Origin of the sequence: Streptomyces pinistramenti, from assembly GCF_020564935.1 — a bacterium.
Taxonomy (GTDB): Bacteria; Actinomycetota; Actinomycetes; order Streptomycetales; family Streptomycetaceae; genus Streptomyces; species Streptomyces pinistramenti.
The window spans coordinates 57672-114603 of sequence record NZ_JAJCXB010000019.1; the positions used below are offsets into that span (position 1 = coordinate 57672).

Here is a 56932-nt window from a genome sequence, read left to right on the forward strand (position 1 = left end):
GACATCGAGGGTGCGCTTTGCCCCCTTGATCAGAGCCAGCAGATGGCTTTGCGAGTCGGTGGGCGACCAGACCAGGTCGGTGCCGTCGGACGGAGTGACGGAGGTCTTTGCATAGTCGGCGTTGAAGACCTTCTCGATCGCCGCGACATCAGCCTTGCCGGAGTCGAAGACCCCGTAGTCACGCGAGGTCGCGTAGTACTTCGTGTCGAAGTTGCCGGTGCTGATGTACGACCTGACTCCGTCGACGGTGATCGTCTTCTGATGGGTGTAGACGTACGCCGATGACGAGTACGTCACCCCGGCACCGGCCGCGGACAGCGCCTTGTAGGCGGCGCCGTCGATGGACGCGTGCTGCGAGTCGAAGACCACGCGGACCTTCACGCCTGCCTTCTGCTTCTTCACCAAGTCGTTGACGAGGGTGGTGTCGCGCAGCTCGTAGATCGTCACGTCGACCGACTTTTTCGCCGAGTTGACGAAGTCGTAGATGGGGCCCTCCTTCTGGTCCGGCAGGGTCACCAGAGAGAAGGTGCTTGCGGCGTGGACGGAGGTGGGCACAAGGGCACCTGCCGCGGCCAAGGAACCTGCGGCCAGGACGGATACGAGACGACTGATGGGGCTCACTGGGGCTCTCCTGACGTAGTCGAGGAAGCACACAACGCGCGTAGCGCATCCCAGTAAGACACTTCCTCCAGCCTCACTGAAGCCCTATTGAGTGAAGAGAAGGGCAGCGTTGCGTAAAGCGCCACCGCCTTCGATGACCAATCAATTGCCGTAAAAATAAAGGTCGTTGAACTATTATCATATCGGCGATAACACTTGACCCCGAGACTCATACCCACGGCCACTTCGCGGTCGATCCACGATCGTGTGCTGACGCCGAGGAGGCGAGAGCCAGGATCGATCGATAGGCCCTCCCGGTGCAAGTCCGTGCAAGTGCCAAGCTGCTGCGCAGAGATCGTCGGATTCGAACGAGGAGGACGCGTGGCCCTGCGGATGCGACGAAGCCAGGGGCTCCTGTCTGGTCCAGGGGATGCAAGGGGATTGTCCTATGCAACCGAATCTTGATCGCTGCCATCGGCGCCCTTCCGCTGAGCTGCTCGGCCAGTCCGACGATGATGCCCTCGGGGCCGCCGACGTAGCAGAGCCGATAGCTGTCCTCATACTGCGTCAGCTCGCCGACGAGTTCCGCACCGTGGGTGCGCAGGCGGGCAACGACGTCCTCTGGCTTTATCGAGCAGTAGTGGCTCTGGTTCACTTCGTGTGGTTGCGTACGCAGCGTGACTATTGATCTTTGCGTGATGGTGGTTGAGTTCGCCTGAAAATCGCCGGGCCGGGTGGTGGCGTGGTCGACAGTCCTTCGGCGTGAACGATGTGCTGCCGCAGCTGGATGAGCTGCTGTTCTCCTCGGTCGAGGGCGTGTTGGTGGAGTCGGTGGAGGTGACCGGCGCGGTCGTCCGGTCGGGGCACGTACGACCGCGGGACGGGCGGTCTGTCCGGTGTGCGGATCCTGGTCGGGCGAATACATGGCTCCTACCTGCGGCTTCCTCACGATCTTCCGACAGCGGGCAAGCTGGTCGTGATGTCGCTGTGAGTGAGGCGGTTCGTCTGCGCGGAGGGTTCATGCCCGCGCAGGACCTCCGCTGAGCAAGTCCCGGGGCTCACACGCCGGTTCGGGCGACGGACCGAACGGTTGCGGTCGACCCTGGTGTCGGTCGGCCTGGCACTGGCAGGCCGGGCAGGGCCCTCATGACGGATGCCTTCAAGATTCCGGTCAGCAGGAACACCCTGCTGAGGCTCATCGCCTCGCTTCCGGGCCCCGTCATCACCACACCCCGCGTGGTCGGCGTGCACGAATACGCCCAGCGCAAGGGGCACAATTACGGAACCGTGCTCGTCGACGTCGAAACCCGGCGTCCGATCGATCTCCTCCCCGACCGGGAGGCGGACACCCTCGCGGCCTGGCTCGCCGAACGGCCCGGCATCGAGATCGTCTGCCGTGACCGGGCCCCCTTTCTTCGCCGAAGGCGCCACCCGCGGCACCCCGCAGGCCATCCAGATCCCCGACCGGTGGCATCTCTGGCACAACCTGGGAGAAGCCGCCGAGAAGTGCGTCCACCGGCATCGCGGCTGCCTGCGGCCCCCGCCACCACCACCGAAGGACCCCAAGAGGAGACGGAGCCGGCCGCGTTGTCGCCCTGGCCGACACGGCACCGGTTCGCCGAACGGACCCGGGCCAAGCACGCCACCATCCACGCTCTCCTCACCGCCGGCCACAGCAAGCCGTCCGTTGCCCGGCAGCTCAGCATGACCCTCAGCACCATCCTGCGGTTCTCCCGCGCCACGACCCCGGAGGAGATGTTCACCGGCCAGTGGCAGAGCCGTGCGACCAGGCTCGACGACTACAAGCCCTACCTCGATCAGCGCTGGCAGGAAGGCTGCACCAACGCCTGGAAACTGTGGGAGGAGATCAAGGAACAGAGCTGTCCACGCGGAACGGCAGCGTCCGTGACCACGTCAGCAGGAATCTTCACGGCAAGCCCCAACCGGCCGGCCCCCAGCCGCCATCGGCCCGAGCCGTCACCCGCTGGATCCTCACTCACCCCGACGCACTACCCGAAGGCGACCAGCTCCATCTCAAGGCCGCCTTGACCAACTGCCCTGAACCGACCGTACTCGCCGACCACGTACGCTCCTTCGCCCATACGGTCACCCACCTGCAAGGCGACCAACTCCCCGCGTGGATCGAAGCGGCCAGCGCCACCACCGAACCACCCAGCCTCCGCCACTTCGCCCAGCACCTCCTCCACGACCTCGACGCCGTCACAGCCGGCCCTGGAACCCCGGCGTACTGGAGGGCCATGTCACAGGATCAAGATGCTCAAGCGCCAGATATTCGGCCGCGCAGAATTCGAACTTCTCCGCAAACGCGTCCTACTAGCGTGACCGAACGTCACCGCACCACACGAAGTGGACCAGAGCCGCAGTAGTGACGTCACTTGTCGATGGGTTTGGTAGGCGCCCAAAACCACGGTCGGCTGATGTTGATGAGTTTGGGAGGCATGGCGGCTCTTGCCAGGGCAGCATCGGGATGCTCTTGGTGAAAGGTGCTGGTCATGCCGCAGATGTCGAAGGTCGAGCTGTACGCGGCGATCCGGCGTGACCATCGCGGCGGCATGTCGATGCGGGAGCTTGAGCGCAAGCACGGCGTGACGTGGCGGACGGTGCGGAAGGCGTTGGATTCGTCCTGGCCGGAGCCTCGTAAGAAGCTGCCTCCCCGAGCCACGACGCTGGACCCGTACAAGGCGGTGATCGACGAGATCCTGCGGGCGGATCTGGACGCGCCGCGCAAGCAGCGGCACACGGTCACGCGGATCTTCCACCGGCTGGTCGAGGAGCACGGGGCGGACGTCTCCTACGGCGTCGTGCGCTACTACGTCGCTGGCCGGAGGCCCGAGATCCTGGTCGAATCCGGCAAGGCACCGCTGGAGGCATTCGTCCCGCAGACCCACCTGCCCGGCCACGAGGCGGAGGTCGACATCGACGCGGCGACCATCCACACACTCGCCAGCTGTGAATGGATCAAGAAGAGCCAGCCGCTCTGCCTGATCGGCGACTCCTGCACCGGCAAGTCCCACATGCTCATCGCCCTGGGCACCGAGGCGGCCATAAAGGGCTACCGAGTCCGCTACACGCTCGCCACGAAGCTGGTGAACGAGCTGGTCGAGGCCGCCGACGAGAAGCAGCTCAACAAGACCATCGCCCTCTACGGCCGCGTCGATCTTTTGTGCATCGACGAGTTGGGCTACATGGAACTGGACCGCCGCGGCACTGAACTCCTCTTCCAGGTCCTGACCGAGCGCGAGGAGAAGAACAGCGTCGCCATCGCCTCCAATGAGTCCTTCGGGGGCTGGACCAAGACCTTCACCGATCCCCGCCTCTGCGCGGCCATCGTCGACCGCCTCACCTTCAACGACACCATTATCGAGACCGGCACCGACTCCTACCGCCTCGCCAGCACCCGAGCCCGAGCCCGAGCCGAGGATCCTGCAAAGGCCGGCTGACCGCAGCCTACGTTCCTCGATGGCCAGCCGTCCTGGCGGACGCCTGGCCATCCCGCGTTTGCGGTGTCCTTGGAAGATGTCTCAATCGAGCACGGCGGCGACGGCCTCGATCTCGACGAGTTGGTCCTTGTAACCGAGCACGGTGACGCCCATCAACGTGCTGGGGACGTCATGGTCAGCGAACGAGTCCCGGACAACCTGCCAGGCGGCCACCAGGTCCTCCCGCCGGGCCGATGCGACGAGAACCCGTGTGCTAATGACGTCCTGGAGTGACGCGCCTGAGGCAGTAAGAGCGGCCTGCATGTTCTCAATGGCTTTCGCCGCTTGGCCCGCGTAGTCCCCGATCGCTGCTGTGGAGCCGTCATCGTTCAGCGGACACGCCCCTGCAAGGAAGATCAAGCGTGACCCGGCGGGCGCCGTGGCCGCGTAGGCGTACTCGGCGACGTCGGACAGGGCGGTGGAGCGGATCAAAGTGATGGCACGAGCCACGGTCGTGGGGTCCTTTCCCCTCGGGGGTTCAGCGCGGACATCCTGCCAACGGCCAGTTGGCTTCTGCCTTCCCTTTTCTCGCCGCCCCGCGAGAACGCCGTCACTTCTGCTCGATATTCACGAACCGCATGATCACCAACTGACTCCGGAACCAGTCGACAAACGCTGTTCCTAGACATCAACGAAGCCAGCGTCCTCGATGTCGTCGACGGCGAACATGACGCGACGAATGCCCAGCGTGTTCACCGGCGCGTCCTTCGGCTCGGCGCTGATCGCCTTCGGCGTATGGAACATCGCCAGCGCGATTCGGCCGTGACCGTCCGGGGTCCGCAACATGGCTGGCCGCGACAGGTTCGACCAGGAGGAGGGGCTTGTGGCAGCTCATGAGCCCCTCAGGGGCTGGTGGATGTAGGTGGTCAACACCTGGACGGTCGGGTGCTGCCACAGGAGGTTGGCGGGCGGGCCGATGCCGGTCCCGTGCCGCAGGATGCCGCGGATCTGCATCGCCATCACCGAGTCGCTGCCCATCTCCACGAGTGGGCAGCGGGCGTCGATGCCGATGGCGGGCAGTTGTATCCAGTCGGGAGGGACATCCTGCTGTGGGCTGTCAGCGCCGGCGCCCGCGGGGCCTACTTCGCTGAACACGGACAGGCGGGGTGCGCCGGCGGGCATCGGGAGAATGGGCAGGATGGCGAGGTAGGGGCTTACGGTGCGGGCGGCGAGGTCCCATGCCCGAAGCGACTGTGTGGTGCTGAGGCCGTCGGCGGAGGCTGCGGTGGCCCGCCGCAAGCTGGGGCGCTTCCCGTCGGCGGAGGTGGTGACCTCCGTGTTCGAGGACTGGCCGCTCCGGACGAACCGTTCGACGTGGTGCTGGCAGCCACGGCGTTCCATTGGACCGATCCGGAGGTCCGGGTCGGGAAGGCAGTTGACGCGCTGCACGTCGGCGGCGTCCTGGCCACGATCGCCACCGAGCATGGCCGGCGGCAGCGAGGCGTTCTTCGCCGAAGTGCAGGAATGCTATGAGCGGTTCGATCCGTCGACGCCGCCGGGGCTGCGCCTGCAGGCCGCCGCCGATGTCGTCCCGGACTGTGCGGAGGTGGAGCGCTCGGGCCGATTCGGGCGGGTGGTCTACCGCCGCTACGAACGGGACCTGGTGTACTCGACCGCGCAGTATCTGGACGTGCTGGGCACCTATTCCGGTCACCGGGCGCTCGCACCGACGGCACGAGCGGGCCTTTTCGACTGCATCGAGCGGCTGGCCGAGAACCGTCACGGCGGCTGGGTCATGCAAGCGCTGTCTCAACGAACTGCGGATCGCCCACCGAACCGTTTGGTCTCCACATCCTCCCCGTGCGCGCCGTCGGCTCCCTTCCGCGGCATGGGTGCCCCAGTCTCCGGTGTCTACCGGAATCCGATCCCCGCGATTCCGGGGGTCGTCTCATCCCCACTCAGGCGCGCCGTTCCGTGGCGTGGAGGTGCTCGGCGAGTAGGCGAGCCGTGCGCTCCGGAGTGCGGGCCTGTGCGGCGCGCTTCAGGGGTGCCTTCGCTTGGCCGGCTGTGCGGTTGGTGAAGTTGTGAGGGCCGCAGGGGCGCATCCTGGATCTCATGTGTGCGAACGCCCCGGTGTCCTTGCCTCTTCCGGGCCGAGAGAGATCTGCGTGGCCCGTCGGCGTTCACCGGGCTACATTGGGGCGTTCTGTCCTCTGGGGGGGCGTGCTGCCGCAGATCGAGCTGTCATCCGGAACGATCGACTATCAGGACACCGGCGGCGACGGGCCGGTGCTGGTGTTCGCTCATGGCATGCCCATGAACGAGACGCAGTGGCGGAAAGTGGTGCCACTGCTGAACGGGTATCGCTGCATCCTGCCCACGCTGCCTCTCGGCGGGCATCGCCGGCCGATGGCCCCGGACGCGGACCTGTCCCAGCGTGGTGTCGCGCTGCTGCTGGGCGAGTTCATCGAACGGCTTGCCGTTGACGACGTGACCCTCGTCCTCAACGACTGGGGCGGTGGCCAGTTCCTGGTGTCGGAAGGAAAGGCCCAGCGGATCGCGCGCCTGGTACTGGTGGCCTGCGAGGCGTTCGACAACTTCCCCCCCCGGGCCCCGCCAAAGCGGCGGCCGCGGTGTGCCGGGTTCCCGGTGGCGTCTGGCTCCTGACGCGGCTCATGCGTATCCCCTCGTTCCGGAACAACCGCAACGGGTACGGCGGGATGAGCCTGCGAGGGATCCCGGACGAGATCATGGACGACTGGTTCGGCCCCGCAACCCGGAGCAGGGCCATCCGCAGGGACTTCGCGAAGTTCGCCGCCTCGGCGCCCAAGCGCGACACCTTGCCGGCCTGGAGCGAGCGGCTGCGTGACTTCGACCGCCCGGTACTGGTCGTCTGGGCGACGGAGGACAGACTGATGCCGCGTGAGCACGGCCACCGCCTGGCCGAGCTGTACCCGCAGGGCCGGCTGATCGAGATCGCCCACTCGTCCACCCTCGTCCCCGAGGACCAGCCCGAGCGACTTGCCGAAGTGCTCACCGACTTCCTGTACCGGACCGGCGCAGCGCCGGCCCGGGACACCGACTGAGCCGAGAGCGGGCGCCTGCCCCGGCAGCGTGAGCCGTGCCGCCTCGCCCGGTTCGTACCGTAAGCGGCATCACTGAATCTCCGCCGCATGGACGGGGACGGTCGGCTCCGGGGCCGGATTCCTGTCGGGTATCACCGCCACCATGAAGGCAGCTCCAGACAGGTGCGTCGCTGCGTCGGGAAACTCAGCCCATGCGGCTGGTGCCGGGGCGGCCGGTGTTTGCGGGACGGCCCCTACTCGTCCAAGGCTGGGGACTCGTCCGGCCTCGATGTCCCGGAGCATCAGCTGTGTGAGCTGGTCCCGCAGCGCCCCGGTGCTGTCCTTGTGTCCTTCAGCCGACGGTGCCCAGGAGGTCAATGGTGGCGACGTGGTCCCGTGACCGCCGTGGTCGGCGGAGGGTCGGGCGGATGGCCCTGGTCCGCGGCGGCGTGCTCGTCAAGGCGGCGGGCCAGGGCGCGTACGTGAGTGCGCAGTTCTGTGGGGTGTTCAATGACGAACGGGCGGTCCAGGGCGGCCAGTACGGGGGGAATCCAGTCCAGCCGCTCGGCTCGGATCCGGACGTGGGTCCATCCGGTGTGTTCGTCGGCTGTCGCCGGGCCGGTTGAGGCGTCGGAGCGGGGCTCGTCGGTATGAGTCCGGTGGGTGTCGTCGAGGGCGGTCGTGGTCGCGATTGTGGACAAAGTGGCGATTTCGGCTGGGAGATGGCGGCGGATGTGCTGGATGCTGCCGCGTATGCGGAGCGAGACATCGTGGGTCCAGGGCGTCTGCGCGAGGCTGTCCAGCACGGTGGCCGCCGGATCGAATGATTCCGGGACGACGAACGAGCCGGACTGCACGGTCATGGCGGCGATCCGGTCCAGCCGAAAGGTGCGTATCTCCCCGTCGTCACCGGCGGTCGGGTCTGCGGCGGTGAGGTACCAGCGTCCGGAATGCGCCACGAGTCCGTAGGGCAAGACGGTGCGGTCGCTGCTGCGGCCCTTGCGGTCGGTGTAGGTGACCGCTACCGGACGCCGATGAAGTGCTGCCTCGGCAAGTCCGAGCAGCACGCCCGTTTCCGGGGCCGCGGCAAGGCGGGGCCGCGCGGTGAAATCGGCCGTATCCAGCAGCGCCTCCAACCGTCGGCCCAGAGGCTTGGGCAGCACTCGCCGCAGTTTCGCCGCGGCGCTCTCGCTCGCCGCGGCGGACGTGGTGACCAGTCCGGCCCGCTGCGCGGCCAGGAGGCCGAGCACGACGGCCAGGGCCTCTTCGTCGGTGAGCATCAGCGGGGGCATCCGGTAGCCAGGGGCGAGCCGGTAACCGCCGTAGCGGCCACGCACCGAGTCGACGGGCACGCCGAGATCCAGCAGGTGCCCGGCATAGCGACGGACGGTGCGTTCGTCGACTCCGAGGCGGGCGGCCAGGTCGGGGACGGTGCGGATGCCGCCCCCTTGAAGGATCTCCAGGAGAGCGAGCACCCGAGTGGTCGATGTGGTCACCCGGCAAGTTTGCCGCATATAGCGGGCGGATTCTGCCCGGTATTGGTCTTAGCGTTCGGGGCGTTCCTTCATCCGGCATCACCCTTGGCAGGAAGCCCCCATGAACTTCGTTTCGACCCGCATGATCACCCGTGACGTCACTCGCCTCGTCGAGTTCTACGAGCAGGTCACCGCCGTTCCGGCGAGGTGGTCGACCCCTGAATTCGCCGAACTCGTGACGGCGTCGTGCACGCTGGCACTCGCGAGCGACCGCACCGTGGCGCTGTTCGGCGGCGACTCCGCCCAGCCGGCCGCCAACCGCTCGGTGATCATTGAATTCCGCGTCGCCGACGTCGATGCGGAATATCAGCGTCTGACGTCCCTCGGCTGCGAGTTCGTCCAGAAGCCGACGACGATGCCGTGGGGCAACCGCTCCCTCCTCTTCCGGGATCCCGACGGGAACCTGATCAACTTCTTCACTCCCGTCACCCCCGAGGCCGTGGAGAGGCAAGATCGCTGACGAGTTCGTGCGTGGCTGGGACGGGACGCGGCGGCACTCCGGCTCTCGGACGCCCTTCCAGTGTGCTGGTGTTGGCCATGACCGGCACGGTGTTCGCCGCTCCGCGGCACGGGGCTGCGCCACGGTGCGACGGGGCCGCGGAGTTCGGAAGAGTTTCCGGCCGAGGTCACGCGCAAGAGCCTCAAGCGCCGTGTCCACCGCTCCGTCCGGGCCCCGCACGCACCCGGGCCCGGCGCACCCACCGTCGCGTCCCTGGCAGACCAGATCCTGCTGCACCAGACGGCCGCCCTGGGCGCCAACGAACTGGAGGCCCTGCTGGCCGAGTTGCCCGAAAACCCCATCCTCCGGTGCTGGACTGCCTGTCCGTACACGAGTCGGTCGATGACCGCGCGGAGGTCGCCGCGCGCCCGATCGCCGTGGCGCACCGGCAGTTCCGCATGGGCGGCATGACCGAGGTGCCCGAGCTCCACCTGCTCTCGCGCAAGGACTCCTCCACGAGGGACGCGGCCGCCGCCCTCGACTGACGGATCGACGCCGCGGCGCGGGCCCACCTCACCGACGTCCTGCACAGGCTCCGCTACGCGTGGACGCCCGATGCGGAACTGCCCGCTCGCACAGGCAGGTTGGTGTTCCGACCCGAACCGGACGACGAGGTCTTCCTCGGTGCCCTCCGGGAGATCGCCGTCGGGACGCTCGACACCACGACCCGGCGTATGGTCGCCCGGCGCAGCGTGGAAGCGGCGGCGCGGGCCGACCTGGAGGGCTACCGGGCCATGCCCGGCGACCGTGCCTGGTGGCGGCTCGCCTACACCCCCGACGGAGCGCTCGCGCCGGTCGGCCGGCCGGAGGCGGGCACGCCGGCCGGCCGTATGCGTTCCCGCTCATGCTCTTCAGCGCCCTGCTGGGCGACGCCGTCGCATGGCGGACCCAGCAGGACGGGCGGCTGGTCGGCGGCGTCGTGCCGGCTCCTGGCATGGAGCACAGCCTGGTCAGCGCCGGCAGCCACCCGGAGCTGGGCCGGCTCACGGTGGCCCAGGAAGTCATCGACGCCACCTTCTGGGTGCACCCACCCGCTCGCAGGTGAGCGAGATCGTCGCACGCCACGGCGGCGGTGGCGTCGCGGTCTCCCGACGTGATGCCTGGACCACTTCGACGCGGCGCGTTCCCTGGCCGCATCCGTCGGCATCACCATCGCCGCCGATCCCCGCGCGATCCGGGAATGGGCGCTGGTGAAGGCGCTCACCGGCGTGTTCATCGCCCGCGAGCGCGGCCTGCTGCCCATGGCCACCGACGTGGTCGTACACGCCTCCGGCCACTACGCCGACGAGCTTCTCGCTCCGCTCCGGGAGGAGCACATCGTCCGCGCCGACACTGCGGGCGCCCTGGCCAAGGCCGTGCTCGCGGCCACCGACGCGTAACCACCCGAGCCGCCCGACAGCAACCGAGACCTCACGGTCCATCCAACTCGCCTGCGCCCGAAGGGACATGAGCCAGACGCTCTTCCGGTCAACAGGTCCGGATCGTTGACAACCGAGTGACGGCACGGGAGCGCACTACCGGAGCGGGATGTCGGTCCCGTATGCGTCCATGTTCCGGGTGCCATGAATACGCCGGTCGGCTTCGGTGATGGCGACGTCGTTGATGCTCGCCTCGCGGCGTCGCATGAGGCCGTGTTCGTCGAACTCCCACAGTTCGTTCCCGTAGCTGCGCCACCACTGGCCTTCCGCGTCGTGCCACTCGTACTGGAAGCGGACGGCGATCCGGTTCTCGTGGAACGCCCAGAGGCTCTTGCGCAGCGCGTAGTCCCGTTCGCGCTCCCATTTCCGCGTCAGGAAAGCGACGATCTCCTCGCGGCCGCTGACGAACGTGTCCCGGTTCCGCCACAGCGAGTCCGGCGTGTAGGCCGATGCCACGCGTTGGGGATCGCGCGTGTTCCAGGCGTCCTCAGCTGCCTGGACCTTCTGCAGGGCCGTCTCCTGCGTGAACGGCGGATAGGGCGGACGGTCTTCCGGCACTGCGGCCTCCTCGTATCGAGAACGGTCGTTCTCCATCGGTGCACCTAAGATAGAGAACGACCGTTCTCAACGTCAAGGAGTCCCGGATGCCGGCCCCGATCACCGAGGAACAGACCCGCTCGGACCGCGAAGCGCTGCTCGACGCGGCGGAGAGCCTCTTCTACGAGCGAGGGATCCGGGCGGTGGGCATGGATCAGGTCCGCGCGGCATCCGGTCTGCCGCTCAAGCGGATCTACCGGCTCTTCGCCGCCAAGGAAGATCTCGTCGTCGCGATACTCGGACGCCGCGACCGGCGATGGCGGGAAAGCCTGGCCGCCCACGTGGAACAGGCCCCGGATCCCCGCGAGCGAGTCCTCGCGGTGTTCGACTGGCTCGCCGAGTGGTTCGCCGAGCCCGGCTTCCGCGGATGCGCCTGGGTCAACGCCCACGGCGAACTCGGCTCCTCGTCCGACGCGGTGCTTGCCGAAGTCCGGTCGCACAAGCAGGCGTTCCACGACCAGATCGCCGTGTGGGTGCACGCTGCCGGGGCATCGGCTGTCGAACCGGTCTTCCTGCTCGCCGAAGGCGCCATCGTGACCGCCGGCGTCACCGGCGACCCGGCCCCGGCCCGGCACGCACGCGCAGCCGTCGCGACGTTGCTCGGAACGCCTTGACGGCCCCGGCCCCACCATCAGCGGCCGGCCCCGGCCCGTACCGGTTGTTCCGCCACCCCATCGGCGCACCACCGTTCGCGCCGCCTTCCCGCAGACAGTAGGACGGACACGGCGGGGCGTGCGCGGAGGAGTGGACCGGGATGCAGATCGTTGTCGACCTCAATCGCTGCCAGGCGTACGCACAGTGCGTGTTCCTCGCCCCCGAGGTGTTCGAGCTGCATGGCGAGGAGACCCTGATGTTCATGCCAACCGTGCCCGACGATCAGCAGGAGCGCGCGCGCCGGGCCGCGGCGGCATGTCCGGTGCAGGCCATCCTCACCGGTGAGCAGGCGGGCCCCGGTGAGTGGTGAACCGTGGGACGGCCGGATCGTCATCGTCGGCGCGTCACTTGCCGGTCTGCGCGCCGCCGAGACGCTGCGCGACGAAGGTTTCACCGGGCCGCTGACGCTGGTCGGTGAGGAGCCGGAGCCCCCGTACGACAGGCCGCCGCTGTCCAAGCAGGTGCTGCTCGGGAAGGCACGAGCCGAGGAGATCGGGCTGCCGCGCCGCCGGAAGGTGGACGCGCGCTGGAAGCTCGGCGTACGGGCCGACGGGATCGACCCGGTCGAGAAGCGCGTGCTCCTGGCCGACGGCGAACTCCTGCCGTTCGACCGGCTGTTGATCGCTACCGGAACCCGGGCCCGCCCCTGGCCGAACCCTGCCGAGGCGCGTCTGGACGGCGTGCTGACGCTGCGTACGAGCGAGGACGCGGCGCGCCTCGTCGAACGGCTCGACGCCGGGCCGCGCCGGGTCCTGGTGATCGGCGCCGGGTTCACGGGCTCGGAGATCGCCTCCGCCTGCCGGGAGCGCGGGCTTGAGGTGACGGTCGTCGAACGTGGTCCCGCGCCGCTCGTCGGCGCGCTGGGCGGCGCGCTCGGTGCGTTCGCCGCCACGGTGCAGCGCGCGCACGGCGTCGATCTGCGCTGCGGCGTGACGGTCACCTCCCTGACGGGGCGCGACGGCCGGTTCACGGGCGCGGAATTCTCCGACGGCAGCCGAATGGACGCGGATGTCGCCGTCGTCGCCCTGGGCGCCGTCCGCAACACGGAGTGGCTGGCCGGATCGGGGCTGGCCGCGGGCCCGCGGGGCTTGGCGTGCGACGCGGGGTGCCGTGCCTTCACCATGTACGGGATCGTCACCGATGACGTCTTCGTCGCCGGTGACGTGGCCCGCTTCCCGCATCCGCTCTTCGAGTACCAGATGCTGGCCCTCGAACACTGGGGCAACGCAGTGGCCCAGGCAGAGGTCGCGGCCCGCAACATGGTCACCACGGGGCCGCGCCGACGCCCGCACCTGACGGTGCCGGTCTTCTGGTCCAGCCAGTTCGGCCTCAACATCAAGTCCGTCGGCGTACCGACCTTCTCCGACCAAGTGGTGATCGCCCAGGGCTCGTTGCGGGAGCGGCGCCTGGTGGCCGTCTACGGCTACCGGGGGCGGATCACGGCGGCGGTCACGGTGAACCAGGCCAAGTGGCTTGAGCACTACCAGTTCCTCATCGAGACGGCGGCACCGTTTCCTCCCACGACCGGGGCCGCCAACGGAATCGCACCGGCCGCGCCCGTGCCCTCCGACGTGCCGGACCCGCAGCTGCTCTCGCACGGGCCGACCGTCGCGTTAACCGGCCACCTCCCGGACCGCCGCCTGACCTTGGTGCCGCCTGGGCCGGTTCCCTCCGCCATCCCCCGTCCATGAGGAGCCCACGCATGCCCCCGGACACTCTCCGCGAGCGCATCACCGACTACGCGAACCGCGCCGACCCGTATCCGCTCTACGCCGAACTCCACGAGAACGGCGTGACCCGCCAGAACGACGGCAGCTATCTCGTCGGCACGTACCACGAGATCGCCGCGCTGCTCCACGACCCGCGGATCAGCTCGGACTCCCGCCACCGCACCGACCCGGAAACGGTCCCGCGGATCAGGAGGGAGGGGCAGTCGATGGCCTTCATCGGGCTCGACGACCCCGAACACGACCGGCTCCGCCGCATCACGATGCGCCCCTTCGGCCCGCCCCACACCCCGCACCGGATCGACGCCCTGCGAGCCGACATCACCAGGATCTGCGACGAACTGCTCGACGGCCTCCGGGACAAGGACCGGATCGACATCGTCGAAGAGTTCGCCTACCCGCTCCCCGTCACCGTGATCTGCCGGCTGCTCGGCGTACCCCAGGCGGACGTGCCCCGGATCCACGCCTGGGCCAACGACATCATCGCCAGCCTCGACGTCACGCCCGGCAGGATCGGCGAGCACCAACTCAACGCGGGCGTCGAAGCCCGGGAGGCGATGGCGGAGTACCTCGGAGACCTCTCGGACCGGCGCCGCACCGCCCCGTCGGACGACATGCTCTCCGCGCTCGTCCACGACTCCGGACCCGACGGGCCCCTCACCAGAAGTGAACTGATGGCGAACGCGACGCTCCTGCTCATCGCCGGGCACGAGACCACGGTCAACCTCATCACCAACGGCACACTCACCTTCCTCCGCCACCCCGACGCCTACCGTCAGCTGCGCGACGAGCCCGAGCTGATGCCCAGGGCCGTCGAAGAACTCCTGCGCTACGAACCCCCCGTCCATCTGCTGCCCCAGCGCACTCCGGTCACCGACGTCGAGGTCTGCGATGTCACCATCCCCCAGGGCGCCCCGCTGATCCTCGTGCTCGCCGCAGGCAACCGGGATCCCCTGCGGTTCGACCACCCCGACCGCTTCGACCCGGCCCGCGAGGACAACCAGCACCTCGGCTTCGGCAGCGGCATCCACAGCTGCTTCGGCGCGCCGCTCGCCCGCGTGGAAACCCAGATCGCCCTCAACGCGCTCCTCCCGCACCTGGAGCACTTCCAGCTGGCCGAGGACCCGCCCCCCTACCGACGCAGCCCCATCCTCCGCGGCCCCCGCCACCTGCCGATCACCCGCACGTCCGGCACGTAGCGGGCACGAGATCACCGGCCGCCTCATGACAGCGGGCTGCGCCTGGAGCCGTATGCGTGTGGACGGCGCCGCAGCCGGTGATGGTACAAACGGCTTCTCAGTACAGCGGTAAGCCAGCCAGCCGTCGGCCGGCCATGGCGGGCAGCCGACCCAGCTTCCTCTTCAGGAGACCATCCGTGCCAGCGCACCAGCCACTCCCCCCTGCACGCCGAGCCGTCCGGACGACCGGGCGGAGATCCACCACGGCGTGTGCCCTGGTCCTGCCGGCAGCCCTGCTCGCGCTCCAGCTCGGACTCAGCCCTGCGGCCCAGGCGTACGAACCCGCCCACGCAGGCCCGCACGCGGCGAGCAGCCTGACGGCGCCCGGCGAAGCGACGGTCACCGAAGGTCAGGTCAAGGAAGTCGCACCGGGAGGCGTGATCACCTACCCGAGCGTCACCAGCTGCCTGACCGTGACCGTGCGGCTGCGGGACGGCGGCCTGGTCGGCGCGCACGCCAGCCTGTTCCAGGTACCGGGCGAGCTGCGGTCCGACGAGATTCTCGCCGCGCTCAAGGACCTCGTCGGCAACCGCCCCGTGACCGCGGTCCAGGTCAAGGGAGCCGTCGGCGCCTGGCATCCCGGCTACTTCGCGAAGGCGATCGAGAGTTACGGCGAGGGCGAGCAGGTGCCGGTCCCGACAGGCCATGATGCCGACGGGCTCGCCCAGGCGGTGGCACAGGGACTCGGGCTGCCCCGCGGCCTGGTCACGGTCGAGGACGTGCCCGACGGAGACCAGATCGTCCACTGACGACACCGACGGGCGCGTCCTCGTTCTGCCACCCGGGCAGCCTGGCGACGCGAAACTGCCCGAACGCTCCCCCGCCGCATACGGGTTGGCCGTCTCCCTCAGGACGGCTGCGGTCGCTGTAGTCCCCCGAGGAGCAGTGCGACCAGTCGGCGGGGGTCGTAGCGGGGGTCGCTGTCGCGTCCGGTGCAGAGGTTGCCGATGCCGCGCATCAGCTCGTAGGCGTGCGTACCGGGCCTGGTGTCGCCGGCGTTGACCGCGGCGTCGAGCAACTGCGCGCAGACGGGCACCAAGCGGTCGAGGAAGTAGGCGTGCAGCGTGTCGAAGCCGCTGCTGTCCGATTGCAGCGCCTTGGCGAGTCCGTGCTTCGTGACCAGGAAGTCGACGAAGAGGTCGACCCACTGACAGAGCGCTGCGAACGGAGAGTTGGCGTCGGCCAGCAGGCTCGGGCCGGCCTCGGCGCATGCCTCGACCTGGTGGCGGTAGACGGCGACGACGAGATCCGCCCGAGTCGGGAAGTGGCGGTGGATCGTCCCCATCCCGACACCGGCGCAGGCCGCGATCTCACGGATCGGCGCGTCGACGCCGGAGGTGACGAACACCGAAGCGGCGGCGGCGAGCAGCGTCTGCTGATTGCGCAGCGCGTCGGCCCGCTTGCTTCGGCCCTGCGCCTCCCCGGACTCGCTCGCAGCGGACACCACGGTCTCCTTCCGACGGCCACTGCCGAAGCGGAACACTGCTCCGTACATTAAGTGGAACAACGCTCCGCTTTCAGCCCAGCTGAAGCCGGACGCTCCTGAGCGCCTGCTCCTGGCCGCCTCACCCGCCATCGGCCGAATGCGCCCGGCAGCAGAGGCCGTTGAAGGGAAATGCGCATCAGCATCATGAGCGAATCGACATGCACAGCCGACAGCTTCAGCTCGCCCGCTCCCGTCCTCTCGGTCAGTCCGGTAGTGCTGCCGGCTCCCGGCCGAGCCGTGGACCTGGAGGTGCGGGTCTCCGCACCCGTCACCGGCAGCGGCCTGCCGGTCATCCTCCTCTCGCACGGCCAGGGCCACTCGAACCACCTCTCCTCACTGAACGGCTACGCCCCCCTCGCCAACTTCTGGGCGGCGCACGGCTTCGTCGTGATCCAGCCCGCCCATCTCAGCTCCAGGACACTGAGCCTGGACCCCGATACTCCCGGGGCGCCGCTGTTCTGGCGGTCGCGGGCCGAGGACATGAAGCGCATCCTCGACCGGCTCGACGTGATCGAAGCCGCTGTCCCGCAGCTCGTCGGGCGCCTGGACCGCAGCAGGGTCGCCGTGGCCGGGCACTCGATGGGCGGGCACACCGCGAGCCTGCTGCTGGGCGCCCGGCTCACCGATCCGCACGACGGGGCGGAAGTGAACCTGGCCGAGCCGCGGATCAAAGCGGGTGTGCTGCTGGCCGCGCCCGGCAGAGGCGGCGGTGCCCTCACCGAGTCCGTGGCCGAGAATCTTTCGTTCTTCTTGACCACTGACTTCTCCGGGACGACGACGCCCGCGCTCGTGGTCGCCGGTGACAAGGACGCCTCCGCCCACCTGACGGTTCGGGGCCCGGACTGGCACACCGACCCGTATGTCCTCTCCCCCGGCCCCAAGTCCCTGCTCACCCTGTTCGACGCGGAACACGGGCTCGGCGGCGTCTCCGGATACGACGTCGCCGAGACCACGGACGAGGACCCCGCGCGGGTGTCCGCGGTCCAGCGGCTCACCTGGGCCTCTCTCCGCACCCAGCTCTACCCCGGGGATTCCGCTTGGCAGGCGGCGCGTGACGCACTGGCAGCCGCTCCCGATCCGCTCGGACGAGTCGAATCCAAGTAACTCGCAAGAGGCACCGTCGTAGCCGGCCTTGCAGCCGCGCAGATCAGAGGGTTGACGTTCCGGGCAGGTGGTTACCGGGCCGTGGTCGCGGCGGGGATGTCGACGCGGGCGGCCCTGTGCGCCGGCCAGAGCGAGGCGACCAGTGCGCCTGCCAGAGCGATGAGTACGCCGAGGGCGAGGCGCCCCCAGGGCAGGACCAACTCGTAGCCCACGACGCTCTCTTGGAGGGTGCGGCCGAGCGCCCAGCCCAGGAAGACGCCCATGACCGTGCCGAGGGCCGCCCCGAGCGCGCCGAGGAGCAGGGCCTCCAGGCGGATCATCCGGGTCACTCCGGCGCGGTCCAGGCCGAGGGCGCGCAGCGTGCCGATCTCCTTGCGGCGTTCGAGTACGGACATCGCGAGGGTGTTGGCGATGCCCAGCGCGGCAATCGCCAGGGCCATGCTCAACAAGGCGTAGAAGACGTTGAGTTGGTCGCCGATGCCACCGCTGTCCTGGGCACGGATGTCTTCCTGGTCGAGGACGGCCAGGGCGGGGTTGTCGCCGAGGGCGTGGGTGACGCCTGCGAGCGCTGCCCTGCTGGGTCCGCCGTCCGTCGCGACGAGAACCGCGTGGGTGCTCGGGGCGGAGTCGTAGCGGGCGACGAGGGAGTCGGGTGCGGTGATGCTGGGCATCAGGTCGCTCTGCGCGTCCGCCTGGTAGATGGCGCCGATGGTGACGCTGCCGCGCTGGTCGTTGCGACGCTCCAGGGGGAGGGTCTGGCCGACATGCCAGCCCGCTTCCTTGGCCTTGAAGTCGGCCACGGCGATCTGGCCCTTGGCGAGACAGTCGAGAGAGCCCTCGGTCACGTCGTAGCGCAGCAGTCGGCCGATGGTGGCGGGATCGATGCCGGTCAGGACGGATGAGGTGCCGGCCAGGCGGTATCCGGTGGACTGGTTGAGCGGGCTGAAGGTGGCGCCGGACAGCTTCTTCAGCGGCGCGGCGGTGGCGGAAGTCATCCACCCACCACCGTCATCGGGCTTGACCAGGTAGTCGGCAGTAAAGGCGTGGGTGGTCGCGCGGTCGAGGTACTGGGCTGCGGATGCTCCCAGGACGGACAGGCCGGAGGAGAGGGTGAGGGCGATGGCGAGCGCGGCGGCGGTGGCACCGGTGCGGCGCGGGTCGCGCACGGTGTTGCGGGCGGCGAGGTCACCGTGCACCGGGTGGAGGCGGGTCAGCAGCGGCGTGAGCAGGGCGATGAACGGGCGGGACAGCAGGGGGATGAAGCCGATCGTCCCGGTCAGGGCGAGGGCCGCGCCGAGACCGATGACGGTCCGGGTGTCCTTCCCCGTGCTGAAGGCTCCATACACCACGGCGGAGGTGCCGGTGAGCGTCAGCGCGGCGCTGAGGCCGGTGCGCAGGGAGCCCGCGCGTGCGGGCGTCGTGGGCTCGGCCGCGCTGAGTGCGGCGACGGGCGGGATGGCCATGGCCCGGCGGATCGGAAGCCAGGCGGCGACCATGGGCAGGAGAGTGCCGGCCAGCATGGAGATGATCACGGTGCTTGGGGTGAGGACCAGCGGGGCGGCCGGGGTGTCGGCGGGGGCGAAGAGCACCTGGAGCAGGGCGGCGACACCGGTGCCGACGGCGAGGCCGGCCGCGGAGGCGATGGCGCCGACGAGCAGGGACTCGGTCAGCAGGGTGCGGCGCACCTGCCGGCGGGAGGCGCCGACGGCCCGCATCAGGGCCAGTTCCCTGGTGCGCCGGGCGACCAGCATGGTGAAGGTGTTGGAGATGAGGAAGGTGGCGACGAACAGGGCGACCGCCGCGAATCCCAGCAGGATCTGGCTCATGGTGTCGCTGTCGCCGGTGGCGAGGTTCGTCTTGATCTGGGCGAGCCGGGCGCCGGTGGCCGCACTGGTGCCCTGGGGCAGCACCGATTCGACGCGGCTGAGGAGCTGGGGCCTGTCGGCGTCGGGTGTGGCCGTGAGTTCGATGTGCTGGTAGCGGCCGGGCTGGAGGAAGAGCCGCTGGGCGGTGGCGCTGGTGAACAGCGTCAGGCTGCCGCCGGAGGGGAGCTTGGTTCCGTCGGTGCGGAAGATGCCGTTGAGGGTGTAAGAGGCGGCGCCCTTGTCCGTGCCGACGCGCACACTGTCTCCGACGTGGTAGCCGCCGCGCGTGGCGGTGGTCTCGTCGAGGGCGATCGTGCCGTTGCCGGTCGGGCCGGAACCCCGGGTGAAGCGGTAGGCGGGGTCCTTGCCGTCCGCTGCCGGGGCGAAGTTGCCGCCCCGGGAGGGCTTGCCGTGGCCGATGAGCTTGCCGTCGTGGTCGGCGACGGCGGCGAAGCCGTCGACCCGGCCCGCGGCGACGGCGACGCCGGGGAGCTTGGCCAGGGTGCTCACGGTGCGGGCGTCGAGGTTGCCCGGCCGGCCGCCGTTGGCGGGGTCGGCATCGGCGGCGACGTCGACGGCGATGCGCTCGTAGCCATCGGTCGCTCGGGCGGCGGTGTCCTGGTTCAGACTGTCGCCGTAGACGAGGCTGCCGGTGATGAAGGTGACGCCGAGCAGGACCGCGCATGCGGTCATCAGCAGGCGGGCCTTGTGCGCGAACACGTTGCGCAGGGCGGTACGGAACATGAGGGTACGGATCCTGGGAGGCGGGCTCGGCGGATGCGAGCGGGCGGCTGGTTCGATAGCTGGTGTCCGGGCAGGTCAGCTCGTGCGTGCGCGGGCGTCGGACGCGGGGGTCCGGGGTTTCCCCCCGGAAAGGCGCAGCATCCGGTCCAGGACCCGTTCCGGGGTGGGTCGGTCCATCTCGTCGACCAGGCGGCCGTCGGCGAGGAAGACCACGCGGTCCGCGTAGCCGGCGGCGACGGGGTCGTGGGTGACCATGACCACGGTGTGGCCCAGCTCGCGCACCGAGTCGCGCAGGAAGCCGAGGACGTCGGCCCCGGCGCGGGAGTCGAGGTTGCCGGTGGGCTCGTCGCCGAAGATGATCGCGGGGCGGGAGACCAGGGCGCGGGCCACCGCGACGCGCTGCTGCTGCCCGCCGGACAGCTGTCCGGGACGGTGGCCGAGGCGCTGGGAGAGGCCGACCATGGAGACCACGCGGTCCAGCCACTGCCGGTCGGGGCGGCGTCCTGCGATGGTCAGCGGCAGCGTGATGTTCTCCAGCGCGGTCAGCGTCGGCAGCAGGTTGAACGCCTGGAAGATGAAGCCGATCCGGTCGCGGCGCAGCGCGGTGAGCTGCCGGTCGTTGAGCGTGCCGAGTTCGGTGGTGCCGATGCGGACGGAGCCGGAGTCGAACGCGTCGAGCCCGGCGGCGCAGTGCATCAGGGTGGACTTGCCGCACCCGGAGGGGCCCATGATCGCGGTGAATTCGCCTTCCCGGAAGGAGATGCTGACACGGTCCAGGGCGGCGACACGGGTGTCGCCGCTGCCGTAGGTCTTCGACAGGTCGGTGACGGCGGCTGCCGTCCCGGTGGTGGGGTGCGGCGTGAGTGCGTCAAAGGGTGCGGCGGTCACGGGGACTCCTCTTCGGGTGCGGTGTCCGGGTGCGGTGTCCGGATGCGGAAGGGTGCACGCCAAAGGTGTCCTGGGGACGTATCAGGACCTGAGCCGCCGTGTATCGGCGTCCGCTCCGCTGTGTAGCGGTTCTGTAGGGGCCGGGCGGTCAGGTCGGCAGGCGCAGGGTGGCGACGGCGCCGCCGTCCTGGGCGTTGTCCAGGCGCAGTTCGGCGCCGAGGAGCCGGGCCTGGCCCAGGGCGATGGTCAGGCCCAGACCGTGGCCCGAGCCGCGCTCCGTCGCGCCCGTGTGGAAGCGGCGCGGGCCGTCGCGCAGCAGGTCACGGGGGAAGCCGGGGCCGTGGTCGCGCACGATGACGGTGCGGCCCTCCACGGTGACCTGCACCGGGGTGTCCCCGTGCCGGTGGGCGTTGATGACGAGGTTGCTGACGATCCGTTCGAGGCGGCGGGGGTCGGTCTCGACGGTCTGCCCGGCCGCTTCGTGCCTGGCGTCGGCGGCGGTGACCTCGGTGTCGAGGCCGGTACGCGTCACGGCCTCACGGACGACCGCGTCGAGCGGGACATGGGCGCGGACCGGCTGTTCGGCGCCGGCGTCGAGCCGGGAGATCTCCAGCAGGTCCTCGACCAGGCCGCGCAGGTCACGCACCCGGGCCCGGAGCAGATCCTCCGTCTCGCCCGGCGGCAGCAGGTCGGCGGCGGCCCGCAGACCGCCGACGGGGGTGCGCAGCTCGTGGGCCACGTCCGCGGTGAACTGCCGCTCGGTGCACAGCCGTTGACTGAGACTGTCGGCCATGAGGTCGACGGTGGCGGCGATGTCGGCGACCTCGTCGCGACCCTTGGTGTGCCCGGTTCGGGCATCGAGATCCCCGGCGGAGATCCGGCCCGCGGTCTCGGAGACCCGCCGCAGCCGACGGCCGAGCAGCCCGGCCCCGTAGATCGCCAGGGGCGTGGCCGCCGCGAGGGCGATGAGCGAGGCCACCGCCATGGTCAGGTCGAGCCGGTACAGCTCGTGGAACTCCGCGTAGATGGTCACCCGGACGGCCAGCACCGGGCTGCCAGGCCCACCGACCCGCTGGGCACCCCAGACGGTCGGGTCCATGCTCCCGGGGACGTTCCCGCCGTAGGACACGCGCCGGTCACCGTCGGTCGGGTTCTGCAGTGCGTAGGGCAGCTCGGCCGGATCGAGCCGGGCGTTGTCCGTGAGGGTTCCGGTGCGCCGGTAGACGTCCATGGCCGAGGTCACACCGGCGAGGGCCTGTCTTTCGGCCCGGTGCCGGATGTCGTGCGCGGTCCACACGTGGACCAGCACACCCACCGCCGCCGCGACCAGGCAAGCCGTGGCCGCGGCCAGCGCGGCGATCTTCCAGCGCAGCGGCACGCGGGCCGGCCCCGGCCGACGGAACGGACGCACCGGCCTCAGCGCCTGAGCTTGTAGCCGAAGCCGCGGACCGTCTCGATCCGGTCCCGGCCCAGCTTCCTGCGCAGCCGCTGCACACACAGGTCCACGACCCGGCTGTCGCCGTCCCAGCCGTACTCCCACACGTCCCGCAGCAGGGTGTGCCGTTCCAGGACGATGCCCGGGTGGGCGGCGAACTCCAGCAGCAGCTTCAGCTCGGTCGGGGTCAGCGCCACGGGGCTTCCGGAGACGAACACCTCCAGGCCACCGGTGTCGACGGTCAGATCCCCGAAGACCAGCAACTCCCCCTCGGACGGCGTCGGCCCGTCACCGCCGGTGGCCTGCCCGGCCCCTGGGGCAGGCGCGTAGGTCGCCCGCCGCAGCAGTGAACGGATACGGGCCACGAGCACATAGGTGTCCACGGGTTTGACCACGTAGTCGTCCGCCCCGGCCTCCAGACCGGCGACGACGTCGAGCCCGTCGCCGCGAGCGGACATCATCAAAACCGGCACCAGGCTGGTCTCCCGGACCCTGCGGCACAGACCGATCCCGTCGAGACCGGGCAGCATCACATCCAGAATCAGCAGGTCGAAGCCTTCGTCACGGAACAGCTCAAGGCCCGCCAGCCCGTCGGCCGCGGCCTTCACCTGGTAGCCGTAGCGCTCAAGGGCGACGGCGAAGGAGCGGCGCATCAGCTCGTCGTCCTCCACCAGCAGCACACGAACGGGCCGCGGAGAGGCCGGAGCCGGGGCGGACGAGGACACGGACGGACAACTCCTGTTCGGACGATCATTGATCACAGGCGACGTGTGCACTCACACGCACACGTCGCCCTGCAAGAAACGATATGGCAGACACCGGACGTAGCAACTGTGCCACCCAGCGGACACACGTCCCCCCTCACCGCATCCTCCCTCCACGAATACCCAGGTCAGACCGGGCGGCACAACGCGGGCAGCTGCCAGAGCCACCTCACCCCAGCTCCCGGTGGCCCCCTCCGCCATCCCCCGGCGTACGGATTCGATGGACAACCAAGCACTCCCTGATACCCACCCGATACAAATCCCGCCTCGGGCAGCGCATCGGTCCGAGAGCTGCCGCCCCCTGCCCGACGGGCGCGAGCGGCCCACAGCCGGCGCCGTCCTGCCTGCCCCTCGGCCCTGATCGTCGCCACGGCGCCGCGCACCCCGCCACCGAGAGCCGGCCGGTCCTGTCGAGCAGCAGTCCGCGCCCGTCATGCGTCAGCTCGTAGAGGCGTCCGCGCTACAGCTCCACGTCCCGCGGCCGCCGGCCGAGCAGGGCGTGTGCGTAGGCGAGGCCGAGGCCCCGGCTGCTGCCGGTGACGGCGGCGGCCCCGCCCGGGGTCTCAACCAGGAAGTCCGCCATCGCCCGCCGGCAGCTCGCCGAGAACCCCGCCCGGATCGGCGCGCACGGGCCGTGGACGCGCGGACTGCACGCGGACACCTGCCACCTCCTGTACCGCCTGGGCCTGCGCGCCGGGCAGCTGTGCAACGCCTCCCTTCAGGAGTCGGGCCTGCGTCTGCGCCACTACGCGCTGCTGCGCTTCCTCGCCACGTCGAAGTGCGCCCTGCAGCACGAGTTGAGCGCGCGGCTCGGCTACGACCCGAGCGCGATCGTCGGCCTGATCGACGATCCGGAGCAGCTGGGATTCGTCGAGCATCGCCCCGCCCCGGACGACCGGCGCAGCCGCATCGTCGCGGCGACCGAGGACGGCCGCGCCTTCCTGCGCGCCACCGACGAGGCGGTCCTGCAGGCCACGAACGAGCTGCTGGGGCCGCTCGAACCGGCCGAACGGGAGACCGTGCAGGCACTGCTGCTGCGGATCACGGAGGCCGGACTCACCTGACGGGGACCAGCCAAAATTCCGCAGATCGTTGACGGCGGAATGATCTCTACCTAACTTCACCGGGGCGCCGGTGCGGTCCCCCGCCGGCGACACCGCCACCGCACCGGTATCCGGGAGCCCCGTCGTGCAGCCGTCCCACCCACCCGCCGGAGACTTAACCTCCGGCGCCCCTTCCACCCGTCAACCATCCCCCGATTACCGGCAGTTACGCCGCGTAGCGCTGTCCGGACTGCTCGGCACAGCGGTCGAGTTCTACGACTTCCTCGTGTACGGCACCATCGCCGCACTCGTCTTCGGCGACCTGTTCTTCCCCGGTGCCGACCCCGCGGTCGGCACGATAGCCGCCTTCGGCACCTTCGCCGCGGGCTATGTGGCCCGGCCCTTGGGCGGCATCATCTTCGGCCACTTCGGTGACCGGCTCGGCCGCAAGTCGATGATGCTGCTGACCATGACCCTGATGGGCAGCGGCAGCTTCCTCATCGGCGTGCTGCCGACGTACGGGACGATCGGCGTCTGGGCACCGGTGTTGCTGGTCGCCCTGCGCGTCGTGCAAGGCATCGCGATCGGCGGTGAGTGGGGCGGCGCAACCCTGATGATCGTCGAGCACGCCGAACGCACCCAGGGTTCCCGCCGCGGACTGTGGTCGAGCTTCTCGCAACTCGGCGGCCCGCTCGGCTCCGTGCTCTCGGCCGGCGTGGTCACCCTGCTCTCCGCACTGCCCGACGGCCAATTCCGTTCCTGGGGCTGGCGGGTGCCGTTCCTCCTGAGCGTGGTGCTGCTGGCCGTCGGCCTGTTCGTACGCCTCCGGGTCACGGAGAGCCCGCTGTTCACCCAGGCCGAGCGGGAACCGCTCGACCGGACGCCGATCATGGAGGTACTGCGCCGGCCGAAGCCCGTTCTGCTCGCCGCCTGCGTCGGAATCGGCGCATTCACGTCCCAGTCGCTGCTGACCGGCTTCATGATCTCGTACGCGGTCGGCCACGGCTACAGCAGGCCGCAGGTGCTCACCGCCGTAACGGTCGCCTCCTGCGTCGCCCTGCTCGTACTGCCCGCAGCCTCCGCACTGTCCGACCGGGTCGGCCGCCGCCCCGTGGTCCTCGTCGGCGCCGTCATCTCGGCCGCGCTCGCCTTCCCCGTCCTCGCCCTGGTGAACTCCGGCTCACCCGGCCTGCTGATCCTCGCCCTCTCCCTCGGCCTCGGCGTCGGCCAGTCCACGATGTACGGGCCGCTCGGCGCCCTGCTCACCGAGATGTTCGGCACCCGCGTCCGCTACACCGGCGCCTCGCTCGGCTACCAGGCGGCAACCCTGGTCGGCGCCGGATTCTCCCCCCTGCTCGCCAGCAGCCTCCTCGCCGCGTACGGCGGCAGCACTCCGGTGTCCCTGCTGCTGTGCGCCGGCGCGGCAATCACCGCACTGACCGTATGGCGCCTGCGTGAGACACACACCGACGACCTGGACTCGGCCGCGTCACGAGTGATCGTCCCAAGTCAGGAAGGGACCTGCCGCTGAAAAGCACGAAGTCTCGCCGCCCGCGCGGCAGATGAGGCGGCCGGCCGGAAGGACACCGCGGGGCCCCGGTGTGGCGCGAGCCGGACCGGGCCGACGCGGCACGAGTACCGGCCGCTTCTCCAGTTCCGGCTCGGATGATGTGGGCTTGTCACTGTGAGCGTTGCGCAACCTGCCGGGTGCCACCGCATGAGGTGCGTTGTGGCGGCCGCTTGAAGTCAGGTGCGAATCAGGTGCTGTGGAGGCGACGTTTGTGCACACTGCACGGATGAGTACCGACATCGCCTGGACGTTGCAGGAGAAGACCCTGCGCCATGTTGCGGCCATGTCCTCGGGAGGTCCGCTCGCCCCCCGGCTGCGGCTCACGACGAACTTTCACCCCGACCGCATGGCGGGAAACGGCCCGACCCTTCTCAGGATGGCGGCGGACGGCGTCTACCGGTCTCAGTTCGTGACCCGCACCAGCAATGGTGGTCCGACCGCCCACGTCGGTGGCGACCGGTGGCGCTGGGAAAGCCGCATCTTCGGCGGGGCCTATGACCATGCCTCCGCCGATGAACGACCCGTCCACGGCGCACTGAACTTCCGGCGCGAGCCCGCCGGTGGGGCACCGCGGTTCGGCTCCTCGTACTTCAGACTCACAGCTGAGACCCTCAGGCGAGCTACGTTCTGCTATCCGGACAGTTCCGCCGAACCCTCGGCCTTCGGTGTAGCCGCTCACTTCTCGCTCATCGAGCTGGCCGAGGCTGAGGATCTCGCCCCACGAGCCCCAGGAGGACGTCGCACTCTGGGCCCGGCTGCGGCTGCCCGAGGCGACCAGCCGCCGGTTCTGGAGCGTCATCGCGCCACTTGCGCCATGGGCCTTCGGCGCCCCCTCGATCGCCCTCGCCTATCTGCCCGGTCTGGTGCGGGACCGGCTCGGCAATAACGCCCTGATGTTCAGCGCCGTGGTGACCATGCTGACCATGGTCGCGGGCATCATGGTGCAGCCGCTGGCGCGGCGCGTGAACCATCCGGAGCGGCCGTATCTGATCGCCACCGCCCTGGGCATCGTGGTGGCCGGTCTGCTGCTCGGCGCGATGGCCGCGGCGAGCGAGCAGTGGTGGCTCATCGCCGTCGCTGCCCTGGTGCTGGGCGCGGACTACGGCTGCTGCCTGGTGTACGGCCTGACGGAGGTCCAGCGCATGGCGGACCCGGCGAACCTGGGCCGGCTGACCGCGCTCTTCCAGGCCGTCGCCTGCCTGGGCTTCGGTGCGCCGTATCTGCTGGCTGTGGTCGAGCATGTGCTGTCGGCCACGCCGCTGCTTCTCGTGGTCGCCGCCCTCGCGGCGCTCGCCCTCGCCCTCGCCCGGACCACCTACCGGGCCGGGCGCGGGACCACGCCGGGGCCGGCGGCCGCGGCCACCTCGTAATGGGCCGGGTAGCAAGATGCGGCTGCAGACGCCGTAACGAGAGGAGCGCAACTGGTCGCCGGCGACAGCGTTCGTCGACGAGCTTGAACAGCGAACGCAATCAGCGGGCCGGGCACGAGGCACGCGGCAGCGCGAGCCAGTCCTGCCAGGTGATGTCGCGGCCCAGACAGCGGGGCTGCCGGAAGGGCCAGTCGGCGGCGATCCACTGCGGCACCAGCGCGTCGAGCGCGCGCTCCCCCTCGCCACCGACGAGGTCGTCCACCACCCACCAGGAGACCTCTCCGTCGGAGCCGCTGCGTTCGGGCGGGTCGATGTAGACGCAGCCGAGGATTGCCGTCTCCTCCTCGTTCAGCAGCGCGTAGTTGAACGACTGGTGCGCGGCTATCTCCTTCTCGTGCCGCAGCAAGTCGATGCGGTCCTCTTCATAGGTCATCGTTTCCTCGGGCCAGGACCAGGCCGGGCCGAAGATCTCCCACAAGCGTTCTCGGGATCCCATCACGGCGGGGTGGTCGAGCGCGGCGTCCGCCTCCCGGATCGGCCGCAGGTGAAGCGCGGTGCCGGGCACGGGCACGTGGACGGGGTGGACGAAGTCGTCAGGCAGCCAACTCATAAGGTCCGACGCTACAACTGGTCTTCTTCGCTACAACCGGTCTTCGTCGAGATCCTGTTGGCGACCCTCTCTCGTCCTTCTCCACCACGGTGTCACCCAAGACGCACTCACCCGCTGGTCCGGCGTCAGCCGTTCCACGATGGCGCATGAACGCCGGCGCAGGCCCGCTCCTCACGCCATGTCCGGGCCGAGGAGCACGGCATTGCGCGTCTGAAGAACTGGCGAGCCCCGGCCCCGACGCGTCACCGCCAACCACGCGCGACGTCGTCAGCGCAGCTCCAGCGGCCCGACCAGGTCGCGCTGCCGCGGCGGGGCCTCATTTCCCGGAGCGGGCAGGACAGCAGACGGCTCCTCAGTTCTGGTCCGCGTCGTCCGCCGGGTGGGGAAGCAGGGGGAACAGCCGGGTGATGAGTGCCACCGGTCGGGCGCCTTCGGGGCGGGCCAGGGGGCGTTGTTCGCGGTCTTGGTAGGGCGCGAGTGCCCGTCGGACCACGTTCGCGACGCGGCTCATCTCTTCGGGCGTCAGGTAGGCGACGGCGCTGAAGGCTTCGTCGTGACGCCATTCCGACGGCGCCTCGTCCCGCTGGGTCAGCCATCGCTGCCAGCTCTCGTCCTCCAGCCCCCGGGCCAGGTCACCGAACTGCTCCTCCGGAGGGCCGTCGGCGGCGGGGGTGTGCTGTGTCAGGCGCCAGGGGCGTGCGCGGCCGCCGCTGTGGGGGGCTTCTTCGATGTGTCCGTGGCGGGCGAGCTGCCGTAGATGGAACGAGCAGAGACCGGAGCTGTAGCCCAGCCGGGAGGCGGCTTCGGTCGCCGTGACGGCGCCGACTTCGGCGAGCAGGTCCAGCAGGGCTGTGCGGACCTCGTGCTCACGCAGTTCTTCGCCGGTGCTGCACGTCTGGTCATGCGGGGTGTCGACATCATCATCAGTCACTTTGCAAAGTCTGCTACTTTGCAAAGCGCTTGGCAAGCAGCCCCACTTGAAGGCATCAGGCTGCGGTGCCGTCCGCGGCATCTGTGGCGTACGCAGAAGGAGAGAAAGCTATGACTGTTCGTCACGAGCGGTCCCGTCCCGTCGACCGGCGGGTCCGCGTGCAAGGCCGCCCCGTTGACTCTTGTCCGGCTCTGCCGCCGGAGGCGGAACGGGGTTCGGTGCGCCGGGTCACGGTGGTGGGCGAGGAAATCCTCAGCCGTCCGTGCCAGGAAGTGACCGGGTTCGGCTCCCCCGAGTTGTCGAGCCTGATCGACGACATGTTCCTGACGATGTATGTGGCCGACGGCGCCGGCCTGGCCGCCAACCAAGTGGGCGTCGGCCTGCGGCTGTTCGTCTACGACTGCCCTGACGACTACGGGATCCGGCATATCGGCCACCTCATCAACCCGGTCCTGGATCTTCCCGGTCCAGGTGACCGCCGGCTCGTCGACGACTACGAGGGCTGCCTGTCCGTGCCCGGCGCCGGCATGACGGTCCCCCGCACCGATCGTGCCGTCGCCCGCGGATTCGACAAGGAGGGTGCCCCTCTCCTCATCGAGGGGACCGGGTACTTCGCCCGGTGTCTGCAGCACGAGACCGACCACCTCTTGGGGCACACGTATCTCGACCGGCTCTCCCAACGGGACCGCAAAGACGCGCTGAGGCAGATGGCAGACCGCCGTGAGGAGGTCTTCGCCCAGCGCGCGGTCAAGGCCGCCACCCTGAATCAGTGAGCGTTCGGGAGGCCGGGGGCGGCCTTGATGGCGCGCGCCGCGTCAGACGGCCGCGGTGATCGCGCGGGTGACGGCCGAGATTCCCGGGGTCGGCCGGCCGGGAAGCCGTGCCACGTGGACCCGGCGGATCTCCTGGGGCGCGCCCTCGACGCGCAGCAGGCTCACCCCGGGCGGCAGCAGCGCCGACATGGGGGACGGCACTGTCGTCACGCCGAATCCGCCGGCGACCAGTTGCAGCTTCGTCAGCCACTCGCGTGCGGAGTGGACGATGCGCGGCCGGCCGGGCAGGCCCGGCCAGACGCCGAGCAGCGGCTCGGAGTTCGACGACGGGGTGGCGATCCACGCGGCGTCAACCAGTTCGTCGACGTGTACCGCGGTGCGGCCGGCGAACACCCCGGTCGCCGACGCCGCCACGACCAGTTCGGTGTCCTCGACGGTCTCCATGTGCAGGCGCGGAGACTCGCCGTCCGAGGGCCGGTGGGGCGGGCGGGACGTCAGCACGGCGAGGTCGATCGAACCCGCGCGCAGTGCCCGGATGAGGCGGGGCGTGGTGCCCTCGGTCGTCGTGACCGTGACCTGCGGGTCGGCGGCCGCGAGCCGGGTGAGCGCGGCGGGCAGGATCGCGGCGCCGGCGCTCAGGAACGCCCCGAGGCGGACCAGTTCGGTCTGCGGGAGGGCGCCGGTGAGGTCGCGCTCGGCCGCCGCGAAGGAATCCAGGATCGTACGGGCGTGCCGCAGCAGGGTCAGGCCCGCGGGGGTGAGCCGCACTCCGTCGGGGCGGCGCTCGAACAGGGCGGCGCCCGCGCTCCGTTCAAGGGACGCGGCCTGGCGCGAGACCGCCGACTGCGTGTAGCCGAGATGGGAGGCCGCGGCGGTGAAGCTGCCCGATTCGGCGATCTGTCGCAGGACGCGCAGTCCCGCACTGGAGAGGTCCATGCGTCCTACGCATACCAGAGATGCCGGATCGTCGCTTCCCGCATGACCGTGGTGTTCCTAGCATCGATCCGAAGAACACGGACGAACACGGAGGTCATCACATGCGAGCAGCAGTTCTGACGGAGTTCGGCGCCCCGCTCACGGTGCGGGAGATGCCCGATCCGGAGGCCGGAGGCGGCGAGGTGGCGGTCGAAGTGCTCGCCGCGTGCGTACTGCCGTACGCGGCCGAGGTCTTCGGCGGCGAGCGGAACTATCCCCTCGTTCCTCCCGTCGTGCCCGGTCTCGGCGGCGTGGGGCGGGTCGTCCGCGTCGGCCCGGACGCCACCCGGCTGCGGGTCGGCGACCTGGTGTGGTGCGACCCGACGGTGCGCTCCCGCGACGACGCGCTGACCCCCGACATCTCGCTGCAGGGCTGGAGCTCGCGCGGCGCCGGCGGCGCGAGGCTCGCCCAGTACCTGCACGACGGATCGTTCGCCGAGCTGATGCGCATCCCGACGGAGAGCGCCTTCCCCCTGCCCGCCGCGGCGGGGGACGACCCGGCGCGCTGGGCCTCGCTCGGCGTGCACGCCGTCCCCTACGGCGGGCTGCTGGCGGGCGGGTTCGCGGCCGGGGAGACGCTGCTCGTCAGCGGGGCCACCGGCAATTTCGGCAGCAGCGCGGTCGCCGTGGCGCTCGCGATGGGGGCGGGCCGGGTGGTCGCCCCGGGCCGGAACCGGGACGTGCTCGACCTGCTCGCCGTCCGGTTCGGTCCGCGCGTGTGCCCGGTCGTCCTGACCGGGGACGAGGCCACCGACCGTGCGGCCATGTCCGCCGCGGCCGACGGCCCCATCGACATGGTGATCGACCTGCTCCCGCCCGCCGCACCCAGCTCAGTGGCGCGCGCGGCGGCCATGACCGTGCGCGAGTACGGCCGCGTCGTCCTCATGGGCGGCATCGGCATGCTCGGGGGCGACGACCTCGCGCTCCCGTACCCGTGGATCATGCGCAACTCGGTGACCGTGCGCGGGCAGTGGATGTGCCCGCGCTCGGCGAACGTCGGTCTGATCCGGCTCATCGCGTCACGTGCGCTCGATCTCGGCATCGAACGGGTCCGGACCTTCCGTCTCGACGCCGTCAACGACGCCGTCGAGTACGCGGCAGCGCACGGCGGGCCGTTCGACCGCACCGTTCTCACCCCTGCCGCCGGCTGACGCGCGGACGTCGGCCCGCGGGCACGGCCGGTCCTTTCGGCCGCTCAGCCCTCCGCTCACCCCGGTCTTCCCGCCGGGTCAGAGGCCGAGCGGCCACCAGCGGATGCGATCAGGGCCGCGGTCCCTGCCGGTCCGCTGGAGCGACAAGCCTGCTCCGGGGCGTAGTCGACCGCCTCACCCAGGGGCGGGGCCTCGGGCGGTCGGCCGGCTCACCACTCCAGCGGTACCCTTCGCCGCCTCAGCAGCTGAGGTTGTCGCCAGGGACGGTGCCGAGCAGTTGCACAAAGCTCTGGTAGCTGTTGATCCGGCTCTGCACCTGTCCGGGGTTGCCGCCGTTGCACTCGATGGTTCCGTTGATGCTGCGGATCGTCTCGCCGAAGCCGGCGCCGTTGACCATCGCGTTGTGCGGCGTCATGGTGCCGGGGCCGGTCTGCGTGTTCCAGTACCACAGGGCGGTTTTCCAGGCCACGGCCGAATCCTGCTCCACCAGCGCGGGGTTGTTCAGCAGGTCGATGCCGAGCGCGTCACCCGCCGCCTTGTAGTTGAAGTTCCAGCTCAGCTGGATCGGGCCGCGGCCGTAGTAGGCGGCCTGGCCCGCGGGGCAGCCGTACGGTTGGGTGGCGTCGCAGTAGTGCGGATAGTTGCCGGTGTTCTGCTCGACGACGTAGACGAGACCGCCCGTCTCATGGCTGACGTTCGCGAGGAAGGCCGCAGCTTCCTGACGCCTGACGGTGTCGCTTCCGGTGTTGGCGAACTCCGGGTAGGCGCTGAGCGCGGCGGTCAGGCCCTGGTAGGTGTAGAACGCGTTCCGGTTCGGGAACATCTGGTTGAACTGCGCTTCGCTGACGACGAAGCCCTCGGCCTTGGTCCTGGCGCCGGCACTCTCACAGACGTGGCCGACCTGGGCACTCGTGGATGCGGCGCAGCCGGCCGCGGCCCCCGCGGGCGCGGCAGGCACCAGAACGGCCACGCCAACGGCCAGGGTCACGGCGCTCAGGAGGGTGGCGATACGTGATCTCATCGAGGAACTCCTTCGTGCGGCCGCCCGCCGCCGGCTCCGGAGCCGGACCTCACACGCCGGGCGCTGGAACACCGGGCAGGAAGCAGCCGCTGTGGGGGAATTGCCTTACGGAGCAGATCTGTTGGGCGGCACCGCGGACACGACCGGACGGATGCCGCGGCACACGGAAAGGACCGCGAACCGAGATGCGGTCTAGACCAACGCCAGGCTAGAGGCGCCGCGACGAGCACGTCCATACCGCGTCACCAGGAAGCGAAATCCTGTCCGTGTCCCTGTGTGCGAGATACCCACGTTCGCGTGAGCCGCGGTGAGTTGCCATGATCTGCCCGCACTTCGCTTGCCCTGGGCACCGGCAGCCTGGAGAGGGAGCACCGGTGTCGCCTGCCGGGCCCCGAAACCCCCTCGGGCCCCCACAGGAAGATCACGTTCGCGAACCATCCAGGGTGAACGACTCGTCCCCGACTGGCCTCGGAGCGCAGGGCCTCGATCCGTTACGGGCGCAGCATCCGCTCCCGGACCGAGACTCCCGGACGACGCGCCGGCGTGGGTGCCGACCCCTCGCTACCGTCCGGTGCCAGAACCCTGGCCCGACGAGACGAGTCCTGCCTGTTCTCTCTCTCGCTGCCGCCGTGGTGCTCACGGGTGCGGCGGGACGGATGGCGGCGGTCGTCGTGACCGCGAGGCGACTTCAACGGGCCCTCCGACCCGCGCCGCGACTCCACAGCCCGCCTCCAGGGAACTGGCCGATGGCCACCGCAAGGCCGGAGGCGACACTGATGTCTACGGCATCCGGAGCACGGAGAACCGCGAGGGTGCCCTCGTGCTGACCCGCATCCCCGGCTCGGCTCAGCCTTCCGATGTGGCATCGGCCGGGGAACGTGGCCGCAGCAGTGTGCTGATGATGTCCCTGCGGGCCTGCGGCCGGTCGGCCAGCCAGGTTCCGAGCTGGTGGTCGGCCCCGACGAGCGTGAGGGCGGTGAAGTCCGCGCGGGTGGCCAGTGCGGTGTGAAGAAGCTCGGTCACAGCGTCAGGAATGACCGTGTCCTGTTCCGGTACGACCAGGAGCGCGCGGCCGGTGAATCGCGCGTAGGTGTCCAGGGCCCGGCTGTCACGCCAGCTCTCCGGACGCCGGATCAACTCGGTGAATCCAGCGCCGAAGGGAACGTCCCAGGCGTCCCTCCCGTAGATTCCCGGCGCGCAGAGAACGATGGCCGCCACACGCTCGCCGTAGACGTCCAGCAGATCGGCGACGGTCTGGCCACTCATGCTGAACCCGACCAGCATCAGGGGGCGTTCAGCGCCGAAGGCTGCGTCGATGACGGCTGCGGCTTGGTCGCGCCGCCGTCTGAGGCTGAGGGCGGGCAGCTCGCCGGTGCTCTCCCCGTGGCCCGAGAAGTCCAGCGCGACGGCAGGATGCCCGTGCGCGGCGAAGTCCTCGGCGAACGGCAGATTCCGCGCTTTGTCACCGGTACCGGCGCCATGCATGAGGACTACGCCGCAGGCCCCGACGCTCTCGTTCTGCGGCGTCACGGTAGAGAGGCTGATGTGTTCACCGTCAGCGGCGTGAACAGCCTTACGTATGGCGGCTCCCATTGCCTCTCCCGAGAATGTCCCGTACGTAGCGGTGCGGCAGAAATGCCGTCGACCTCGCCCGCCACGATGACATACGACGCAGGAGTCTGACGCCGCGTTGTTCATGGCTGAGGAGAGGGCAACTCCACGATCTCCGTGGATCATTCGGGAATCCTCAAGGCAGGAATCAGCACGCCTGCTGATCGGCGGTTTCGCCCCACAGGTGGATCGGAGGTGGAGATCGCCGTGGTGGAGGACGCGCTCGGCTCGCCGGTACCTGCTTTTCGCTGAAGGCGCTGGGACAGTGTCTGCGGGGGGGCAGCATGTGACGAGCGTGGTGTTCTTGCGGGATGGCTGGACGCTCACGGGCCGCGGCGGTGTGAGCGTGGTCCACCGAGCACCCGCAGCCTGCCGGCCTGAGCGTTTCACGGCCGGACGGAGCCCTGGCCGACGTCGGCGGCAAGGGCTAAATTGGTTGATGTCAAGCAAGTGAAATCCCGGTGGGAGTGATGTCCCGTGGGAAAGTCCGCTGCTGGTCCGGCGCCCCTGTCCGGCCCGCTCCGCGCCCGGAGCCGCACCCCGGGCCCGCGCCACAAATGGGTCGCTCTCTCGAACACGACCCTCGGCGTGCTGATCGCCTCGATCAACATGTCGATCATGCTCATCGCGCTGCCCGACATCTTCCGCGGCATCGGCGTCGACCCGCTGCAGCCCGGCAACACCGGCCTGCTGCTGTGGCTGATCATGAGCTATCTCGTCGTCACCGCCGTCCTCGTGGTCAGCTTCGGCCGGCTCGGCGACATGTACGGCCGTACCCGCATGTACAACCTCGGCTTCGCCGTCTTCACGGTGTTCTCGGTGCTGCTGTCCGTCACGTGGATGCACGGCACGGCCGGCGCCCTGTGGCTGATCGGCATGAGGGTCCTCCAGGGCGTCGGCGGCGCACTGCTGATGGCGAACTCCAGCGCGATCCTCACCGACGCCTTCCCCGCCCGGCAGCGCGGCCTCGCCCTGGGACTCAACCAGGTCGCCGGGATCGCGGGCTCCTTCGTCGGTCTGGTACTCGGCGGCCTGCTCGGCCCCGTCAACTGGCGCCTGGTCTTCCTCGTCTCGGTGCCGTTCGGCGTGTTCGGCACGGTCTGGGCCTACCTGAAGCTGCACGACACCGGAATCCGCACCCCCGCCCGGCCCGACTGGTGGGGCAACGTCACCTTCGGTGCCGGCCTCATCGCCGTCCTGGCCGGTATCACCTACGGCATCCAGCCCTACGACGGGCACACCATGGGCTGGTCCAATCCCGCGGTGATCGCCGCGCTCGTGGGCGGGGTGCTGCTGCTGGGCGTCTTCTGCGTCGTCGAGTCGAAGGTCACCGAGCCCATGTTCCATCTGAGGCTCTTCCGCATCCGGGCGTTCACCGCGGGCAACCTCGCCAGCCTGCTCGCCTCACTCGGCCGCGGCGGCCTGATGTTCATCCTGATCATCTGGCTTCAGGGCATCTGGCTGCCCCGGCACGGCTACAGCTTCACCCAGACCCCGCTGTGGGCGGGCATCTACATGCTTCCGCTGACCCTCGGCTTCCTCGTGGCGGGGCCGGTCTCGGGCTGGGCTTCGGACCGGTTCGGCGCCCGTACCTTCGCCACCGGAGGCATGCTGCTCGCCGCCGGTACGTTCGTGGCCCTGGAGACGCTGCCGGTCGACTTCGGGTACCGCAGCTTCGCCGTGATCCTGCTGCTCAACGGTGTCGGCATGGGCCTGTTCGCGGCGCCGAACAGGGCCGCCGTCATGAACAGCCTGCCGCCCGACCAGCGCGGCGTCGGCGCCGGCATCAGCACCACCTTCCAGAACTCCGCCATGGTGCTGTCCATCGGCATCTTCTTCTCCCTGATGATCACCGGGCTGGCCGGTTCCCTGCCGCACGCCCTGACCACCGGCCTGACCGCCCAGGGCGTCCCGCCCGCCGACGCCGCCAAGGTCGCCGCCCTGCCGCCGGTCGGCGTGCTGTTCGCCTCGCTCCTTGGCTACAACCCGATCCGTACGCTGCTCGGCCCGCAGGTGCTCGACGGCCTGCCGCACGGCCACGCCGCGTATCTGACCGGCCGGGAATTCTTCCCCCAGCTGATCTCCGGCCCGTTCGCCCAGGGACTGGCCGTCGCCTTCAACTTCGCCATCGCCGCCTGCCTGATCGCCGCCGTCGCCTCCCTGCTGCGCGGCGGCCGCTACATCCATGACGACACGGCCGCCGGCACCCCGGCACCCAAAGCCCCCGCCGTACGGGCCGCCGGCTCCTCGGCTGCCCGCCGCCCCACCGGCCCCCCCCCCGCACCCGCAGCCGCGCCGTCCCCCTGCCCGGCCCCCGGCCCCGAGGACCGTGCGGCCCCGCCGCCACACTCCGGGAGTGGCTGATGGACACCGTCGACCGGCAGGGCCCCGGCGCAACGCCGCGCGGAACGGAACCGGCGCCCGTACCTCCCCAGGCCCCGGCTGAACCGGCCGAGGCGGCAGGACGGCTGCGCGCCGCCGTCCTGCGCCTGCTCCCCGCCCTCCGCGGCCACAGCGCACACCGCGACCTGACCCCCAGCAGACTGGCCGCCCTCGCCGTGCTCGACACCCACGCACCGCTGCGGATCAGCGAACTCGCGGCACGGATGGACATCGCGCTGTCCACCACCTCCCGCATGGCCGACCTGCTCGACGCCTGCGGCTGGATCGCCCGCCGCCCCGACCCCGAGGACCAGCGCGCCAGCCTGCTCAGCCTCAGCCCCGCAGGCCAGACCCTGCTGCACTCCGTACGCTGCGAAACCACCAGCCGTCTCGCCCAGGAGATCGCCCGCCTGACTCCCGACCGGCAGCGCCTGCTGTACGACGCGCTCCCGGCGTTGGAAGACCTCACGGAACGGATGCCGTCGGCCCAGCAGCCCCGCACCCGCAGAACGGATCCGGGCGGGCGGCAGGACTTCCCGGAGACCTCCTAGCCGGGTCGCCTCGTCGACGTCGCGTCGCACCGCGCGGCGGGTGGGGCGCAGTGCGGCGCGGCCGGGCGGGCATGAGAATGATCTGCTCGTGCCGGATGGCGACGTGACCCGGTGCGGCGGACCAGCTGCTCAGCGAGGGCATCTGCAAAGGCATCGCACCTGGTCACAGGTCGTATATCGGCAGTAGCTGCGATCGAGTTCGTGTGCCACGGTGAGCGGTATGGAGGGGAATCAGCGCAGCCACGCACACGAACGACGCCACCACCATCACGGGCCCGGTCGCACCGGAGGTGTGGGTCGGAACGGCGGTTCACGGACGGCCGGGGTACGGCACCGGCTCGCCCATTTCGTCAGGCCGCACCGTCACGAGGCCGGCGAAAAGGTCGATGCGGCGATGGAGACGTCCCGTGAGGGGGTGCGGACGCTGTGGATCTCCTTGGCCGTCCTCGGCGCGACCACCGCCGTCCAGGCCGTGATCGTCGCCCTGTCCGGATCGGTGGCGCTCCTCGGCGACACCATCCACAACGCCGCCGACGCACTGACCGCCCTCCCGCTCGGCGTCGCCTTCGTCCTCGGGCGCAGGGCGGCGGACCGCCGCTACACCTACGGCTACGGCCGCGCCGAGGACCTGGCCGGCATTCTCATCGTGACGACCATCGCCGCCTCCGCCGCCCTGGCCGCCTGGGTAGCCGTCGACCGGCTGGTCAACCCCCGCGACATCACCCACCTGTGGGCGGTGGCCGCGGCCGCGCTGGCCGGGTTCGCCGGCAACGAGTGGGTGGCCCGCTTCCGCATCCGCACCGGCCGGAAGATCGGTTCCGCGGCGCTGGTCGCCGACGGCCTGCACGCCCGCACCGACGGCTTCACCTCCCTCGCCGTCCTCCTGGGAGCCGGTGGCGCCGCCCTGGGCTGGCGGGTGGCCGATCCGGTCGTCGGCCTGCTCATCACCGCTGCCATCCTGCTGGTGCTCAAGGACGCTGCCCGCGAGGTCTACCGGCGCCTGATGGACGCCGTCGACCCTGGCCTGGTCGACGATGCGGAGCGCGCGCTGCGTGGGGTGCCGGGTGTGCTGGGCATCGGGCAGGTGAGGATGCGGTGGATCGGTCACGCGCTGCGCGCCGAGGCCGACATCGTGGTCGCCCCGCACCTGACCGTTGTCCAGGCCCACGAGGTGGCCGTTGCCGCCGAGCATGCCCTGCTCCACGCGGTCCCGAGGCTGACCGCGGCAACCCTCCACACCGACCACACCCCCACCGGTACGAGCGACCCGCACGCGGCCCTGTCCCACCACGGGGAGCGGTCCCGGTAGCGGGCCGGGCGTAGTCATCGGACGGTGCCGAACCTGGCGGCCGGGCCGCAGTTGATGCCGCGGAGGCCACCCGTCGGCACTGCGCGGTGCGGAGGCTCGCTCGCGCATCCGCCGTGCGCAACGGCAGTTCCTCGCGGCGGGCGCCGAGGCTTCGCGAGTGCCGGGACGACGGCGGGGAATCGTCGCCGGCTCGCGTTCGGCGGGGCGGGCCGGATCAGGAAAGCGTCAACATCGTTGGGTTCCGCCACGGGCTTGCCGGGCCGATGGGGACCATGGCACACATCCCGTGCCGCTCGGCCACCCGAGGTCCCCCTCGCAGAAGCAGGCGATGTGGGGCTGTGCAGAACCGGGCAGGGAGGGGCTTTCGGTGGCGCCGAGGGTTGTCGCAGCCGGTACGCCAGGCGTACGGCCAGGAATGCTCAAGGTGTTTCTCGGGGCGGCGCCCGGGGTCGGCAAGACCTACCGGATGCTGGACGAGGGGCGTCGCCGTGCTCGACGCGGCACCGATGTGGTGGTGGCGTACGCCGAGTGCCACGCCCGGCCGCACACCGAGGAGATGCTCGAAGGACTGGAGCTCATCCCCCGGGCCCAGCGCGCCTACCGGGGCGGCACGTTCAGCGAGCTGGATCTCGACGCTGTCCTCGCTCGGCGGCCCGAGGTCGCGCTCGTCGACGAGTTGCCGCACACCAATGTTCCCGGCGGGCGTCATGCCAAGCGGTGGGAGGACATCGACGAACTGCTCGCCGCGGGGATCGATGTCGTCACCACCGTCAACGTCCAGCATCTGGAGTCGCTCAACGACGTCGTGGAGAAGATCACGGGCGTCCCGCAGCGGGAGACCGTCCCCGACGACATCGTCCGTCGCGCCCACCAGATCGAGCTGGTCGACATGCCCGCCGAGGCGCTGCGCCGGCGGATGGCGCACGGCAACGTCTACCGGCCCGAAAAGGTCGACGCCGCGCTCTCGCACTACTTCCGCGTCGGCAATCTGACGGCGCTGCGGGAGCTCGCGCTGCTGTGGGTCGCCGGGCGGGTGGACGAAACTCTGCAGAAGTACCGGTCCGAGCACGGCATCGGCACGGTCTGGGAGACCCGCGAACGCGTCGTGGTGGCGCTCACCGGCGGGCCGGAGGGCGAGACGCTGATCCGCCGGGCCGAACGGATCGCGGACCGCTCGTCCGGCGGCGACCTGCTGGCCGTGCACATCGCCCGCAGTGACGGTCTCGCGGACGCCTCCCCCGCCGCCCTCGCGAAGCAGCGCGCCCTCGTCGAGAGCCTCGGCGGCAGCTACCACTCGGTCGTCGGCGATCATGTGCCGTCCGCGCTGCTGGAGTTCGCGCGAGCCGAGAACGCCACCCAGCTCGTCCTGGGGACGAGCCGCCGCAGCTGGCTGTCCCGCCTGCTGGCGCCGCGCGGTATCGGCGAGGACACGGTCGAGCTCTCCGGCGATATCGACGTCCACATGGTCACGCACGGACGAGCCGGGCGCGGGCGCCGGTTGCCCGTACCCGGCCGTCAACTGCCGCGGGCGCGCCGCGTCGCGGGGCCGATGGCCGGTCTCGCCCTCCCGCTCCTGCTGACCGCCGCCCTCGCCAACAACCGCGGCACGCTCAACCTGACCAGCGAGGCCCTGCTCCTCCTCGTCACCGTCATCGGCGTGGCCTGTCTCGGCGGTGTGGTCTCCGCGCTGCTCGCCTCGCTCACCGCGTCGCTGCTGCTGAACTACTACTTCATCCCGCCGAGCGGCCGGTTCACCATCACCGAGCCCAACAACGCCCTCGCCCTTGCCGTCTTCGTGGCCGTCGCCGTCACCGTCGCGGCGATCGTCGACCGCTCCCTGCGTCTTTCGCGGCGCGCGGCGAGGGCCACCGCGGAGGCCGAGGCCCTCTCCTCCATGGCAGGCAGCATTCTGCGCGGGGACCAAGCGGTGTCGATACTGCTGGAGCGCACCCGCGAGACCTTCGGCATGGAGTCGGCCGAACTCGTCCCGCGTTCGGGCCAGGAGGCCGAAGGGGTTGACGGTGGTGACGGGCTCGTGAAGGTGCCGGCCGGGCCGGACCGGGTGCTCGTCCTGCGAGGGCGCAGCCTGCCCGCATCCGAGCACCGGGTGCTGACCGCCTTCGCCGCCCACTTCGCCGCTGCACTGGACCACGCCCGTCTCACCGAGGCCGCCGCCGAGGTCGAACCGGTGAAGGCGGCGGACCGGATGCGTACGGCGCTGCTCGCCGCGGTCAGCCACGACCTGCGGACGCCCCTGGCCGGTGGCCGCGCCGCCATCAGTTCGCTGCGCAGCACGGACGTGGACTTCTCCGCGGAGGAGCGGGACGAGCTGCTGGCGACGGCCGACGAGTCGCTCGCCAAGCTCAACCGCCTGGTGGACAACCTTCTCGACATGAGCAGACTCCGGGCCGGCGCCCTGACGTTGCACCTGAGGCCCACCGCCTTCGCGGATGTCCTGCCCCTCGCGCTGGACACCTTGCCCGCCGCATCGGTGCCGATCGAATCCCAGGGGCTGGCCGAGATCTGCGACGTCCTCGCGGATCCGCCGCTGCTGGAGCGCATCATCGCCAACCTCGTGATCAACGCCGTGCGGCACTCGCCCGCGCAGCAACGGGTGCTGATCAGTGCCAGCGCCCTCGGCTCCCGCGTCGAACTGAGGGTCATCGACCGGGGGCCGGGCCTGCGTCCGGAGGACCGGGACCGGATCTTCGTGCCGTTCCAGCGCAGGGGCGACCACGACAACACCACCGGCCTCGGGCTCGGGCTCGCGCTCTCCCGCGGCCTGGCCGAGGCGATGGACGGCACGCTCACCCCCGAGGACACCCCGGGAGGCGGGCTCACCATGGTCCTCTCGTTGCGAGCCGCCACGGACGTGCCCGCCGAGGTCACGGAGCACCACGCAGACTGATGCGGGCACCGGCGCACCAGGGGGACGAGCGGAGAAGGCGTCGAGAACCGCGGTTCATCAGGGGGTCGTCAAGGGGCGCGTGGAGCTCTTGAAGCCGTGCGCGGCACGGCATTTGATAGGCGACGTGAACAACGCCCGGTTTCTTCTCGATCGTCCGCCGTCACGGCGATACCGCATCAGGTCAGGGCCGACAACTCCGTGCCGTACGCCACACCGCCCGGAGACGCCCGCCTCCCGGAATGGCTCACGTCCGCTTCCGACCTTTCCTCTCGAATCGCCCTGATCACCGGCGCCACCTCCCGGCATCGACTTCAAGACCGCCCGGCAGCTCGTCAAGCGCAGCGCCACCCGCCCTGCTGGACTGCCGCCTTCCTGGCAGCGCTGAACCGCCGAACGGGGCGGACCCGGCCCCGTTCCAGGCCGCGTCCGCCCCCCGATCCCGCCCCCCGAACCCACTCTCCCCGAACCCACCCGAGGAACACCCGCATGATCGAACTCAGCCCATCCCAACTCCCTTCCCTCTCCCCCTGGTTCGCCGCCGGATCTCCCGGGGTGGCGGCGCTGACCGAACATGTGCTGACGTCCGGAGTGGGCCATTGGTGGGCCGACCGCGCCATCGAGCCACGTGTCATGGCCGTCGCGTGCGCCGGCCACGTACTGCTCCACGGCGACCCGGGCGCCCTGGCCCCGGACGCCCTTGCCGCCTTCGCCGCGCACTATGTGCGCACCCCCGCCCGCTTCCTGCCGGTCCTGGGCGATGCCTTCGACCTCATCGTGCCGTGGGAGCGGATGCTGTACGTGCACCAGGTCCCCGTCCCTGCGCCGCGCATGCCCCACGGCGTGACGGTGCGCCGGCTGACGGCGGACGACGCTCCGGCGCTCGCCGGTCTGCCCCCGGACACGTCCTGGATTCACGCCAGTTGGGGCGGACCGGCCGGACTCGCCGCGTCCGGGCACGGCTGGGCGGCCGTCCACAAGGACCGCATTCTCGCCGTGGCCTGTACGTACTTCCGCGGGAGCAGGTATGAGGACATAGCCTGCGTCACCGTCCGCGAACACCGCCGTCAGCGCCTGGCCCTGGCCTGCGTCACGGCCCTGTGCGCGGATGTCGCGGCCCGCGGCCGCACCCCGAGCTGGACCTGCTCCCGCGACAACCGCCCCAGCCGGCTCCTCGCCTGGACCGCCGGCTTCCGCCTGGAGCGCGAGTACCTTCACTACTTCACCGGACGGCCGGCCCACCAGGCATCCGGCCCTTCAGAACCCGAACGCGATCACTGCCCCCGCGTCCACGTCGCCTCAACACCCCCAGGCCCCTCAGTATCAACAACGCGATAAAGACGGGCCCCGCCGCATCAAGAGGGTGCCAGCGGACCCGGCGCCCACGCCCGCCCTGCCTAGGGTCGGCGGTATGGAACGGCGAACCGCTCCCGTCGCGCCGGCGCTCGCCGCACGGCGGACCACAGCCGTCGACCGCCACTGGCGTGCGGATGCCCGGCACGCCCTTCAGTATTCCCTGGCGTTCGTCGGCCCGCTGATGCTGCTCGACTGGGGCGCGGGCGGCCTCACACTGCCGCGCGCCGGACTCTGGGCCGCACTCGGGATCTTGGTCCTCGCGGTCTTCCTGCCGTCGCGGGTGACCGCGGGCGACGGGTGGCTGGCGGTACGGGGACTCGTACGCGAACGTCGGGTGCGTACCGACGCGCTGGTCGTGGTGCGGTGCTGCGGCAGGACCGCTGTGCACCTCGTCCTGCGAGATACGGACGGACAGTGGCTGGAAGTGGATCTGCGTGTCCTGGACGCCAATCCGCTGATCTGGCACCTGCTCGACGCGGGCGCCCGCCGCTCCGCCGAGCGCGGCACGCTGTGCCATGGAGCGGACGTGCTACGGAAGCTGGCGGACCGGATCGACGGGCGGGAGGCACACGCCGTCCTCAAGGCTTCCGGGCTGCGGTGAGCACAGCGGCGGGTTCACCGATCGCGCGGCACTCCGCGATGGTGCGCCGGTGGGAAGCCCGCGCCCGAGCCGGCCTCGCTCTCGACGACGCGCGACCCGCCCTCTCAGAACCGGTCGGAGAATTTCACGACAAGCACCAGCAACCCGACCAACGCCGCAGCCACCAACAGCCCCACCACGCGCTCCACGCTCACCACAGCACCTCCGACACCGTCTCTCCCCTCACTTCGGAACCCTCGGAACCCCTCGACTCTTCGCGCACCCCGACGGACTACACCGTGCGGCCCGACGCCATGCCGCACAAAGACCGGGGCCGCTCCCTGACGGATTCCGAACGGCGCCGACACACGACCGGAGCACCTGCGCACCGCGGCCGCCTTCGACGCTCCCGGGCCGCAGGCCGCCCAGCGCACCGCGCGGCTCATGCCTCATGCGCGGCCCGCTCCCCGGCAACCGTGACCGGAGCAGGAGCAGCCGGCAGCGAGACGACCATCGTCAGTCCGCCTCCCGGGGTGTCCTCGGGAGTGAGCGTGCCGCCCATCGCCTCCGTGAGACCCCGGGAGAGGGCGAGGCCAAGGCCCAGGCCGGTGGTGTTGTCGGTGTCGCCGAGCCGCTGGAAGGGCTCGAACGCGCGCTCCCAGTGGGTGAGTTGGATGCCGGGGCCGCGGTCGGCGATCCGCAGTTCCACGCGTGCGGCCAGCGCGCTGGCGCCGATGGTGACCGGTCGCCCGGCGGGCGAGTGACGTACCGCGTTGGACACCAGATTGGCGAGGACGCGTTCCAGCAGCGGCGGGTCCGCGAGCACGTCGGGGGCCGTCTCCAGCCCCTGGGTCACCACGTTCACGAGCGCCTGCGGGGGTGAGTCGGGCAGGGTGTCCAGCGCGGTGGGGAGGACTTCGGTGAGTGCGACGGGCTCCAGGTGCAGGGTCAGCGCGCCTGCCTGGAGCCGGCTCATGTCGAGGAGGTTGTCGACCAGGCGGCTGAGCTTGGCCAGGGATTCCTCGGCGGTGGCGAGGAGTTCCGCGCGGTCCTCGGGCGAGAAGTCCACGTCGTCGCTGCGCAGCGAGCTGACCGCGGCCCAGCAGCCGGCCAGGGGCGTACGCAGATCGTGTCCGACCGCGGCGAGCAGTGCGGTGCGCATGCGGTTGGCCGCCCTGACCGGTTCGACCTCGGCGGCGGCCTCGGCGAGCCGGGCGCGTTCGACGGCGGCGGTCAGATGCGCGGCGAAGGCCGTGAGGACGCGGTGTTCGGATGCGGGCAGGCGGCGCCCGCTCAGCACCAGCACGCGGTCATCCCCTATCGCAACTCTGGTTTCACGGTCGGGCACGGGGCCACCGGCCACACCCGGCTCCGGCTCTCCCCCTCGGGTGCGCAGTTCGATGCGGTCCATGCCGAAGGTTTCGCGGGTGCGTTCCAGGAGTACGGGTACGGCCCGGTCACCGCGCAGGATGCCGCCCGCCAACGAGGTCAGCGTCTCGGCTTCTGCGGTCGCCCGCGCGGCCCGCCTGCTGAGACGCAGCGAGCGGTCGACGATGGCGGCGACGGTGACGGCGACGGTGGTGAAGGCGGCCTGCGCGACGACGATGTTGGCCTCGGCGAAGGTGAAGTGGCCGACCGGCGGGATGAAGTAGTAGTTCAGCAGCAGTGAGGTCGTCACCGAGGCGAGCAGTGCGGAGACCACGCCACCGATGCAGGCCACGCCCAGCACCGTCAGCAGGAAGAGCAGGGCCTCGCTGGTGAGGTTGAGCGCGAGGGGGCCCGATGCGGCGCGCAGCGCCAAGGTCAGGAGCACGGGCAGGACGAGTCCGGCCACCGGTCCGGCCACACGGCGCGAGCGCGGCAGACCACTGCCGGGTGCGGCCCGTCTCCGTCCCTGTCCCGCGTGTTCGTGGGTGACCGTGTGGACGTCGATGTCGCCGGAGAGTGCGACGACGGTCTCCCCCACGCCGCGGGGCGTCAGCACCCGCAGCAGCCTGCCGCGGCGGCTGGCTCCGATGACCAGCTGGGTGGCGTTCTGGGCGCGGGCGAAGTCCGTCAGGGCGGCGGGCACGTCGTCGCCGACCACCGAGTGATAGCTGCCGCCGAGACTCTCCACGAGCTGCCGCTGTCCGGCCAGCGCGGCGGGTGAGGATCCGGACAGGCCGTCGCTGCGGGTGATGTGGACGGCGAGCAGGCCGCCGCCGGACGAGCGGTCAACGATCCGGGCGGCGCGGCGGATCAGGGTCGCGCCCTCCGGGCCGCCGGTGAGCGCGACCACCACGCGTTCGCGGGTCTCCCACACCCGGCCGATGCTGTGCTCGTGCCGGTACTTGCGCAGCGCTGCGTCGACCCGGCCCGCCACCCACAGCAGCGCCAGCTCCCGCAGCGCGGTGAGGTTCCCGACCCGGAAGTAGTGCGAGAGCGCCGCGTCGACCTTCTCGGGCGGGTACACGTTGCCGTGCGCCATGCGGCGGCGCAGCCCCTCGACCGGCAGGTCGACCAGCTCGATCTGATCGGCACGGCGGACGACTTCGTCGGGCACGGTCTCGTGCTGCGGCACACCGGTGATCCGCTCGACCACGTCGGTGAGGGAGTCCAGGTGCTGGATGTTGAGCGTGGCCACCACGTCGATCCCGGCGCCGAGAAGTGCCTCGATGTCCTGCCACCGCTTGGGGTGGCGGCCGCCCGGCGCGTTGGTGTGCGCGAGTTCGTCGATGAGCACCACCTGCGGACGCAGCTCCAGCACCAGGTCGAGGTCCAGCTCCGTGAGGTCCGTGCCGCGATGCCTGCGTGTCACGCGCGGCAGCACGTCGAGCCCGTCGAGCATCGCCTCGGTGGACGGACGGCCGTGACACTCGGCGAAAGCCACCACCACGTTCCTGCCGCGCGCGGCCCGACGCCGCCCCTCGTCCAGCATCCGGTAGGTCTTGCCCACCCCAGGGGCAGCCCCGAGAAAGACCTTGAGCCTGCCGGGCCGGGGGCCCGGCACGTCGGTCGTATCGCTGCCCCGTGCCATCACGTACTCCTCCACGTACCCCTCTTCGGGAAAGCGGCACGCCGGCGGCACTGCAAGGATCGCCTTGCGGCACCGGACGGCGTGCGGGGTTGTCAGGAGCATCGTCACTTCACGCCGGCAAATATCGCGCTCGGGTTCGAAGACGTTGACGCGACTCTGACCCCTACGCCGACGGGGGCTGCCGGGCTGCCCCCTTGTTGCCCGGCGGTCGTCATGAAGCCGTCAGAGTCTCCCCGCCACGCATCAGGGAACCGCCAACACGTCGCGATTGCTCCACCGGGCGGCATTTCGATGGTGCGAGACATGAACGCGATACAGCACGAGGAGCGTGGCCCCATGGGCAGACCCGGCGACCGGCGGGTCGTGGCCGGCGTGAGCGGTTCACTGGGGAGCCTGACGGCTCTGCACCGGGCCGCGGCCGAGGCCCGCCTCACCGGTGCCGAACTGTGGGCCGTACTGGCCTGGGAGCCGCCCGGCGGCGACATCCCGCACCGTGGCGGCCCTTGCCCCGCGCCGCTGACCGCATGGCGCGAACTGGCAGGTGAGCGGCTGCTGGAGGCCCTCGATGCCGCCTTCAGCAGCGCAGGGCCTGGAGTGCCTCTGCAGCGTCTCGTCGTACGCGGCAAGCCGGGGCAGGTCCTGCTGGAGGCCGCCGACCGGCCCGACGATCTCCTGGTGGTCGGCGCCGGAGCCCGCGGAAGGCTGCGCCGGGCGCTGTGGCCCTCCGTCGCCCGCCACTGCGTCGCACGCGCCTGCTGCCCGGTCCTCGCCGTGCCGCCCTCCCCCTTGCACCACGCACTCGACGCCGTACACCGTCGCAACACCTGGAAACTCCCGCTGAACACACGGGAGTTGGCGGACTGAGCGTCCGGCCTTCCGCAGCGGCAGAGGCGCTCCCCCCGGCCGACTCCCGCCCGCCGTGAGCCTTGTTCTGTCGTCACACCGTCAGACCGTCACTCGCCGCACGCCCGTCGGCAGCCGGGAGGAATCCGGATTCCATGAAGTAGGCGAAATACCGGTGCCGGAGTTCGGTACTGGTGGGCGGGCTCGCAACCGCTGCGTTGGCGAGTCCACGGAGCATATTGCGGCGATCGAGTTCACGCGGATATCTGCCTGCCGCGATCTCCATCGCGCTGTTCAGCAGTGCGACGGCATGGAGGGACGTCTCCTCGGGCAAGGGCTCTTCCCGCGCGGCGTCCTCAAGACGCCGTTCCCACTCACGGCAAGGGAGCGGTTCCATCCGGTATCCGCCGACGCAGGCATGGTCCAGCACGGTGTCCATATCGACCGCGGACGGGGCGGCAAGGCTGTGGACCGCGTCTTCCGGCCGCTGGGTGAGGGCCAGACGCACGAAGGCGCCGGCGACGAAATCGACGGGCACCAGATTCGCCTGCAGCCGCCTGTCCATGAGTGGTCGTGCGCCGAGTTCGATACATGCCCTGACGTAATGCCACAGTGCGTCGTCGTTCGCCGCCACGCCGGTTTCGGAATGGCCGCTGATGTACGCCGGCCGATAGCTCGCCGTCGGGATCCCGCGCCCGTTCGCCAGACGCGTGGCACCCTCGGCGGTCCACTTGCTACGTGCGTAGCCGCTGAACTCAACAGTGCCGGATCGCTCACCCATCTCTCCGGCAGGATCGCGGGATCGCCAGGCCCCGCGATGGCCGTACTGATAGTGGAAATGTAATGCACCGGTTTCACCTGGTGCCGGGCTGCCGGGCAACAGATCTCCTGTGTGCTCAAGACGTTGGCGCGCCTCAACTGGGCATAGGAATCGGTGAAGTTGGCCCGAGCAGCATTGTGGTAAATCGCTTCCACTTGCTGCGCGAGTTGGTCGAACCGTTCGGGGGTGAGTCCGAGGAGAGGCTTTTCCAGGTCTCCGGGAAGGGGCAGGATCCGGCTCCGGAACCGCTCGTCCCACCCGCCGTACTCGTGGAAAATCCGCTGGATCCGCTGGATCCGCTGCATGGTCTGCCCCGAATCGGCCGCTCGTACCAGGCAGCACACCTCAGCAGCGGTGCGTTCCAGCACCTCGCGGAGGATGAAGGAGCCCAGGAATCCGGTCACGCCGGAGAGAAGGATGCTGCGCGGCGCCCCGGCATCCGGGGTGTAGGGCGAGCTTCCGTCGGTCGTGATCGCGGGGTCCAGAGCGACATCGGCGGTGAGGTGCTCCGGGTCCTCAAGCGTGCTGCGCGCTTCCGCTTTCCTGTCCGGATCCAGCAGGGATTCCAGCGCGGCGACCGTATCCCGTTCGAAGACGGTCCGCAGCGGCAGGGATACGCCGAGACGTTGATTGATCATCCCCATGAGCCGTACGGCCAGCAGCGAGTGCCCTCCCAAGGCGAAGAAGCTGTCGTCGGTGCCGATCCGTTCGACGCCGAGTGCCTCCGCGAACAGATCACAGAGGATTTCCTCACGCGGCTACCGCGGCCCACGACTCGTACGTGCCGTGGTGTATTCCGGTGCGGGCAGCGCTTTGCGATCCAGCTTTCCGTTGACCGTCAAGGGGAGTGCGTCCAGCACCATCACCGTGGCCGGCACCATGCACTCGGGAAGCCGACCGGAAAGCCACCTGCGCAATGCGGCGGTGTCCAGCTCCGCCGAAACGTCCTTTCCGATGCCGCCGGCCGGGACGACGTAGGCGATCAGACGCTTGTCGCCCGGGGTGTCCTCTCGCACGATCACCGTGGCCTGAGCAATCCGCTCGTGGGAGGCGAGAACGGCTTCCATCTCAGCGGGCTCGATCCGGAATCCACCAATCTTCACCTGCTCATCTGCCCGGCCCACAAACTCCAGCAGACCACCGGAATTCCACCGCACCACATCCCCCGTGACGGCTCGCCGACCAGGCGGAAGCCGTCCGGGGGGTGAGGGGCCGGCTGGGTGAGACGGAACTGGGTGTGAGCGGAGATCCCGGAGATCAGCCGGCCGTGGTGGCGTTGATGAACTCGATTACCTGCGGCCAGGAAATGGCGTAGGCATCCACATTCGCCGGGTTGCCCTCTTGATGCACCTTGCTGGTGAAAGCGTGCCCGGCTGCCGGGTAGATGTGCACGATGCTCGCCCCGGTCTTTCTCGTGTCCAGTGCGTCCCGCAGCCGGACGTAGGACTCCCGCGGCACCAGTTGATCCGCACCGGGGTAGAGCATCATCACCGGAGCGGTGATGCGCGCGGTGTGTTCCACGGCGTCCAGGGTGTGGCTCGGCGGGGGTGTTCCCGGCACTGTGGGGTGATAGGCGACCACATTGGCCAGCCGCTCGTCACGTGCCCCGAGGAGCAGCGCGAAGCGGCCGCCGAGGCACCAGCCGATCACCCCGGATTCGGTACAGCCCAGCTCGCCGAACAGGTGGTCCAGCAGCTGCCGATGCTCGGCGAGCGCCGCCTCGTCGTCCAGCTGCTCCAGCATCTCGACCAGCCGGTCCCGCGGGGTGTCGTCAGAACTCGGCCCGTGCCAGGGATCCCAGGAGAGTGCCGTGATCCCGGCGCGGGCCAAGTCGTCGGCGAATTCCCGCAGCTGCGTACCGATGCCGGTGATCATCGGCAGCAGCAGCATTCCCTTCGGCGAACCGCCTTCCGGGCGGGCGAGGTAGGCCCGCAGTCCGCCGACGGTCACCAGGGAGGTTTCGATCTTTGGTTCCATTCCCGCAGCATAAGTACGGCGGCCCGGTCGGCTTGGTCATTGGCGCGAAGCTGCCGCGGTTCGGCGCCTGTCCCTGCCGGTCACTGTCCGGTTCCGGACGGCAGCAACAGCCCGAGACCGGACGGTGACCGGCAGCCTCGCAGGCCGCCCGAGTGTTCTCAGGCGTGGAGCAGGGTCTCGCCGTCCTGGTCCCGGAGTACGGCGATCAGGCTGCGCAGACCTGCGTCCACGTGGGCGATCTCGGCGTCGGCGAGGTAGATGAACGGCTCGAATCGCAGCGTGTTCGTGGCGCTTGCGGTCGGGAAGATCCGTATGGCGTGGGCCCGCAGGAGGTAGCCGGAGAGAAGGTATCCGAGCAGTCCTGCACGTGCTTGCTCCCGGATGATCTCCGAGGTGGAGTCGGACTGGTCGTGGAATTCCAGGCCGAGCATCAGGCCCTTGCCACGGACTTCCTTGATGACGTCGCCGAACTCCTCCTGCAGTTTCCCGAGTATTGCCAGCAGTTGGTCTCCTCGTTCTTCGGCCAGGCGGTAGGCCCGGCCGTCCTCCGCCTCCAGCAGGTCCACCGTGCGGCCGGCGATGAGGGTGGAGAAGCCGTCCTTGGCGTAGGTCGAGCTGTGCACGAGTTCGAAGTCCGTGCGGTAAGGCGATCCGCGTATCAGCGTCATCGCGGCCTTGGCGATCCCGCCGCCCAGGCTCTTGGCCAGCGTGTGGTAGTCGCCCTGGAGGCCGAGGTGTGAACTGGCGAAGAAAGCACCGGAGCGTCCCATGCCGCTCTGCACCTCGTCGACGACGATCGGGCAGTCGATCGCGGCGCACGCCTCCTGGATGCGCCGGACGGCCTCCCGGTCGAGCACCTTGATGCCGGCCTCGCCCTGGATGGGTTCCAGCACGAACGCGCAGAAGACCGGCAGGCTGCGTTCGACGACCCGTACCGTGCCCTTTTCTACGGCGAGGTCGAGGAGGGTTTTCCTCTCGTCGTCGATGATGTGCGCCAGGGCCTCCGGCCGGTCCAGAGGCACGAACCTGCACCGGGCGGCCAGTGCGGTGAAGGGGGTTCGGAATCCGGCGTTGTGCGTGAACTGGACGCTGCCGATCAACTTTCCGTGGAAGGATCCTTCCGGGGCCAGGAATACCGGCGGAGCGGCCATGCGTTCGCTGTTGATGTTCCTGATGGCGGCGGCCAGGCGGTCGATTTCGGTTTTGCCCGGCGCATTTCCGTCTGTGGCCAGTGCGGCGGACGCGTCATCGGTCACTATCCGGGCGCCGTCGCGTACGGCGGCCTGGGCCTTCCCGAGGTTGGCCTCGATGTCTTCCGCGAGTGCGGTCAGCTTCAGTACGCGGTCGAGTTCGGCGTGCTTGATCGCCACCTCGTTGGCTTCGGCGACACTGTTGGCGAAGACCGCCGAATAGGGCTCGGTTGTCCCGAATTCGCGATGGATGATGGCGTTGATCTTCCAGGCGACGTCGTTGGCGTACGAGTGCCTGGAAAACTGTGCGTGAATCGGCGTTGCATTGTCGAGCAAGGACTTGGCATAGGTCACGATCTCGGGGTTGTTGTGTCCGAGGATCGTCGATCCGTAGCCGCCCACCAGGTCGATCACCGGGATTTCGGTCCCCTGGTCGTCGCGGTGGAAGAGAGTGTTTCCCTGGGCACGCACGTACTCGACGCCGAGTCCCAGCGAGGACAGCCATTCGGCCAGGTGCGGTTCCGCCAGTTCGAGCTTCTCGACCGCCGAGTTCACCTTCGTCCCCTGTCTGCTGGTTCCGCATTACTCCGTTTGTTTTGCTTGGCCGCCGGGCGACTCTAGCATTTACGTGCCGGCGTTACCGGATTCACTGTAATTGATCAGTAACAGCTCGCTCTTCGGGTTACCGGCGGACGTTCGGATTCCGAGATATTTGAGTGTGCGCGAGAGGAACGAGACTCGGGGCGGGAAACTCTTGGAACATCGGCAGTAATTCATTGATTGATCAGGCGAGCGGGCGGCTGGTTACCGGGGCGAGACTGTTTTTCTGGCTGTCAGGAAATGAATCCGGTTAGGCTCACCGGGAACACGTGATCGTTATCGAAGGTGATTTCCGGTACAGGAAGGGCAGTCGAGCGAAATGACGAGTGAGCCACACTCCCCGGTCACCGGCTTGCGTCGGGAGCAGAGCGAGCCGATCGCCATCGTCGGTCTGTCCTGTCGGCTGCCCGATGCGTCCGGTCCCGCGGCATTCTGGGACTTGTTGCGCGAGGGCCGGGACGCCATCGCGGAGATGCCCGCGCACCGTTGGGAGCCCATCTCGGCGGACGCGCGGGGCACGGTCGGACGGGGAGGGTTCCTCGACGGCATCGCGGATTTCGACGCTGCCTTCTTCGGCATCTCGCCGCGCAAGGCCGTGGTCATGGATCCGCAGCAGCGGCTCCTCCTGGAAATCACCTGGGAAGCGCTGGAGGACGCCGGGGTCGTCGCGGCGAGCCTGGACGGCAGCCCGACCGCCGTGTTCGTCGGCACCGCGCGCGAGGACTATACGAGTCTGCTCTACCGGCAGGGCTCCGCGGCCATCACCCAGCACACCGTCGCCGGCACGCACCGCGGCATCATCGCCAACCGGGTGTCGTACACGCTCGGGCTGCTCGGTCCGAGCATCACCGTCGACACCTCCCAGTCGACCTCGCTGGTCGCCGTGCACCTCGCGTCCGAGAGCCTGCGCAACGGCGAGTGCGACCTGGCCCTCGCCGCAGGGGTGAACCTCAACATCCTCGCCGAGGGTGTGCTGGGCGCCGAGCGGTTCGGCGGCCTGTCGCCGGACGGCCGCTCCTTCACTTTCGATGCGCGGGCCAACGGCTACGTGCGCGGCGAGGGCGCCGGCATGGTCGTACTGAAACCGCTGCGGCGGGCCGTCGCCGACGGGGACCGGATCCACGGGGTGATCCTGGGCAGCGCGGTGCGCTGGCGCACCGTGGCCGCTACGTGATCCGCTACGACAACCGCGACTGCGGGCTGTCCACCAAGTTCGACGACCACCCCGTCGACATGGGACAGCTCATCAGCGCCGTCAGCTCGGGAGACATCTCGTCCGCCCGCGCGATGGTTCCCTACACCCTCCAGGACGTGGCCGACGACGGCCTCGGTCTGCTCACCGCGCTGGGAATCGAACGAGCACACGTCGCCGGATCCTCGATGGGCGGCATGATCGCCCAGACGATGGCCATCACCCACCCGGCGCGGGTGCTCACCCTGACGTCGATGATGTCCACGACCGGCGAACCCGAATACGGCCGGCCCAGCCCCGAGGCCCAAGCCGTGCTCTTCAGCCCCAAGCCACCGGACCGCGAGGGATATATTGCAGCAGCGGAGAAAGACCTGGTGTGGGCCTCCAAGCGTTACGGCGACCCCGCAGTCCTCCGTGAGACGGCCGCCAACAGCTACAACCGCGCCTACTACCCAGCCGGAGCCGGACGTAGCTCGGAGCGATGATCCTCGATGGCTCACGTGCAGGCGCACTGCGCAGGCTTCGGACGCCGGCCCTGGTCATCCACGGCCTCGACGACACGCTGATCGACCCCAGCGGCGGACAGCGCACCGCAGACCTGATCCCCGGAGCGAAGCTCATGTTGATCCCCGACATGGGCCACGACCGCCCCCGCGAACTCTGGCCCGAGATCATCGACGCCTTGGAGGCACATACGCAACCGGGCGTCGGCACGTAAGCCGGAGCGTGTTCCCCTCTCCCGTGGTCAACGGGGAGCGGCTCGCGGGGGCGTCGCTCAGTGGGGAGACGTGGCGATCTGTACGCGGTGACTGTCGTTGTCGGAGAGGAACGCTGCCAGCGCCTGTCCCTGCTCGGCGACGGTGGTGCGGTCGGCTCGGGAGAAGCGGCGCAGCGGGGTGATCGTCACGGTGGCGGCCCTGACGCTCCAGGTCGCGGCGACCCGGCCGTCGACCAGGACGACGCGAGCACCGGCAACCGACAGGCCGCGGTGGGTGTCGTCGATGATCCGGCTGCGGTCGTGGTAGCCGAGGAGCGCGTTGTCGAACGCGGGCAGGAACCGCACCGGGGCGGGGGTGTCGGGGTCGGGCGTGGTGCGTCGGGGAGGTCGAGCAGTTCCCGGCCTCGTTCATCGCGGAAGCTGACCAGTTCCTCGCGCATCGCGGTCACCGCCGCCGGCAGTCCGGCCAGGCCGCACCAGGCGCACAGGTCGGCCGAGGCGGCGGGGCCGAACGCGGCCAGATAGCGACGGACCAGCGCCTGGCCCACCGGATCGGAGCCGTCCGGGGGCAGAGGGTCGATCTCGCGGCCCAGCCAGGACGAGAGCAGGACGTTGCGCACTCCTGCCTTCGTCCGCCAGAGCCCGCGCGGCGGCAGCTGCACCACCGGCACGAGGGCGGCGATCAGCATCTCCCCAAGTGCCCGCGGACCCGGCGCCGGCCAGTGTTCGGCGAGCGCCCGCGCCAGCTCGGTCATCGAGCGCGGCACGTCGTCGGCCAGCACCGCCCGGCCTGCTGCGGCGAGTTCGTCGAGGTCTGTGCCGTCGAGTTCGCGGCGGTAGTTCCCCAGGACCCGTTGGCGCAGCATCGTGTCGTGGCGGGCCCGCCAGGCCAGGGCGTCGTCGGCGGTGAGGAGGTGGACGGTGCGGCGCATGAGGTGGGTGCGCACCACGCGCCGTCCGGTCAGCAGGTCCGAGAGCGCCGCCGGGTCGAACGCGTGCAGCCGGGACCAGAGCCCGACGAACGGTTCCTGCGGTTCCTGTGCCTGCAGACCGCCGAGATGCGCGACGGAGTCGAGGACGGGCATGTCGGCGCGATCGAGCAGCAACTGCCGGGCGAGCGTGGCGCGGTTGAGAGCCCGGGTGCCGATGACGGTCATCGGATTCATGATGCGGCGCCCTCGTCGGACGGCCGCCGGAGTCGTGCCGGGCAGGTGAGGGGCGGCGGGGCGAAGGGCACGCCGAGCGGGCCGAGACCGGTGACGATCCAACGCCGCCAGCTGCCAGCACAGTTGGGGCTCGACCTCATCGCGCCGCCCGCCTTGGCGGCCGTCACGAGGCCGCCGCTCCGGCCGCTCCGCGCCCCGCCGCCGGCCTCGTCCGGCTCCCCGCCGGAGTGCGCATCGGCAGTGCCGGCGAAGTCGATCCCCGCCTCCGGCGCCCGGCGGATGGTCCGGACGCAGCCGTCCCGGCCGGTGTTGCCCGCCTGTCCGGACATCGTGGTGCCCGGCCGGCAGGGGCCGACCCGGATATCGACACCGGCCGTCCGCCCCCTCTCGCACATCTTCACGGTGACGCCATGCCCTTCGATTCCTGCAAGCCTTCAGGTCAGGACCGGACGGTCGGCGGCAGCCGGCGCCCGGTCCTGGTTCACCGCGTCCGGCGCGCAGCACCGGGTCGGGGCGGGGGCCCGGTCTGGCCGGGATCCGTCGACGGTCAGGTTGATTTCTGTCCGTCGAGCGTTTCGCGCAGGAGGTCCGCGTGACCGGCGTGCTGGGCGGTCTCGGCGATGACGTGCATCAGCACCCGGCGCACGCTGCGCACGGCTCCCGGTTCGTTCCAGGGCGCCTTTGGCAGCGGGTGCGTCGCCGACAGGTCGGGCACGGCGACGACGATCTTCTCGCTGCGGGCGGCGACCTCCTCGTAGCGCGCGAGGATGCCGGCCAGTGTCTCGCCGGGCAGCATCCGGAAGTCGTTCCGGTGGTCGATCGCCCACTGCGGGAATTCACGTGCGGTACCGGCCGAGAGGTCGGCCCAGGTGACGCCGTCGGGCAGGTCGTAGCGCATCGCCGACGGGCCCTCGACCACGAAGCGCAGCCATCCTTCCTCGATGGACGCGGCGTGCTTGATCAGCCCGCCCAGGCACAGCGCGCTGACCGTCGGATGTTCGCCTGCCTGCTCGTCGCTGAGCCCGTGCACGGTACCGGTCAGGGCCGATCGTGCGGTCGCGAGGGCGGCGAGCAGGTCGGTCCGCTCGGCGTCTGCAGGTGAGGATGGTGTGGTCGTGGCGGTCACGGTGATCGCGCCCTTCCGGTTGTTCTCGTTGTCTGGCACAGAACAACAGTCACAGGAGAAGCGGCCAGGTTGTGTCCGCTTCTCGGGGCAATATGGGAATCATGCCGAAGACCTCAGCGCGACTGCTGTCCCTGCTCTCGCTGCTCCAGGCGCGCCGGGAGTGGCCCGGGGCGCTACTGGCCGAGCGGCTGGACATCAGCCCGCGCACCGTGCGCCGCGATGTCGACCGCCTGCGCGATCTGGGCTACCCCGTCGTGGCGGTCAAAGGGCCCGACGGCGGGTACCGGCTCGACGCCGGCACGGATCTGCCGCCGCTGCTGTTCGACGACGAGCAGGCCGTCGCCCTGGCCATCGCCCTGGCCATCGCCCTCCAGATCGCCACCACCACCGGCGCCGGCATCGAAGACGCCGCAGCACGCGCACTGAACACCGTCCGGCAGGTCATGCCCGCCCGTCTGCGCCGCCGCATCGACACCCTCCACATCACCGCCGTCCAGCGGCCCGCGGCCCGGCCCGCCCAACAGGCCTCCGGCGACTACGACGGCTGGCACGACGCCTGGTTGTCCACCGCCAAGCGTCTGGAGGCCGAAGCTCGCGCCAGCCACCCCGTCAGCGCGCGGGGCGGGCTGCTGCGGGCTTCCACCTACTACCGGGCCGCCGAGTTCTTCCTCCCGTCGCGAGTACGAGAACCGGGGCAGCGCCCTCACGCCCTGACCATGATCGTTCTCAGGGCCAAGCGCTGTCCCGATGTTCCCCGAGACCGTGGGATGCCCGTGGGTTCAGCGCAACTGAAGCTTGTTCAGCGGGAACTCGGGGGTCGGTCCGTGTGCGTCGGCTGGGGGTATCCGTGGGTTCGGTGGGAACGTGGGGGTGGGCTGCGTGGTTGCGCAGACTATCCCTGGGCGGTGGGGCGAACCACGATGTCGCCTACATCGACACCGTCCGGCTGCTCGATGGCGAAGGCGATGGCGCGGGCCACCGCGTCGGGCGAAAGAGCGGTCTCCATCATCTTGTCGATCTGGGTTTTCACCGCCGGATCCATGCGCTCTGCGAAGTCCGTGCGGACGGCGCCGGGAGAGACGACGGT

Annotated in this window: 48 protein-coding genes and 11 pseudogenes (2 of these 59 only partly in view); 30 read left to right on the forward strand and 29 right to left on the reverse strand. The window is 70.1% G+C overall.

Annotated features, from left to right (window positions below):
- Both LIU39_RS15815 and LIU39_RS15820 read right to left on the reverse strand, forming a co-directional pair.
- A protein-coding gene (locus LIU39_RS15815; RefSeq protein ID WP_227047353.1) for a phospholipase D-like domain-containing protein crosses the window boundary here: on the reverse strand, nt 1-555 show its 5' portion. 369 nt of this gene lie to the left of the window's left edge; 555 of the gene's 924 nt are visible here — the first part of the coding sequence; the start codon lies at nt 553-555; its stop codon lies beyond the left edge, outside the window.
- 535 nt (nt 556-1090) lie between these two features.
- Nucleotides 1091-1222: pseudogene (locus tag LIU39_RS15820) on the reverse strand (VOC family protein); the annotation flags it as partial.
- 524 nt (nt 1223-1746) lie between these two features.
- Here LIU39_RS15820 and LIU39_RS15825 point away from each other — a divergent pair.
- Nucleotides 1747-2649: a transposase gene (locus tag LIU39_RS15825; RefSeq protein ID WP_227047354.1), complete on the forward strand. Its 903-nt coding sequence runs from the start codon at nt 1747-1749 to the stop codon at nt 2647-2649.
- An 887-nt stretch (nt 2650-3536) separates the two neighbouring features.
- Nucleotides 3537-4061, forward strand: a pseudogene (locus LIU39_RS35585) (ATP-binding protein); the annotation flags it as partial.
- Between the two features lie 81 nt (nt 4062-4142).
- Here LIU39_RS35585 and LIU39_RS15835 read toward each other — a convergent pair.
- From LIU39_RS15835 to LIU39_RS15845, 3 genes and pseudogenes are all read right to left on the reverse strand, one after another.
- Nucleotides 4143-4550 carry a RidA family protein gene (locus tag LIU39_RS15835; protein WP_227047355.1) on the reverse strand — a complete coding sequence of 136 codons (408 nt, stop codon included), beginning with the start codon at nt 4548-4550 and terminating at the stop codon, nt 4143-4145.
- 192 nt (nt 4551-4742) lie between these two features.
- Nucleotides 4743-4889 (reverse strand): annotated as a pseudogene (locus LIU39_RS15840) (VOC family protein); the annotation flags it as partial.
- A 42-nt stretch (nt 4890-4931) separates the two neighbouring features.
- A complete protein-coding gene (locus tag LIU39_RS15845) occupies nt 4932-5441 on the reverse strand; it encodes an acyl carrier protein (RefSeq protein WP_227047356.1) in 510 nt (169 codons plus the stop codon).
- Between the two features lie 82 nt (nt 5442-5523).
- Here LIU39_RS15845 and LIU39_RS15850 point away from each other — a divergent pair, with 82 nt between their 5' ends.
- Nucleotides 5524-6120 carry a hypothetical protein gene (locus LIU39_RS15850; RefSeq protein WP_227047357.1) on the forward strand — a complete coding sequence of 199 codons (597 nt, stop codon included), beginning with the start codon at nt 5524-5526 and terminating at the stop codon, nt 6118-6120.
- Between the two features lie 146 nt (nt 6121-6266).
- Nucleotides 6267-7126, forward strand: a pseudogene (locus tag LIU39_RS15855) (alpha/beta fold hydrolase).
- Between the two features lie 353 nt (nt 7127-7479).
- Here the strand turns inward: LIU39_RS15855 and LIU39_RS15860 are convergent.
- Complete coding sequence (locus LIU39_RS15860) at nt 7480-8601, reverse strand: helix-turn-helix transcriptional regulator (RefSeq protein ID WP_227047358.1); 1122 nt, start codon at nt 8599-8601, stop codon at nt 7480-7482.
- Between the two features lie 100 nt (nt 8602-8701).
- Between LIU39_RS15860 and LIU39_RS15865 the strand changes: the two genes are divergently transcribed.
- The 4 genes from LIU39_RS15865 to LIU39_RS15880 all read left to right on the forward strand — a co-directional run bounded on the left by LIU39_RS15865 (nt 8702) and on the right by LIU39_RS15880 (nt 10518).
- Nucleotides 8702-9100, forward strand: coding sequence for a VOC family protein (locus LIU39_RS15865; protein WP_227047359.1), 399 nt, complete (start codon nt 8702-8704; stop codon nt 9098-9100).
- A gap of 347 nt (nt 9101-9447) precedes the next feature.
- The gene (locus LIU39_RS15870; protein WP_227047360.1) at nt 9448-9624 is read left to right on the forward strand and encodes a hypothetical protein; all 177 of its coding nucleotides are present in this window, start codon (nt 9448-9450) and stop codon (nt 9622-9624) included.
- 359 nt (nt 9625-9983) lie between these two features.
- The gene (locus LIU39_RS15875) at nt 9984-10184 is read left to right on the forward strand and encodes a hypothetical protein (protein WP_227047361.1); all 201 of its coding nucleotides are present in this window, start codon (nt 9984-9986) and stop codon (nt 10182-10184) included.
- A gap of 55 nt (nt 10185-10239) precedes the next feature.
- Entirely contained in the window at nt 10240-10518 is a 279-nt protein-coding gene (locus tag LIU39_RS15880) for a DUF6002 family protein (RefSeq protein WP_227047404.1), read from the forward strand.
- Nucleotides 10519-10653: 135 nt separating this feature from the next.
- On the opposite strand, the gene LIU39_RS15885 is transcribed toward LIU39_RS15880, so the two are convergent.
- Nucleotides 10654-11115: a nuclear transport factor 2 family protein gene (locus LIU39_RS15885; protein ID WP_227047362.1), complete on the reverse strand. Its 462-nt coding sequence runs from the start codon at nt 11113-11115 to the stop codon at nt 10654-10656.
- An 86-nt stretch (nt 11116-11201) separates the two neighbouring features.
- Here LIU39_RS15885 and LIU39_RS15890 point away from each other — a divergent pair, with 86 nt between their 5' ends.
- The 5 genes from LIU39_RS15890 to LIU39_RS15910 all read left to right on the forward strand — a co-directional run bounded on the left by LIU39_RS15890 (nt 11202) and on the right by LIU39_RS15910 (nt 15522).
- The gene (locus tag LIU39_RS15890; RefSeq protein ID WP_227047363.1) at nt 11202-11768 is read left to right on the forward strand and encodes a TetR/AcrR family transcriptional regulator; all 567 of its coding nucleotides are present in this window, start codon (nt 11202-11204) and stop codon (nt 11766-11768) included.
- Between the two features lie 140 nt (nt 11769-11908).
- Entirely contained in the window at nt 11909-12118 is a 210-nt protein-coding gene (locus LIU39_RS15895) for a ferredoxin (RefSeq protein ID WP_227047364.1), read from the forward strand.
- The gene (locus LIU39_RS15900) at nt 12108-13499 is read left to right on the forward strand and encodes an NAD(P)/FAD-dependent oxidoreductase (RefSeq protein ID WP_227047365.1); all 1392 of its coding nucleotides are present in this window, start codon (nt 12108-12110) and stop codon (nt 13497-13499) included. The genes LIU39_RS15895 and LIU39_RS15900 overlap by 11 nt, the downstream gene beginning before the upstream one ends.
- 11 nt (nt 13500-13510) lie before the next feature.
- A complete protein-coding gene (locus tag LIU39_RS15905; protein ID WP_227047366.1) occupies nt 13511-14734 on the forward strand; it encodes a cytochrome P450 in 1224 nt (407 codons plus the stop codon).
- A 176-nt stretch (nt 14735-14910) separates the two neighbouring features.
- Nucleotides 14911-15522, forward strand: coding sequence for a hypothetical protein (locus LIU39_RS15910; RefSeq protein WP_227047367.1), 612 nt, complete (start codon nt 14911-14913; stop codon nt 15520-15522).
- A gap of 98 nt (nt 15523-15620) precedes the next feature.
- Here the strand turns inward: LIU39_RS15910 and LIU39_RS15915 are convergent, their stop codons facing one another.
- Nucleotides 15621-16217: a TetR/AcrR family transcriptional regulator gene (locus tag LIU39_RS15915; RefSeq protein WP_227047368.1), complete on the reverse strand. Its 597-nt coding sequence runs from the start codon at nt 16215-16217 to the stop codon at nt 15621-15623.
- A gap of 186 nt (nt 16218-16403) precedes the next feature.
- Between LIU39_RS15915 and LIU39_RS15920 the strand changes: the two genes are divergently transcribed.
- Nucleotides 16404-17363 (forward strand): alpha/beta hydrolase family protein, encoded by a 960-nt coding sequence (locus LIU39_RS15920; protein ID WP_227047369.1) that lies wholly within the window; start codon nt 16404-16406, stop codon nt 17361-17363.
- A 71-nt stretch (nt 17364-17434) separates the two neighbouring features.
- On the opposite strand, the gene LIU39_RS15925 is transcribed toward LIU39_RS15920, so the two are convergent.
- From LIU39_RS15925 to LIU39_RS35590, 5 genes and pseudogenes are all read right to left on the reverse strand, one after another.
- Nucleotides 17435-19972: an ABC transporter permease gene (locus LIU39_RS15925; RefSeq protein ID WP_227047370.1), complete on the reverse strand. Its 2538-nt coding sequence runs from the start codon at nt 19970-19972 to the stop codon at nt 17435-17437.
- 75 nt (nt 19973-20047) lie between these two features.
- Nucleotides 20048-20860: an ABC transporter ATP-binding protein gene (locus LIU39_RS15930; protein ID WP_227047371.1), complete on the reverse strand. Its 813-nt coding sequence runs from the start codon at nt 20858-20860 to the stop codon at nt 20048-20050.
- 148 nt (nt 20861-21008) lie between these two features.
- Nucleotides 21009-22271, reverse strand: coding sequence for a sensor histidine kinase (locus tag LIU39_RS15935; RefSeq protein WP_227047372.1), 1263 nt, complete (start codon nt 22269-22271; stop codon nt 21009-21011).
- Between the two features lie 5 nt (nt 22272-22276).
- Nucleotides 22277-22948, reverse strand: a complete 672-nt coding sequence (gene cseB / locus LIU39_RS15940) for a two-component system response regulator CseB (RefSeq protein ID WP_372463914.1) — start codon at nt 22946-22948, stop codon at nt 22277-22279.
- Between the two features lie 280 nt (nt 22949-23228).
- A pseudogene (locus tag LIU39_RS35590) lies at nt 23229-23561 on the reverse strand (hypothetical protein); the annotation flags it as partial.
- A gap of 79 nt (nt 23562-23640) precedes the next feature.
- On the opposite strand from LIU39_RS35590, the gene LIU39_RS15945 reads away from it, so the two are divergent.
- The 4 genes and pseudogenes from LIU39_RS15945 (at nt 23641) to LIU39_RS15960 (ending at nt 27042) form a co-directional block, all read left to right on the forward strand.
- A complete protein-coding gene (locus LIU39_RS15945; RefSeq protein ID WP_227047405.1) occupies nt 23641-24123 on the forward strand; it encodes a MarR family winged helix-turn-helix transcriptional regulator in 483 nt (160 codons plus the stop codon).
- A 220-nt stretch (nt 24124-24343) separates the two neighbouring features.
- A complete protein-coding gene (locus LIU39_RS15950; RefSeq protein ID WP_227047406.1) occupies nt 24344-25633 on the forward strand; it encodes an MFS transporter in 1290 nt (429 codons plus the stop codon).
- Nucleotides 25634-25955: 322 nt separating this feature from the next.
- A pseudogene (locus LIU39_RS15955) lies at nt 25956-26384 on the forward strand (DUF3626 domain-containing protein); the annotation flags it as partial.
- A 49-nt stretch (nt 26385-26433) separates the two neighbouring features.
- Nucleotides 26434-27042 (forward strand): MFS transporter, encoded by a 609-nt coding sequence (locus LIU39_RS15960; RefSeq protein WP_227047407.1) that lies wholly within the window; start codon nt 26434-26436, stop codon nt 27040-27042.
- Nucleotides 27043-27142: 100 nt separating this feature from the next.
- On the opposite strand, the gene LIU39_RS15965 is transcribed toward LIU39_RS15960, so the two are convergent.
- Together LIU39_RS15965 and LIU39_RS15970 are read right to left on the reverse strand one after the other, a co-directional pair.
- On the reverse strand, nt 27143-27652 hold the full coding sequence (locus tag LIU39_RS15965) for a GNAT family N-acetyltransferase (RefSeq protein ID WP_227047374.1): 510 nt from the start codon (nt 27650-27652) through the stop codon (nt 27143-27145).
- A 352-nt stretch (nt 27653-28004) separates the two neighbouring features.
- The gene (locus LIU39_RS15970) at nt 28005-28583 is read right to left on the reverse strand and encodes a winged helix-turn-helix domain-containing protein (RefSeq protein ID WP_227047375.1); all 579 of its coding nucleotides are present in this window, start codon (nt 28581-28583) and stop codon (nt 28005-28007) included.
- A 110-nt stretch (nt 28584-28693) separates the two neighbouring features.
- On the opposite strand from LIU39_RS15970, the gene def reads away from it, so the two are divergent.
- Nucleotides 28694-29356, forward strand: a complete 663-nt coding sequence (gene def, locus LIU39_RS15975) for a peptide deformylase (protein WP_227047376.1) — start codon at nt 28694-28696, stop codon at nt 29354-29356.
- A gap of 42 nt (nt 29357-29398) precedes the next feature.
- Here the strand turns inward: def and LIU39_RS15980 are convergent, their stop codons facing one another.
- Nucleotides 29399-30292: a LysR family transcriptional regulator gene (locus tag LIU39_RS15980; protein ID WP_227047377.1), complete on the reverse strand. Its 894-nt coding sequence runs from the start codon at nt 30290-30292 to the stop codon at nt 29399-29401.
- Nucleotides 30293-30393: 101 nt separating this feature from the next.
- Between LIU39_RS15980 and LIU39_RS15985 the strand changes: the two genes are divergently transcribed.
- Nucleotides 30394-31482 (forward strand): alcohol dehydrogenase catalytic domain-containing protein, encoded by a 1089-nt coding sequence (locus LIU39_RS15985; protein WP_227047378.1) that lies wholly within the window; start codon nt 30394-30396, stop codon nt 31480-31482.
- A 238-nt stretch (nt 31483-31720) separates the two neighbouring features.
- On the opposite strand, the gene LIU39_RS15990 is transcribed toward LIU39_RS15985, so the two are convergent.
- Together LIU39_RS15990 and LIU39_RS15995 are read right to left on the reverse strand one after the other, a co-directional pair.
- A complete protein-coding gene (locus LIU39_RS15990; protein WP_227047379.1) occupies nt 31721-32503 on the reverse strand; it encodes a chitinase in 783 nt (260 codons plus the stop codon).
- 846 nt (nt 32504-33349) lie between these two features.
- Nucleotides 33350-34033, reverse strand: coding sequence for an alpha/beta hydrolase (locus LIU39_RS15995; RefSeq protein ID WP_227047380.1), 684 nt, complete (start codon nt 34031-34033; stop codon nt 33350-33352).
- A 669-nt stretch (nt 34034-34702) separates the two neighbouring features.
- Between LIU39_RS15995 and LIU39_RS16000 the strand changes: the two genes are divergently transcribed.
- From LIU39_RS16000 to LIU39_RS16025, 6 genes are all read left to right on the forward strand, one after another.
- On the forward strand, nt 34703-36478 hold the full coding sequence (locus LIU39_RS16000; RefSeq protein WP_227047381.1) for an MFS transporter: 1776 nt from the start codon (nt 34703-34705) through the stop codon (nt 36476-36478).
- Complete coding sequence (locus tag LIU39_RS16005) at nt 36478-37047, forward strand: MarR family winged helix-turn-helix transcriptional regulator (RefSeq protein ID WP_227047382.1); 570 nt, start codon at nt 36478-36480, stop codon at nt 37045-37047. The genes LIU39_RS16000 and LIU39_RS16005 overlap by 1 nt, the downstream gene beginning before the upstream one ends.
- Nucleotides 37048-37267: 220 nt before the next feature.
- Nucleotides 37268-38356, forward strand: a complete 1089-nt coding sequence (locus LIU39_RS16010) for a cation diffusion facilitator family transporter (RefSeq protein WP_227047383.1) — start codon at nt 37268-37270, stop codon at nt 38354-38356.
- A gap of 415 nt (nt 38357-38771) precedes the next feature.
- Complete coding sequence (locus LIU39_RS16015; RefSeq protein ID WP_227047384.1) at nt 38772-41264, forward strand: sensor histidine kinase; 2493 nt, start codon at nt 38772-38774, stop codon at nt 41262-41264.
- Between the two features lie 486 nt (nt 41265-41750).
- Nucleotides 41751-42599 carry a GNAT family N-acetyltransferase gene (locus LIU39_RS16020; protein WP_227047385.1) on the forward strand — a complete coding sequence of 283 codons (849 nt, stop codon included), beginning with the start codon at nt 41751-41753 and terminating at the stop codon, nt 42597-42599.
- A gap of 73 nt (nt 42600-42672) precedes the next feature.
- Complete coding sequence (locus LIU39_RS16025) at nt 42673-43218, forward strand: hypothetical protein (RefSeq protein WP_227047386.1); 546 nt, start codon at nt 42673-42675, stop codon at nt 43216-43218.
- A gap of 104 nt (nt 43219-43322) precedes the next feature.
- Here the strand turns inward: LIU39_RS16025 and LIU39_RS16030 are convergent, their stop codons facing one another.
- The gene (locus LIU39_RS16030) at nt 43323-43412 is read right to left on the reverse strand and encodes a K(+)-transporting ATPase subunit F (protein WP_227047387.1); all 90 of its coding nucleotides are present in this window, start codon (nt 43410-43412) and stop codon (nt 43323-43325) included.
- A 227-nt stretch (nt 43413-43639) separates the two neighbouring features.
- A complete protein-coding gene (locus tag LIU39_RS16035; protein WP_227047388.1) occupies nt 43640-46213 on the reverse strand; it encodes an ATP-binding protein in 2574 nt (857 codons plus the stop codon).
- 303 nt (nt 46214-46516) lie between these two features.
- Between LIU39_RS16035 and LIU39_RS16040 the strand changes: the two genes are divergently transcribed.
- On the forward strand, nt 46517-47077 hold the full coding sequence (locus LIU39_RS16040) for a universal stress protein (protein ID WP_227047389.1): 561 nt from the start codon (nt 46517-46519) through the stop codon (nt 47075-47077).
- 73 nt (nt 47078-47150) lie between these two features.
- Here the strand turns inward: LIU39_RS16040 and LIU39_RS34935 are convergent, their stop codons facing one another.
- From LIU39_RS34935 to LIU39_RS16060, 5 genes and pseudogenes are all read right to left on the reverse strand, one after another.
- Nucleotides 47151-47837: an SDR family oxidoreductase gene (locus tag LIU39_RS34935; protein ID WP_372463916.1), complete on the reverse strand. Its 687-nt coding sequence runs from the start codon at nt 47835-47837 to the stop codon at nt 47151-47153.
- 77 nt (nt 47838-47914) lie between these two features.
- Nucleotides 47915-48622: pseudogene (locus tag LIU39_RS35595) on the reverse strand (SDR family oxidoreductase); the annotation flags it as partial.
- Between the two features lie 12 nt (nt 48623-48634).
- A complete protein-coding gene (locus LIU39_RS16050; RefSeq protein WP_227047408.1) occupies nt 48635-48943 on the reverse strand; it encodes an AMP-binding enzyme in 309 nt (102 codons plus the stop codon).
- Between the two features lie 190 nt (nt 48944-49133).
- Nucleotides 49134-49853 (reverse strand): dienelactone hydrolase family protein, encoded by a 720-nt coding sequence (locus LIU39_RS16055; protein WP_227047390.1) that lies wholly within the window; start codon nt 49851-49853, stop codon nt 49134-49136.
- A gap of 158 nt (nt 49854-50011) precedes the next feature.
- Complete coding sequence (locus LIU39_RS16060; RefSeq protein ID WP_227047391.1) at nt 50012-51598, reverse strand: aspartate aminotransferase family protein; 1587 nt, start codon at nt 51596-51598, stop codon at nt 50012-50014.
- A 364-nt stretch (nt 51599-51962) separates the two neighbouring features.
- Between LIU39_RS16060 and LIU39_RS16065 the strand changes: the two are divergent.
- Both LIU39_RS16065 and LIU39_RS16070 read left to right on the forward strand, forming a co-directional pair.
- Nucleotides 51963-52790, forward strand: a pseudogene (locus LIU39_RS16065) (beta-ketoacyl [acyl carrier protein] synthase domain-containing protein); the annotation flags it as partial.
- Nucleotides 52790-53553, forward strand: a pseudogene (locus tag LIU39_RS16070) (alpha/beta fold hydrolase); the annotation flags it as partial. The pseudogenes LIU39_RS16065 and LIU39_RS16070, both read left to right, overlap by 1 nt.
- Before the next feature lie 57 nt (nt 53554-53610).
- Here LIU39_RS16070 and LIU39_RS16075 read toward each other — a convergent pair.
- The 3 genes and pseudogenes from LIU39_RS16075 to LIU39_RS16085 form a co-directional block, all read right to left on the reverse strand.
- Nucleotides 53611-54710: pseudogene (locus LIU39_RS16075) on the reverse strand (winged helix DNA-binding domain-containing protein).
- 5 nt (nt 54711-54715) lie between these two features.
- Nucleotides 54716-55120 (reverse strand): aldo-keto reductase family protein, encoded by a 405-nt coding sequence (locus tag LIU39_RS16080; RefSeq protein WP_227047392.1) that lies wholly within the window; start codon nt 55118-55120, stop codon nt 54716-54718.
- Nucleotides 55121-55266: 146 nt separating this feature from the next.
- Nucleotides 55267-55845: a DinB family protein gene (locus LIU39_RS16085; RefSeq protein ID WP_372463918.1), complete on the reverse strand. Its 579-nt coding sequence runs from the start codon at nt 55843-55845 to the stop codon at nt 55267-55269.
- Between the two features lie 101 nt (nt 55846-55946).
- On the opposite strand from LIU39_RS16085, the pseudogene LIU39_RS16090 reads away from it, so the two are divergent.
- Nucleotides 55947-56369 (forward strand): annotated as a pseudogene (locus LIU39_RS16090) (helix-turn-helix transcriptional regulator); the annotation flags it as partial.
- Nucleotides 56370-56737: 368 nt separating this feature from the next.
- Here the strand turns inward: LIU39_RS16090 and LIU39_RS16095 are convergent.
- Nucleotides 56738-56932 carry the 3' portion of an SDR family oxidoreductase gene (locus LIU39_RS16095; protein ID WP_227047393.1) on the reverse strand. It continues 537 nt past the right edge of the window, so only the last 195 of its 732 coding nucleotides appear in the window; its start codon lies off the right edge, out of view — the gene reads right to left on this strand; its stop codon occupies nt 56738-56740.

What these genes read in the sequence shown, in the direction of transcription:
- LIU39_RS15825 (WP_227047354.1), top strand. Translation starts at nt 1,747, where the DNA reads ATGACGGATGCCTTCAAGATTCCGGTCAGCAGGAACACCCTGCTGAGG.
- LIU39_RS15845 (WP_227047356.1), bottom strand. Translation starts at nt 5,441, where the DNA reads ATGGAACGCCGTGGCTGCCAGCACCACGTCGAACGGTTCGTCCGGAGC.
- LIU39_RS15850 (WP_227047357.1), top strand. Translation starts at nt 5,524, where the DNA reads ATGGCCGGCGGCAGCGAGGCGTTCTTCGCCGAAGTGCAGGAATGCTAT.
- LIU39_RS15865 (WP_227047359.1), top strand. Translation starts at nt 8,702, where the DNA reads ATGAACTTCGTTTCGACCCGCATGATCACCCGTGACGTCACTCGCCTC.
- LIU39_RS15875 (WP_227047361.1), top strand. Translation starts at nt 9,984, where the DNA reads ATGCTCTTCAGCGCCCTGCTGGGCGACGCCGTCGCATGGCGGACCCAG.
- LIU39_RS15890 (WP_227047363.1), top strand. Translation starts at nt 11,202, where the DNA reads ATGCCGGCCCCGATCACCGAGGAACAGACCCGCTCGGACCGCGAAGCG.
- LIU39_RS15895 (WP_227047364.1), top strand. Translation starts at nt 11,909, where the DNA reads ATGCAGATCGTTGTCGACCTCAATCGCTGCCAGGCGTACGCACAGTGC.
- LIU39_RS15905 (WP_227047366.1), top strand. Translation starts at nt 13,511, where the DNA reads ATGCCCCCGGACACTCTCCGCGAGCGCATCACCGACTACGCGAACCGC.
- LIU39_RS15920 (WP_227047369.1), top strand. Translation starts at nt 16,404, where the DNA reads ATGAGCGAATCGACATGCACAGCCGACAGCTTCAGCTCGCCCGCTCCC.
- LIU39_RS15925 (WP_227047370.1), bottom strand. Translation starts at nt 19,972, where the DNA reads ATGTTCCGTACCGCCCTGCGCAACGTGTTCGCGCACAAGGCCCGCCTG.
- cseB (WP_372463914.1), bottom strand. Translation starts at nt 22,948, where the DNA reads ATGCGCCGCTCCTTCGCCGTCGCCCTTGAGCGCTACGGCTACCAGGTG.
- LIU39_RS15965 (WP_227047374.1), bottom strand. Translation starts at nt 27,652, where the DNA reads ATGAGTTGGCTGCCTGACGACTTCGTCCACCCCGTCCACGTGCCCGTG.
- def (WP_227047376.1), top strand. Translation starts at nt 28,694, where the DNA reads ATGACTGTTCGTCACGAGCGGTCCCGTCCCGTCGACCGGCGGGTCCGC.
- LIU39_RS15980 (WP_227047377.1), bottom strand. Translation starts at nt 30,292, where the DNA reads ATGGACCTCTCCAGTGCGGGACTGCGCGTCCTGCGACAGATCGCCGAA.
- LIU39_RS15985 (WP_227047378.1), top strand. Translation starts at nt 30,394, where the DNA reads ATGCGAGCAGCAGTTCTGACGGAGTTCGGCGCCCCGCTCACGGTGCGG.
- LIU39_RS15990 (WP_227047379.1), bottom strand. Translation starts at nt 32,503, where the DNA reads ATGAGATCACGTATCGCCACCCTCCTGAGCGCCGTGACCCTGGCCGTT.
- LIU39_RS16005 (WP_227047382.1), top strand. Translation starts at nt 36,478, where the DNA reads ATGGACACCGTCGACCGGCAGGGCCCCGGCGCAACGCCGCGCGGAACG.
- LIU39_RS16010 (WP_227047383.1), top strand. Translation starts at nt 37,268, where the DNA reads ATGGAGGGGAATCAGCGCAGCCACGCACACGAACGACGCCACCACCAT.
- LIU39_RS16015 (WP_227047384.1), top strand. Translation starts at nt 38,772, where the DNA reads ATGCTCAAGGTGTTTCTCGGGGCGGCGCCCGGGGTCGGCAAGACCTAC.
- LIU39_RS16020 (WP_227047385.1), top strand. Translation starts at nt 41,751, where the DNA reads ATGATCGAACTCAGCCCATCCCAACTCCCTTCCCTCTCCCCCTGGTTC.
- LIU39_RS16025 (WP_227047386.1), top strand. Translation starts at nt 42,673, where the DNA reads ATGGAACGGCGAACCGCTCCCGTCGCGCCGGCGCTCGCCGCACGGCGG.
- LIU39_RS16035 (WP_227047388.1), bottom strand. Translation starts at nt 46,213, where the DNA reads ATGGCACGGGGCAGCGATACGACCGACGTGCCGGGCCCCCGGCCCGGC.
- LIU39_RS16040 (WP_227047389.1), top strand. Translation starts at nt 46,517, where the DNA reads ATGAACGCGATACAGCACGAGGAGCGTGGCCCCATGGGCAGACCCGGC.
- LIU39_RS34935 (WP_372463916.1), bottom strand. Translation starts at nt 47,837, where the DNA reads ATGGGTGAGCGATCCGGCACTGTTGAGTTCAGCGGCTACGCACGTAGC.
- LIU39_RS16050 (WP_227047408.1), bottom strand. Translation starts at nt 48,943, where the DNA reads ATGGAAGCCGTTCTCGCCTCCCACGAGCGGATTGCTCAGGCCACGGTG.
- LIU39_RS16055 (WP_227047390.1), bottom strand. Translation starts at nt 49,853, where the DNA reads ATGGAACCAAAGATCGAAACCTCCCTGGTGACCGTCGGCGGACTGCGG.